Annotated in this window: 34 protein-coding genes (1 of these 34 only partly in view); 16 read left to right on the top strand and 18 right to left on the bottom strand. The window is 44.2% G+C overall.

The genetic code is table 11. The features are described from left to right. The 3 genes in view from ACQKC9_RS00565 to ACQKC9_RS00575 are tightly spaced (at most 3 nt apart) and all read left to right on the top strand, a layout consistent with a single transcriptional unit that may run on beyond the window. Positions 1 to 3,666, top strand: partial view of a HEAT repeat domain-containing protein gene (locus tag ACQKC9_RS00565; protein WP_427620112.1) — the final stretch only. It extends 4,047 nt beyond the left edge of the window; only the last 3,666 of its 7,713 coding nucleotides appear in the window; the start codon falls outside the window, past its left edge; the stop codon is at positions 3,664 to 3,666. Continuing rightward, positions 3,663 to 5,885, top strand: a complete 2,223-nt coding sequence (locus tag ACQKC9_RS00570) for a hypothetical protein (RefSeq protein WP_427620113.1) — start codon at positions 3,663 to 3,665, stop codon at positions 5,883 to 5,885. The genes ACQKC9_RS00565 and ACQKC9_RS00570 overlap by 4 nt, the downstream gene beginning before the upstream one ends. A 3-nt stretch (positions 5,886 to 5,888) precedes the next feature. Continuing rightward, positions 5,889 to 7,328 carry a reverse transcriptase family protein gene (locus ACQKC9_RS00575; RefSeq protein WP_427620114.1) on the top strand — a complete coding sequence of 480 codons (1,440 nt, stop codon included), beginning with the start codon at positions 5,889 to 5,891 and terminating at the stop codon, positions 7,326 to 7,328. Between the two features lie 94 nt (positions 7,329 to 7,422). Here the strand turns inward: ACQKC9_RS00575 and uvrA are convergent, their stop codons facing one another. The 5 genes from uvrA to yghU form a co-directional block, all read right to left on the bottom strand. Further along, entirely contained in the window at positions 7,423 to 9,990 is a 2,568-nt protein-coding gene (gene uvrA / locus ACQKC9_RS00580; protein ID WP_427620115.1) for an excinuclease ABC subunit UvrA, read from the bottom strand. Between the two features lie 217 nt (positions 9,991 to 10,207). Further along, a complete protein-coding gene (locus tag ACQKC9_RS00585) occupies positions 10,208 to 11,452 on the bottom strand; it encodes a DUF819 domain-containing protein (protein WP_427620116.1) in 1,245 nt (414 codons plus the stop codon). Positions 11,453 to 11,729: 277 nt separating this feature from the next. Further along, a complete protein-coding gene (locus ACQKC9_RS00590) occupies positions 11,730 to 13,400 on the bottom strand; it encodes a DEAD/DEAH box helicase (protein WP_427620117.1) in 1,671 nt (556 codons plus the stop codon). Positions 13,401 to 14,004: 604 nt separating this feature from the next. Beyond that, positions 14,005 to 15,297, bottom strand: coding sequence for a DUF1176 domain-containing protein (locus ACQKC9_RS00595; RefSeq protein WP_427620118.1), 1,293 nt, complete (start codon positions 15,295 to 15,297; stop codon positions 14,005 to 14,007). 264 nt (positions 15,298 to 15,561) lie between these two features. Then, entirely contained in the window at positions 15,562 to 16,383 is an 822-nt protein-coding gene (gene yghU, locus ACQKC9_RS00600) for a glutathione-dependent disulfide-bond oxidoreductase (protein ID WP_160021722.1), read from the bottom strand. Between the two features lie 342 nt (positions 16,384 to 16,725). Between yghU and ACQKC9_RS00605 the strand changes: the two genes are divergently transcribed. Then, a complete protein-coding gene (locus tag ACQKC9_RS00605; protein WP_427620119.1) occupies positions 16,726 to 18,102 on the top strand; it encodes a DHA2 family efflux MFS transporter permease subunit in 1,377 nt (458 codons plus the stop codon). 178 nt (positions 18,103 to 18,280) lie between these two features. Here ACQKC9_RS00605 and bfr (ACQKC9_RS00610) read toward each other — a convergent pair whose 3' ends face one another. The 3 genes from bfr (ACQKC9_RS00610) to ACQKC9_RS00620 form a co-directional block, all read right to left on the bottom strand. Further along, positions 18,281 to 18,760 (bottom strand): bacterioferritin, encoded by a 480-nt coding sequence (bfr, locus tag ACQKC9_RS00610; protein ID WP_057760255.1) that lies wholly within the window; start codon positions 18,758 to 18,760, stop codon positions 18,281 to 18,283. Between the two features lie 68 nt (positions 18,761 to 18,828). Further along, a complete protein-coding gene (bfr, locus tag ACQKC9_RS00615) occupies positions 18,829 to 19,317 on the bottom strand; it encodes a bacterioferritin (RefSeq protein ID WP_427620120.1) in 489 nt (162 codons plus the stop codon). 360 nt (positions 19,318 to 19,677) lie between these two features. After that, the gene (locus ACQKC9_RS00620) at positions 19,678 to 19,869 is read right to left on the bottom strand and encodes a (2Fe-2S)-binding protein (RefSeq protein WP_101205900.1); all 192 of its coding nucleotides are present in this window, start codon (positions 19,867 to 19,869) and stop codon (positions 19,678 to 19,680) included. A 387-nt stretch (positions 19,870 to 20,256) separates the two neighbouring features. On the opposite strand from ACQKC9_RS00620, the gene ACQKC9_RS00625 reads away from it, so the two are divergent. Further along, positions 20,257 to 20,586 carry an ArsR/SmtB family transcription factor gene (locus ACQKC9_RS00625; protein WP_057760261.1) on the top strand — a complete coding sequence of 110 codons (330 nt, stop codon included), beginning with the start codon at positions 20,257 to 20,259 and terminating at the stop codon, positions 20,584 to 20,586. A gap of 186 nt (positions 20,587 to 20,772) precedes the next feature. On the opposite strand, the gene ACQKC9_RS00630 is transcribed toward ACQKC9_RS00625, so the two are convergent. The 5 genes from ACQKC9_RS00630 to ACQKC9_RS00650 form a co-directional block, all read right to left on the bottom strand. Continuing rightward, positions 20,773 to 21,495, bottom strand: coding sequence for a sulfate/molybdate ABC transporter ATP-binding protein (locus ACQKC9_RS00630; RefSeq protein WP_082624600.1), 723 nt, complete (start codon positions 21,493 to 21,495; stop codon positions 20,773 to 20,775). A gap of 96 nt (positions 21,496 to 21,591) precedes the next feature. Next, complete coding sequence (gene cysW / locus ACQKC9_RS00635) at positions 21,592 to 22,542, bottom strand: sulfate ABC transporter permease subunit CysW (RefSeq protein ID WP_160021719.1); 951 nt, start codon at positions 22,540 to 22,542, stop codon at positions 21,592 to 21,594. Between the two features lies 1 nt (position 22,543). Next, complete coding sequence (gene cysT, locus ACQKC9_RS00640; RefSeq protein ID WP_057760265.1) at positions 22,544 to 23,428, bottom strand: sulfate ABC transporter permease subunit CysT; 885 nt, start codon at positions 23,426 to 23,428, stop codon at positions 22,544 to 22,546. A 223-nt stretch (positions 23,429 to 23,651) separates the two neighbouring features. After that, positions 23,652 to 24,743: a sulfate ABC transporter substrate-binding protein gene (locus ACQKC9_RS00645; protein ID WP_397477486.1), complete on the bottom strand. Its 1,092-nt coding sequence runs from the start codon at positions 24,741 to 24,743 to the stop codon at positions 23,652 to 23,654. Positions 24,744 to 25,011: 268 nt separating this feature from the next. After that, a complete protein-coding gene (locus tag ACQKC9_RS00650) occupies positions 25,012 to 26,139 on the bottom strand; it encodes a sulfate ABC transporter substrate-binding protein (RefSeq protein ID WP_427620121.1) in 1,128 nt (375 codons plus the stop codon). A gap of 360 nt (positions 26,140 to 26,499) precedes the next feature. Here ACQKC9_RS00650 and ACQKC9_RS00655 point away from each other — a divergent pair, with 360 nt between their 5' ends. Continuing rightward, complete coding sequence (locus ACQKC9_RS00655; RefSeq protein WP_427620122.1) at positions 26,500 to 27,069, top strand: hypothetical protein; 570 nt, start codon at positions 26,500 to 26,502, stop codon at positions 27,067 to 27,069. A gap of 136 nt (positions 27,070 to 27,205) precedes the next feature. Here the strand turns inward: ACQKC9_RS00655 and sat are convergent, their stop codons facing one another. Continuing rightward, positions 27,206 to 28,468 (bottom strand): sulfate adenylyltransferase, encoded by a 1,263-nt coding sequence (sat, locus tag ACQKC9_RS00660; protein WP_427620123.1) that lies wholly within the window; start codon positions 28,466 to 28,468, stop codon positions 27,206 to 27,208. A 343-nt stretch (positions 28,469 to 28,811) separates the two neighbouring features. Here sat and ACQKC9_RS00665 point away from each other — a divergent pair, with 343 nt between their 5' ends. The 6 genes from ACQKC9_RS00665 (at position 28,812) to ACQKC9_RS00690 (ending at position 39,583) form a co-directional block, all read left to right on the top strand. Further along, entirely contained in the window at positions 28,812 to 30,503 is a 1,692-nt protein-coding gene (locus ACQKC9_RS00665) for a nitrite/sulfite reductase (RefSeq protein ID WP_427620124.1), read from the top strand. Further along, positions 30,496 to 31,116, top strand: coding sequence for a DUF934 domain-containing protein (locus tag ACQKC9_RS00670; RefSeq protein WP_427620125.1), 621 nt, complete (start codon positions 30,496 to 30,498; stop codon positions 31,114 to 31,116). The genes ACQKC9_RS00665 and ACQKC9_RS00670 overlap by 8 nt, the downstream gene beginning before the upstream one ends. 84 nt (positions 31,117 to 31,200) lie before the next feature. Further along, on the top strand, positions 31,201 to 31,839 hold the full coding sequence (locus tag ACQKC9_RS00675; protein WP_427620126.1) for a phosphoadenosine phosphosulfate reductase family protein: 639 nt from the start codon (positions 31,201 to 31,203) through the stop codon (positions 31,837 to 31,839). A 395-nt stretch (positions 31,840 to 32,234) separates the two neighbouring features. Then, positions 32,235 to 33,851: a siroheme synthase CysG gene (gene cysG / locus ACQKC9_RS00680; protein WP_427620127.1), complete on the top strand. Its 1,617-nt coding sequence runs from the start codon at positions 32,235 to 32,237 to the stop codon at positions 33,849 to 33,851. A 153-nt stretch (positions 33,852 to 34,004) separates the two neighbouring features. Then, a complete protein-coding gene (locus tag ACQKC9_RS00685; RefSeq protein WP_427620128.1) occupies positions 34,005 to 35,615 on the top strand; it encodes an exonuclease SbcCD subunit D C-terminal domain-containing protein in 1,611 nt (536 codons plus the stop codon). A 77-nt stretch (positions 35,616 to 35,692) separates the two neighbouring features. Next, on the top strand, positions 35,693 to 39,583 hold the full coding sequence (locus ACQKC9_RS00690) for an AAA family ATPase (protein WP_427620129.1): 3,891 nt from the start codon (positions 35,693 to 35,695) through the stop codon (positions 39,581 to 39,583). A 135-nt stretch (positions 39,584 to 39,718) separates the two neighbouring features. Here the strand turns inward: ACQKC9_RS00690 and ACQKC9_RS00695 are convergent, their stop codons facing one another. Beyond that, a complete protein-coding gene (locus ACQKC9_RS00695) occupies positions 39,719 to 44,566 on the bottom strand; it encodes an NAD-glutamate dehydrogenase (RefSeq protein ID WP_427620130.1) in 4,848 nt (1,615 codons plus the stop codon). A 458-nt stretch (positions 44,567 to 45,024) separates the two neighbouring features. Here ACQKC9_RS00695 and purD point away from each other — a divergent pair, with 458 nt between their 5' ends. Beyond that, positions 45,025 to 46,335 (top strand): phosphoribosylamine--glycine ligase, encoded by a 1,311-nt coding sequence (gene purD, locus ACQKC9_RS00700; protein ID WP_427620453.1) that lies wholly within the window; start codon positions 45,025 to 45,027, stop codon positions 46,333 to 46,335. Positions 46,336 to 46,784: 449 nt separating this feature from the next. Continuing rightward, the gene (locus ACQKC9_RS00705) at positions 46,785 to 48,179 is read left to right on the top strand and encodes an ABC1 kinase family protein (protein ID WP_427620131.1); all 1,395 of its coding nucleotides are present in this window, start codon (positions 46,785 to 46,787) and stop codon (positions 48,177 to 48,179) included. A gap of 129 nt (positions 48,180 to 48,308) precedes the next feature. On the opposite strand, the gene ACQKC9_RS00710 is transcribed toward ACQKC9_RS00705, so the two are convergent. Beyond that, positions 48,309 to 48,983 (bottom strand): SAM-dependent methyltransferase, encoded by a 675-nt coding sequence (locus ACQKC9_RS00710; RefSeq protein ID WP_427620132.1) that lies wholly within the window; start codon positions 48,981 to 48,983, stop codon positions 48,309 to 48,311. Between the two features lie 189 nt (positions 48,984 to 49,172). On the opposite strand from ACQKC9_RS00710, the gene ACQKC9_RS00715 reads away from it, so the two are divergent. Both ACQKC9_RS00715 and ACQKC9_RS00720 read left to right on the top strand, forming a co-directional pair. Then, positions 49,173 to 49,364: a DNA gyrase inhibitor YacG gene (locus tag ACQKC9_RS00715; RefSeq protein WP_397477474.1), complete on the top strand. Its 192-nt coding sequence runs from the start codon at positions 49,173 to 49,175 to the stop codon at positions 49,362 to 49,364. Positions 49,365 to 49,404: 40 nt separating this feature from the next. Then, entirely contained in the window at positions 49,405 to 50,586 is a 1,182-nt protein-coding gene (locus ACQKC9_RS00720; RefSeq protein ID WP_427620133.1) for an aspartate aminotransferase family protein, read from the top strand. 120 nt (positions 50,587 to 50,706) lie between these two features. Here the strand turns inward: ACQKC9_RS00720 and ACQKC9_RS00725 are convergent, their stop codons facing one another. Beyond that, positions 50,707 to 51,606, bottom strand: a complete 900-nt coding sequence (locus ACQKC9_RS00725; RefSeq protein WP_057760292.1) for a LysR family transcriptional regulator — start codon at positions 51,604 to 51,606, stop codon at positions 50,707 to 50,709. 232 nt (positions 51,607 to 51,838) lie between these two features. Beyond that, a complete protein-coding gene (locus tag ACQKC9_RS00730; RefSeq protein WP_427620134.1) occupies positions 51,839 to 52,264 on the bottom strand; it encodes a hypothetical protein in 426 nt (141 codons plus the stop codon). Between the last annotated feature and the right edge of the window lie 147 nt (positions 52,265 to 52,411).

A 52,411-nucleotide genomic window follows, 5' to 3' on the forward strand; every position in this document is an offset into this window, starting at 1 on the left:
ATAGATGCCATGCCAAACACGGCATATAAAGGTGGTGTTAAAGGACAGTCGCATAATACATCCTCTATCCGAGCAAGTATCCTGACAACCGTCAGTACCGAAAACTTACAACAGCTCGCCAACCTCAGTCGACATCAGCAGCCATTGGTACGCGCGCAAACCATTAGTGTCATTTGTAACTTATCTGAATTACTCGCCCATGACTACTATGACGATGAGGACGATGTTTTTGAGACATTACAAAAATGGCAACGCAGTTTGCAGGCATTGTTAAGTGCTCACCCAGTTACAGCCACAGTTGATGAGGTAGCAGGCGATACACAAACAGGCGATAGCTCTCCTACTGAACAACAAGACAGTCAGGAAGTACATTATCCATACCAGTCTCTTGCCTTTGGCGCTTGGATTGGCGTCATACGCGCAGGCGATGATTATTATGCTAATAGCAGCACCACAGACCAAGCCATTCGAGGGCTAATGTGGCTTGCTACTCAATCATCGCAGCTCAACACTAATAACGATGAGGACTGGCGAGACAGTACCAGTCGCGTGTTATTGCCATTACTCAACCACAGTAGTTTTGACACTCGTGAGTTGGCTTGGGCATGCTTGTATAAGCTGGACATGCCTGCCAAAAAGCTGGCTGACTATGCCATGAGCACGCCCTACCGTGACATGGTAAAACGCGGCTTGGATTTATTGTTAGATACCGTAAAGAACGATGCTATACAGCAGCAAAGCAAACCATCGGATACAGCTACTGTCAGTAGTAGCGCTGATCAACAACTCATTGATTTGTTAAAAACCAATAATCACACCTTAGCAGAAGAGACCTATCAGCTGCTAAAAGGTCGACTAGGCCATCTGCCAGCCAGCTTACTTGGGCTACAGTCTTATTGTCAGTCGCTACTGCCTCAGATCGTTGCTGAGTGGAAACAAGTCATTGTCACGCCCTTTGCAAACAGTCAATCGCCGTCAGCGCAGCGTCAAGACAAACTGACGTTTTTGCTGTATGCCGTGAAGAGTGATGATTGGAATGCAAAATATCAAGCACTGAGTCAACTGGTCGAGTTTCATGACGTACTCTTTGCAGACAGCACGCTATTTGATGACTTGTTTGATTTTGCTGAAGATGCTCAGTCCAGTAATGAGAAATACCGTAGCTGGCAGTTGCTTGTCGATGCACTTACGTCTTACCGATTCATTAATAAGAACACTTTAGGTGTTCGTTTAGAGGGCAGCTTTGATATTACGACTGCTGAACAGGTCGCTAATGAAGCGCACTTACGATTATTAGCCTTACTTGATGATCCAAATATCAACAAACCCAAACAAGTTATCTACTCAGATATCGCTGATCTACGTAACACGCATCTGGCTGCGCCATTACTACAGCGTTTAGAGAATCTGTTTGACCACACGCCAGAAAAAAATAAAGAAGAGCGTAAATATTTATTTGATACCTTAGTAAAAATCAGTGGTTACGATCAGCACATCGATGACTACCTAGATGAGCGTGAAGACACCCGTTGGTTACAACGTCAGCACCCTAGAAACTCGCAAGTCTTGTTGTCACTGTTTACTACGCTTATGACTCATAGTGATTATGCACATGCCGCGCAGCTATTACCGTCACTGGCATGGGTACAATCGGACGACAGCGATCTATCCTCACGCATTGATACTGTTTTAGCGCTAGCCTACGAGCAGATGCCAGCCAACCATACCTTTAAGTTGGTTGAAGCACTGGCATATCGAGCCAAAAAACGGCACGGCAGCATTGCTTCATTACAAAACGCTCTACGCAATAAAGACGCCGATGTGCAATTTGCGGCGGCTGAAGGACTGGCTAAGTGTGGTCACGCTGATGGAGTCAATATCTTGATGGCCACGATCGATTATAACCCTGATGCTGAGTTCCGCAGCTGCAGTGTGTTAGCCATTGGCGAGCTACTAGGCAGCAATAACAATCAAAATGTTGACTCGCCTAATGCTAGCTCACCTGCGGACAATGCCGATAAAAACTTACAGGTTTATACCTTATACAAAGCCTATGATAAGTTAATCAAACTGGCCGAGGACGACGAGCATTACCTGCAAGACGTGGCTAGCGAAGCCTTAGGTTGCCTTGCACAAGGTGGTGACTTTGAGCATAGTTCGCATATTTTTGAGCTATTAAAATCGCACTTGTCAGACCCCGCAGTCCATTTCACCAATCCCGCCATTGTTCATTGGTTAAATGGACTGCGCTGGCTCAACACAACGCCTGCTTGGGAACAAATCCGTAGCTATATTCGCACTCATATCGATAAAGCCATATTCTTCCGTCCGCAAAGGCATGCGGTATGGCTACTGCAGATGAATGATAACGATGCCAATAAAGCATTAATTTTAGATATCTTAAAGCAAAACAACCTAGATCGTGCTGTGCTCATGGTGGCTTATACTGCGGCACAGAAAACCTGGGGCAGTCTCGCATCGCAGATTTATCCTTATGATTGGGCAGCCATCCAAAGCCATAATAATGACTTTGTAGAAGAGACGGAGCGTTTGAGCCTAAAGCGTATTATTGATAATAGCAGCATCGATGAGCTGGCAACGTTCATCACGCCGCATGGTGAGCACTTGCCAGCCGATACCCTGATGGCACTGCAAAATGCCATTATAGCCAAGCAAGATATGCCAACATCGCAGCTTACCGCGTTGATTACCAGTAGTAACACACTGACACAGCATATTGGACTGTGCTATCTGACCCAATATCCGACCAGCTATCTTGATAAAGAGATGGTTGCGATGTTGCAGCAGCGTTTTGACACTGCAAGCGAGCAATGGCACACGCTTATCGATACCATCAACCGCAGTCCAACGACCATCAATAATAGTCAGTGGATTAGCATGGTTGAGCAAGTACGCACCACCATCTCGCAACTGGTGTGGTTAATCATGCGTCATGTTTCTATCACAACTGCTAAAGGTGCTGTCGATAAAGTAGCAGCCAAGCAGATCGCGGCAATGCTTGAGTGGCTCAATGATGCTCGTCAACCATTGATCATCACCTCTATTCCACTGCTCTCTACGACTATTAGCGGTTGGTGGCAGCAAGCGCTGTTAGCATTGCTGGCTAGACCTGTCGCTGAAGATAAGATGCTATCAAGCATCGTGCCAACGTTGAGCGTTGTCTCGACAGCAACTCAATCGCAGCTCACTTACGACAACCAATCCTTGCTAGGAACTGTGATTGCTCGTATTGAACAAAGCGGTACATCTACCCAAAAATCCATAATAACTGTAGTAAAGAATGCGCTGAAACATAAGGGCTCGTCTACCGAGATACCAATCAACCAACAGCTACTACAGTGGATCAGAGCAAAAGACGCTGACGTACTTTATCATTGTGCAAGTAATGACAACATGGAGATGACGGTTCGCATCCGTGCTATCGAAGCGCTTGGGCAGCTACATGATCCAAATATTGAACAATGGCTGACGACGCTCATGGCACATGAAAACTCAGACATTCAGAGACTTGCTTATAAAGTACTACGCCGCTGGCAACGTGCCATGATACGAGCACAGCAAAAGCGTCCGTCGTCATCTATCGCAGCACAAAGTAGTCAGGACAGCAGTCAAAAAAGCAATCAGGGTGAAGGAGACAGTCAATGACTATAGACAATCAATTAGACCAAGCATCAGAAACAGAGTCAGAAGTAGCAAACACTGATGGTCTGATGATGCAGTTGGACTACGCCGCACCCAGCCAAATCAGTCAAGTTAACGAACCGTCAGACTCACTGTCGGAGGCGCAAACGACCGAACACACTCAGCATGTGGCATTATTTGCTCAGCTGAATCGATCGGAGGTTAACTTCCACGGTAAGGTCAAGTCTCCCCTTGTTTTTCGTGACAGTTTGCTAGCGCTGTTTGATGTGGTCAGTAGTGATTATCGCTATGTACCAAAAGATCGCTCAGCGTATACGGTATTTATGCAGATGCGCCGTGCCAGCAGCAATAAAAACCTATTTACTGCGCAGCGTGATTATTTCACGTGGTTGTTCGACAATGACCCACTGGCTTTTTGTATTTTGGACCCGATTATTCAGGTGCATGAGCAAGGTGTCAGCTTTGAGGTATTTAGCCGTGATGAAGGCTGCTATGCTCAGTTGACATTGACCAATGAAATTTTTGAGCAAAGTCCTAAACCTACCCTTGGCACAACAAGCATTGATTATAGTGCGACTTTGTTTAACGGTATTGAGAAAATTCGCGATCATCAACAAACGATATTAGACATTGGTCATGAAGCGGTCGGCTTACAGTTACTCGAAACTATGCCAGAGACCGCTGAAGCAGATACTGATAGTACAGTAACTACGCCCACCGTAAAAAAACAGATCATAGAAAAGCGTATCAATGTGCCCAAAAGCTGGATCAGAGCGCTGCTACAAGTACAGTCTGCAGGTCAATTGCCACAAGACACCATCCATCTAGATCCAATCGCACTGTACAACGTGCTATTTGAGCTGCGCATGCATGCTGACATCAAAGGCAAACGCCGTGGACTATTAATTGAGCTTAGACCGCAGCAGCTGCCGGTGATTATATTAGAACCTTTTGACATCACTGTCACCAGCCAAGTTAGCCAACAGCAAAAGCCCTATCAAGGTCAACAAGCGAAGCTGATTCGCTTATGGGGTCGCCGTCGTCTCAGCCTATTAAAACGTCTGTTGCCACATACTGGCAGCGTTTCGGTGTCGCTACTGGGTCAAGGCATGCCAAGCTATTGGACACTAAAAGGTAAAGGCTTTCATTTCACCTTTGCCATAACAGGCTTTAGCCAAGCCAATTGGTCACAGTCGTTAAACTTTGACTTGTTACTACCCAAGCGCCCATTGCACAATACATTAGCTGCTAGTGAAGGGTTATCAGGCAGTAATAGTAACGACGATGATAATGGCTTGTCCGTATTGATTAAAACCCTGGCAAATACTCCTAGTACGATAGAAGATTTGGTAAAGTCGCTATCAGCAGATGCTTCATTAAAATCTGTGCCTATTTCTCACTCACAAGTGCAGCAATGGTTACTGTCAGGTACTCAGCAAGGCTTAATTCGCTATGAGATGGCGACGCAGCTGTATCACTACAGACCTTTGACCCAAGTGCCGCTTGATATGGTGCAGTTTGCTTACCACAATGAGGCAGAAAAACAGGCCTTTGATTTGATTAGCCGTACGGATGCCGTGCAGAAGTTCTCTGTTCAGACTGTCGCTGTCAAAGGTATTACTATTCGTGCAGATATTCATGTCGAAGAAGACAGACGCACTTATCACAGCCAGCTGCAATTAGGCGATGAAGGGCTAGTTACCAAGGCGGAATGCAGCTGTCCGCAGTACTTGCAGCATCGTCTCACTCATGGTGTGTGCGCGCATCTTATCGCGCTACGACTTCGATATAACCAATACGACCCAAATAACACCGGCAATGATAGCTGGCATGACACTCGTGTCTTGAGTAAACGCGTACCTAGCAAGCGCTTACATCAGCCTAAGAACAAACAAGAAAGCGTACAAGTAAAAGCAACCCATAGCTCGTTAATGACATTACCTGTTGCAACGACACTTGATTTGACGGCCTTAGCACAACCAACCGCCCAGTCACATGCAATTGCAAGCGATAAGACGCAAGCGTTAACCACACAAGAGACCGCTATTGCTTATGTTTACATCACCATTGCCCATAAGAAGATTACCATTGAACAAACAATAGGTGACAAGGATACGCGCCAGCAGCTGGTGTTCAATCAGCCTGCTCAAGCCAAAGCCGCATTTTTACAACATATTGCCAGATTTGAAGCCAAAGGCTTTATCGAAAACCAAGGGATGTAATGTATGAACACACAAACAGCCAACAATAACGATTACATCAGCCCTGATCCAGCACCCACTCCTTTTGAGCGACAGTGGCAGCAACTATGGCAAGATATTGAGCTGGCGGGCGGACGTTACCAATATGTTCAGCAGCAGCTAGTCAGTCAAGGCTTTATGGTCGATCGTCAACCTGTCGACAATATGAGCCCAAAAGAACGGGATCGCTATAAAAAAGCCTTAAAAAAGGAAGCAGCTGAAGAAAAAAGTCTCAAAAAAGCTGCTTGGCAAGCATACAAAGCGCATCACATGGTTTATCTTGGCCGGAAAGTATATTGGACGGACGATACCAGTACCGATAAATGGGATATCAAAGACGCGGCCAATCGGCTGATTGAAAACAAACTGCCACTGCTGCGTAAACATAATGAGTTAGCAGAAGCAGTTAACCTTACCATCCCGCAGTTAAAAGGATTGTGCTATCAAAGAGAGGTTGCCACCAATCTGTCTTATTCGCATTTTACTATTGCCAAACGCAATGGCACAGCGCGTCAAATATGGTCGCCGATACCACGTTTGAAGTTTGTGCAACGCTGGATTTTGCACAATATTTTGAATAACTTAACGACACATGGTGCCGCCCATGGCTTTGTACGTGGCAAATCCATCGTGACTAACGCAGCAGTACATAGCAATAGCGATCTGCTCATCAAGTTGGATGTCAAAGATTTTTTTCCTAGCGTGAGCTGGCGCCGTGTCAAAGGGGTCTTTCGTCATGCTGGCTACCCAGAGCAAATTTCGACATTACTGGCATTACTCTGTACGGAGTCGCCCAGACAAGTGGTACAGCAAGATGGCGTTACCTACTATGTGGCATTAGGTGATAGAGCCTTGCCACAAGGCGCGCCTACCAGTCCTGCATTAACAAACATCGTTTGCCTAAATCTTGATCGCCGCTTGACAGGGTTGGCAGAAAAGTTGGGGCTACGTTATAGCCGTTACGCCGATGACTTGACCTTTAGTGTTCCCGCTATTGAAGACACCAAACCCAAATCGAAGGCTAAAACAACGATTAAAGCCACGACCAGCATCGCAAAGAAACAAGCCGATACGCAGCACAATAAGCTAATCGGGCAACTGCTCGGCTCAGTCCATAAAATTTTACGCGAAGAAGGTTTTGCGCTGAATAACGACAAGACACGCGTGATTCGTAAAGGCAATCAGCAACAAGTGACAGGCATGGTGGTCAATGGACAAGGCATACCTAGAGTATCTCGTCAAATCAAAAAAATGTTGCGTGCAGCCGTTCATAAACTAGAGTCAGGTGGCAAATTACGCGCAGATGAGACTTTAAATACGCTGGCAGGATATGCCGCTTGGATAGCCTCGGCAGAGCCAGAATTGGGACATAGTTATCTAGATAGGATTGAGCGTTTGCAAGTGCAGCAAGAGACACCTGCATAGATATTTATTTATATTTATAAAAAATGAGTATTAGAAAAATTCTATTTCTAATACTCATTCAAGTGAAGCATATTAGCGCAGAATTATATTTTCATTAGACTGATAAGAACGGTGCGGTGCGACTGTCTTTTGATTGGGCAACGTCGTATGGCGTACCTTGAGCGACGATTACCCCGCCCGCATCCCCTGCCCCTGGCCCAATATCAATGATCCAGTCGCTATTGCTTGCCACCTGCATATCATGTTCAACCATGATGACAGTATTGCCCGCGTCGACAAGACCGTTCAGCTGCGTCATCAGCATAGACACGTCAGCAGGGTGTAGGCCAGTGGTTGGCTCATCCAATATGTATAGCGTGTCGCCTCGCTGCGTGCGTTGCAGCTCGGTAGCAAGTTTAATACGCTGTGCTTCGCCGCCTGATAATTCGGTGGCAGGCTGACCCAGACGTAAGTAACCAAGTCCAACTTGTAGCAATGCCTCTAATGCACGCAAAATAGGTGCTTCATCAACAAAAAACTCATGAGCCGCTTCAACCGTTAAGTTCAATACTTCAGCGATGTTTTTGTCTCGATAAGTGATTGCTAGTGTTTCCTCGTCATAGCGTTGACCATGACATACCTGACAAGGCGCATAGACACTTGGCAAAAACAACAGCTCAACACTGACAAACCCTAAACCTTCGCAATTTGGGCATCGGCCTTTAGTCGTATTAAATGAGAACCTGCCAGCATCATAGCCTTGCGCTTTTGCTTGCTTGGTCGCTGCAAACAGCTTGCGTACATCGTCAAACAAGCCCGTATAGGTTGCCAAGTTAGATCGCGGTGTACGACCAATTGCTTTTTGATTGATATTAATAAGCCGACGGACGTGCTCCATGCCAGCGAAGATCTCACCGCCAGTTACTGACTCAAGCTCCTGCTCAAGTAAATCTGCTTCACCAACAGGCGCTTCTGTAACTGTCTTCTGCCCCAACGCTTCATTGACAAGCTCTACCAATGCTTGGCTGACGAGACTTGATTTGCCTGAGCCTGAGACCCCTGTGACGCTGGTCATCACCCCAAGCGGAAACTCAACATCTAATCCTGTAATATTATTTCGCTCAATGTTGGCAAGCTTAAGCCAGGCTGCCGGCTGCCTTGTGTTAGATTTTGACTGTGCGTTAGACGTAGCATTGGCAAATAGATATTGACCAGTATGCGACTGCGTAACTTTACGAAGTCCATCTACAGGGCCACTATAGACAATCTCGCCACCATGCGTGCCTGCCTTTGGCCCGACATCGACTACCCAGTCGGCATGTCTGATGACACTCACATCATGCTCAACGACAAACACCGAATTACCAGTGGCAATCAGCTCATCCAACGCACCTAGCAATGCTTGAGTATCAGCAGGATGCAGACCTGCTGATGGCTCATCAAGGACATATACCACGCCAAACAACTGCGAGCGAATCTGGGTTGCCAGCCGTAGTCGCTGTAGCTCACCAGGAGAGAGAGTCGGTGTGGTACGCTCAAGCGAGAGATAGCCTAACCCTAACCTTGTCAGCGCTTCAACACGAGAGAGAATATCACTGGCGATACGCTGGGCGACGATGGCTTTTTCGCGGTTTGGTGTGTTATTGCCTACCTTAGTACGAGCGGTTGCTTCTAATTTTTCCGCCATTTCAGTCAATGTTAACTGTGATAGCTCACCGATATCGAGTCCTGCAAACTTAACCGATAGCGATTCTCTCTTTAGTTTCTTGCCATGACATTCAGGGCACTCAGATATCTGCATAAACTGCGAGACGCGTTTTTTGGTACGCGGGCTCTGAGTGGTAGCAAAAGAGTGCAAAATGAAGTTTTTGGCACTGGTAAAAGTACCCATATAGTTTGGCTTTTCGCCCTTCTCAATCGCATCGCGTGTTTGTTCGATGTTGTATTCAGGATAGACAGGTACCGTCGGTGTATCATCTGTAAACAAAATCCAATCACGTGTTTTTTTCGGCAGTGTGTGCCATGGTTTATCGATATCATAGCCCAATGTAGTCAATATACGGCTAAGATTTTGACCTTGCCACGCTGGTGGCCAAGCCGCAATCGCACGCTCACGGATGGTCTTGGTGTTGTCTGGCACTAGCAACTCTTCAGTAACTTCAAATACGCGGCCAATACCTGAGCAAGTCGGACAAGCGCCATCTGGGGTGTTGGGGGAAAATGCATCGGCATATAGTATTCCTTGACCTGCCGGATACTCTCCTGCGCGTGAGTAGAGCATACGCAGGCCATTGGATATCGTCGTCACGCTACCCACAGATGAGCGCACTGAAGGCGTACCCCGCTTCTGCTGCAAAGCAACGGCTGGTGGCAACCCCTCTATAGAATCAACATCTGGCTCATCGACCTGATCAATGAGCCGTCTTGCATAAGGGGATACCGAATCAAGATAGCGGCGTTGTGACTCGGCAAACAACGTACCAAATGCTAATGACGACTTTCCTGAGCCTGAGATACCGGTAAAGACCACCAAAGCATTGCGAGGTAAATCAACATCAACGTTCTTCAAATTGTGTACACGCGCGCCTCTGACCTGAATATTGTCTTGATCAGGGTTATAAAGGGCATTTTTTACTGTGTTTGTTTTACTTGTTTTTTCTTCTAATTTTTTTGGGTTCGCCATAGCGTTATTGTTCCTATGAATCGTTGTTTATTCCTAATTAGCAGAAAGGTTAACACGTACTTATGCAAGGCTGTGGCTAGGCTTACGTATCAATAGCATAGATAGACAAAACGATAACTCAAGTCATCCAATCATTAATAATAAAAAACCCGCATCAAGGCGGGTTTTGTTTAGCAAGAAATGCTATTAAGTTGCTAAGAGGCTGGCAATTTAGGTATTAAGATACAACCAAGCGCATCAACTGCGTGCTGATATAACCACCAAATGTCCCTACTGCGTAACCTAAAATACCCAAAAACACTCCTACTGGTGCTAGCGATGGATGGAAGGCAGTAGCGACAATCGGTGCTGAGGATGCACCGCCAGTATTGGCATTAGAGCCAACTGCCAGAAAGAAAAATGGCGCACGAATGAGTCTGGCGACAGCAAAAATAATCACGACGTGAATACTCATCCATAACAGACCGATTAGTAATAGTCGCCATTGCGAGACAATACCAGCCAGATTGATTTGCATACCGATTGCGGCGATTAATACAAAGATAAATACCGTGCCGATTTTTGATGCGCCAACATGATCTAACCTGCGAATCTTAGTGAATGAAAATATAACGCCTATTAGGGTAATAATTACAACCATCCAAAAGAACGAACTGGCAAAGCTATACTGAACGGCCCAGCTATAAGGCGCAAAGAACTCTGCAATCTGGCCACCGACAAAGTGCGCGACCCCGACCATGGCAAAGCATAAGCCAAACATCACCATCAAGTCATTGATGGTTGCTGGGCGGGCATGATCACGCTCATAGCTCTCGACTGCTTTGACCACTTTATCAATACTACTGGTATCAGCGCGCAAAAAACGGTCTATCTTGTCGCTATGTTTTGCCATTACTAAGATAGCTAGCAGCCACAGTGAGGCATTGGTGGTATCGACCAAAATCATCATACCAAACAGATCATCACTGACCCCAAACAGCTCCTTCATCGCTGCTTGGTTAGCCGCGCCGCCAATCCAGCTGCCCGCTACAGCAGAGAACCCACGCCATAATGTGTCATCGGTGAACATCGCAGGCGATATCCACTTAGCGACTCCCAAACTGATTGGACCACTGATGACAATGGCAATACTTGCAGCAAAAAACATCGCGATCGCTTTCCAGCCTAAGCCCAATATTTTAGGCACATCCATGGACAAGGTCATCAACAGCAAACTTGCTGGCAGCAAATAAGTCGCAGTAAAGCCATAAATCTGCGAACCAATACCATCGGCAAACACGCCTAAGCTATTCAAAGTGGCTGGTATAAAGCAGCAAAGTACAATACCAGGCAATACAGCATAAAACCGACGCCAAAACTTACCCGGCAAGCCTTGGGTATAAAAAACCAGACCAATAATGGCCATGATAATGCCAAAGGCTAATGGCAAATTATCGATTGCTAAGTTTGAGGTGGCAGGCATCAAGGCGCTCCAAGAGTGACAACGGGCAAAAGTAAATCAGTATAGACAAGGCAAAAAACTCCTGCAAGCAGCCATCGACTATTAGCTAGGATTTGCTGAGTAGTATTTGACAGAGTGAATAGCAAGGTAATGGCTAGACACGTAACGTCATACGCCTGTTATTGAGCAATATAAAACAGGTAAACGCAAAAAAGCCAGATAACAAGTATCTGGCTTTTTTATTGCTATCTTTAGACGATTAATAAATCAATGATTTAAATCGTCAAATATAGCTGTATTACGAATTGTTACCACGGTTGCCGCCGTTTGGACGACCTTGGCCACGGCTGTCAGAACGACCAGCTGGACGACCTTGGCTGCCGCTTGGACGACCGCGACCAGTTGCAGCACGCTCACCGCGTGGAACGCCATTGCTATCACCGCGGCTTGGGCCACCAGTGCGCTTGCCTTGATACGGCTTGCCACCTGAACGCTCATTTGGTTTGCCTGACGTGTCACGTGGCTTACCTTGATAACCGCTGTCGTTGCTAGCACGTTGACCAGTTGGAGCACTGTCGCTTGAACGACCACGACCTTGACCACCACCGCTAGATTTACCAGCATAGCCACCGCCTGAACGACCACGGCCTTGACCGCCACCGCCGTTAGAACGACCACGACCACGGCCACGACCATTACCTTTGTTTTCGCTAGGTACGTAAGTTTTCTTAGGCTCCATACCTTCGATAACACATACTTCCATTTTGCGATCTAAATAACGGTTGATAGCGTTAAGCTGTGGACGATCATCCATGCTACATAGGCTGATAGCAACACCAGTACGACCAGCACGACCACAACGACCGATACGATGGACGTAATCTTCAGTCTGACGCGGCAAGTCATAGTTGATAACATGCGAGATAGCTGGGATATCTAGACCACGTGCAGCAACGTCAGTCGCTACTAGGATTTTTACTTTACCATTACGCAAGTCTTGAACGATACGGTTACGCTTGCTCTGTGGCAAATCACCATGTAGGAAGCTTGCTTTATGGCCTGCTTCTTGTAGCTGTTTAGCCAGTTTTTCAGTGCTACGTTTGGTAGCAGCAAAGATAATGATTTGTTCCATATCTTGCTGACAAACGATTTTGTCAAGTAGACGGTTTTTGTGATCAAAATCATCACAGTAGTACACTTTTTCTTCAATGTGTGCAGATTCTACTTTGATTGATACGCGCTCAGGGTTCTTAGTGAAGCTAGCAGCGATTTTACCGACTGGGCCATCCCAAGTTGCTGAACACATGATCGTTTGACGATCGATTGGTGCTGCACGAAGGATATCACTGATGTCATCAGCAAAACCCATGTCTAGCATACGGTCAGCTTCGTCAAGTACCAATACTTCTAGGTTTGACAAATCAACGCGACCCGCATTGATATGGTCAAGTAGACGACCAGGAGTTGCAACGATTACTTGAACGCCCTTTTTCAAAGCAGTGATCTGACCGTTGTATGGTGCGCCGCCAACTAGTGGTACACAAAATAGACCGCGCATGTCTTTAGAATAAGTGCGAACGCTGTCATGTACTTGCTGAGCAAGTTCACGCGTTGGCGTTAGGATAAGTGCTTTGGTTAGTTTGTCAAAGCTAGTGGCACGGCTCAAACGATCAAGTACAGGGATAACGAAAGCCGCTGTTTTACCACTACCCGTTTGCGCTGACAATAGAAGGTCACGACCGGCTAGAGCAAAAGGAATGGCTTGTTCTTGAATAGGGGTTGGATTGGTATAGCCACTGCGATCAAGCGCAGTAAGAATTGGCTTAGCAATGCCAAGATCAGTAAAGGTGATTTTGTTTTCTTCAGTGGCGTCAGTAGCAGCCGCTTGAGTATTGTTATCAGTACTTGGAGTGTCAGTGCTTTCGATGATGCCGTTTTCAGCGGCGATTGCAGATAAGATGTCAGTCATAAGAATCCTTGGTAAGTATAAGTTGCTGTAAATTCAGCAAACTTGATGCATACCACTGATAACCGTTCACCACGCTGCTCTTATTAGCATTACCGAGCAATATAAAATTGTCGATAATTAGAAACCAAGCCAATAGAGCTTAGCGTCTTTATAATAAATGCGTTCGTGCTGTCTGACGTATTTTGGTGGTAGTGCCGAGTGTCTTATCCTTGCTTGATATACGCTCATTATCAATGCTTTGTCCAAAGCAGATAAAGGCAAACAGCAACCAATCTAGACCCTAGTTATAGGCCAGTAGATAAGATATGAGTCAAAAATAACGGATATTTTCAAAGGTTATTTAAGTACACAAAATCATCGGCAACAATTACTTATGGTCATCCTAGACCCAAAATCGCAGGCGATGTTATCAATCTCATAATTCACGAAAGCCTAAGCTAACGTGGCGACGCAGTATAGCACAATAAAAAATTATATGTACCTATTTCTTCAATTACTGAGTAAATAAGCACTAACAGTGTTGATAATAAACAATTTTAGGTGATTTATTTAATACCTAAAGCAAAATTGAATAACTAAAGTAAATGAACTACTCGCTATTTATCTATCGTACTACTTTGACTTCTGTGACATAGGTAGGTAGCTGCCATGCCCCGCCCGCCTCGATTAAGCGGCATAGTCCAGTGGTGCTTTCATGATTCTTTTCAAATGTACGGCCCGTCCATAGCCAATCGGTTTTGCTCATGCAATCACCGATGCCGCGACCTTTTTGTATAGAGGTAAGCTTGCCTTTATCGTAGCCAGTAGCATTGGTCGTCACCAATGTTGGCTTATAAGGTTTACTGTCATTGATTACCCAAACCCCTGCTCCAGCGTTATAAGCGCCTGTCCAGCACTCATGCTGTGCCAACAGTTGCGAGCCATTAAGACGACTGATACGCCAAGGTGATTTGTCTGAAAGATTGGGACAAACGCTGTCTGCATCTTTCATTGTGCCTTTTACCAACGCTGCTAACTGAGAGGACCTCATCACAAATTTTTTGTCATTACCATCGTCCGCTTTGGCACTTGGCACGACAAACCGCAGTACTGGCGCGGCTTTAGGAGGTAATATACCGCCACTAGATTTAACAGCATCTTCATTTTTGACAAAAGCACTGGATGTACCAACGCGACCTTGGAACTCATCGGCTTTTAGCATAGCAGCACTGGCACCTTTGTCAGAGAGCTGCCAACGTGAATTGCGCAAGGCCAACGTAATCTTGCTAGATTTGGTCAACGCCTCTAACAATGCAGTTACCTGCGTTTGAGTAAGCTCAGCGTTACCTGCAACGGCTGAATACGGCTTCGTCTCGCCATAATCCTTGTCATTAATAAACAACGAGATGCGATGACGATTACCAAGCTGCATTAAGGCTTTAGACGAGCTGTCCTTTGCCCCGCCAAGCTTTACTTTACCATCCACGCTAGCATTCGCACCTGCGCGGCGTACGAGCAATATAGAAACCGGAAACTCACTGTTATTCTCTGCTTGATACCCTGCCAGCCGGCACGTACGCGTATTATCACAAACGACTTGCCAGTCTTGACTGGTAAACTCAGTCGATGTACTGGCCATACTAGTGGTACTGAATAAAGCTGTGCTAAGCGCTGCAAATACAGGCAGTAATATTTTATTTTTTATCATAAAGGTGGGTTGTTCTTTTATTTTTTTAGGTATGTTTTCTGAATAATGCTCTACAGTGATGTTTTTGGGATCTTTATTAGACTGGGCACTATCTTCATAGCTATTGTCATCATAATTATTATCGTCATAGGTAATGCCTGACCTACTAACACCAGTTAAATCAGCGCCTCTTGATAGCGACATATCGTTTATATAATTATTGTCTTTCATAATCATCACCTTTCAGTAGAAGAAGTATAAACACCTGTCTATTGTAATGGTGCTCGGCTATCTTAACGCACTAGTGTTTCTATCTGTTGTACTAATGTATCATTATGTAAAGACAAAGGGAAGACCTAGCATACGTTATATTCATTTTTATGAATATAAATAAAAAGGCTGATAAGCTATTTGCTTATCAGCCTTGCTGCTGTGTTTAAGGTTTATTTATGCTTAAAATGTACTGTTAGATCTAAACTGTATTGAGTACTTAGTTTAGTCGATTGGTTTTAGCTCTAGCGCTACTGCACGTTTAACCGCAGGACGTTCAGCGATTTTCTTAGCCCAACGCTGCAAGTGTTTATAGTCTTCTACTTGTAAAAATTCTGCCGCGTCATAGAGCTTACCTAGTGCCAACTGACCATACCAAGACCAGACAATCATATCCGCAATGTTGTAATCAGACTCATCATTGCCGCACAGGTACTCATTATCTTTTAAATGCGTATCTAATACATCGAGCTGACGCTTGGTTTCCATCGTATAGCGGTTGATTGGGTACTCTAGAGGTTCAGGCGCATACGCATAAAAGTGTCCAAAGCCGCCACCTAAGAAAGGCGCGCTACCCATTTGCCACATAATCCAAGACAAACAATCTGCTCGCGCTTTGCCAGTAGCCAGTGGTAGGAACTTATCAAACTTTTCTGCTAGATACATTAAGATAGCACCCGACTCAAAGAGTGCTATCGGCCCCTCTGCTGTATCAGTAGAATGATCGACCAAGGCTGGAATCTTTGAATTGGGGTTTATCTCTACGAACCCTGAGCCAAACTGCTCACCTTTAGAAATATCGATTTTATAGGCATCATATGCTGCCCCATCAATACCAAGTTCGGCCAGCTCTTCTAATAGTATGTTTACCTTGACACCATTTGGTGTATTTAACGAGTACAGCTGTAACGGAGCATCACCAACGGGCAGCTCTTTATCATAGCGAGCTCCAGACGTTGGACTATTAATACTAGCAAACTTGCCGCCGTTGTCTTTATCTTGCGTCCAAACTTTTGGTGGTACGTATTTATTATTATCTTGACTCATAATTTATCCTCGGTTTGTATTTATGACTGCCGTGAAGGTTTACTATAACGAGAACTCGTAACGACTTTAAAGTCCTCTCTTGTAATCAATGTTGTGTTTCTACTGCCAGAGTAAATACAGAGGAGCTATTAGCACGCATCGAATTTCTTGTCATATTTCGCCTCTTTGCCTTTTTATTAGCTACCCTTCGCATCGTTGCTCTTATATAAGTTATCTTATATCAGTTACTTTGAGTCACTTTTATTATGAGCTAGGCTTTCTTATACTACTCAGCTTGCATAGTGATCTGTTCGCAAATACGCTATTTTCTTACTTCATAACGAGACGTTCAATGGGACTCACATGGTAACGCTCACCCCGACTCAAGATAAATACTTACCCTATGTGCTAGCAGTCGCGCTGTTTATGCAAATTTTAGACGCTACTATTTTGAACACCTCGTTGCCACAAATGGCGCAGGCACTCGGTGAGTCACCACTAAAGATGCAGTGGGCCGTCATCAGCTACGCATTAACCTTGGCGATTTTTATCCCTATCAGTGGTTTTTTAGCGGATAAATATGGCACACGCCGCGTATTTTTATCAGCGGTCATCATTTTTTGTGTTGGCTCATTACTGTGTGCGGCGTCGCAAACATTAGATTTTTTGGTTGCTTCACGTGTGGTACAGGGTATCGGCGGTGCCATGATGACGCCTGTCGCTCGTTTGATATTGGTTAAGTCTTATCCGCGCAATAAGCTGCTCACTGTGATGAATTTCGCTGTGATACCAGCGTTGGTTGCACCACTAGTCGGTCCAGTATTGGGCGGCTATATCGTGCAGTATGCTAGCTGGCATTGGATATTTTTAATCAATATACCGATGGGTGTGGCAGGTTTTATCATGGGCAAAAAACTGGTCCCAGCGCTCTATGAAGATACTAAGCGTCTTGATTGGACAGGGTTTGTATTGTTTGCCGCCGCTGCTTGCGGGTTCACACTGGCTGTCGAGTTTGGTTCACAGACAGGTCGCGGAGTTTATGGGTTGTTGCTTGGATTAGGCGCAAGTCTATTGATCGGTGCGTATGTCTGGCATGCCAAACGGCGAGCAGCTCCCCTGTTTCCACTGAGCTTGTTTGATATTCGCACCTTTCGAATTGGTATTACAGGCAATTTGTTTACGCGGCTTGGTATCAGTGCAGTACCATTTTTGCTGCCTCTACTACTACAAGTGGTGTTTGAGTACTCACCTTCGCAAGCAGGTTGGCTGCTTGCTCCGATTGCGGTTGGTGCCATAGGTATCAAACCTTGGGTTAGCAAAATTATTCAGCGGTTTAGCTACCGTAAAGTGCTGGTCTACAATACTTTGTTTATGGGCTCACTTATTATTGTACTGGCGCAGTTTAACGATGCGTCGCAGTGGCTATGGTTTATACCTATTTTGACCATCATGGGTGCCTGCAACTCTATGCAGTTCAGTGCGATGAATACGATTACTATTGGCGATTTACAGGGCACACAAACCAGTAGTGGCAATAGCTTAATGGCGGTCAATCAGCAGCTAGCGATTAGCTTTGGCATTGCGTTCGGTGCCGCTGTGTTAAATCTATTACGTGAGCGTCTACAGATGGATACACTAGTGGCGTTCCAAACCACTTATTGGATATTGGGCATTTTGACCATTCTCTCGGGGCTGTATTTTTTACGTCTGAAACCTGAGGATGGACGCGGTTTATACTAGAGCGTATTGTCAATAGAGACAAGTGAGTGAGATTTTACGTACAACACATCTCTATTCTGTATAGCCAAAACGTTAGAAATAGCTTATCTATAGACAGAAAAAAGCCAGTATGCGATTGTGTTATCAATCTCATACTGGCTTTTTTTATTACGACTTACATCAATAGTTAATACTATTATTATGCGTCATCATCACTCATTTGCGATTGGATGTATCGCTCTACACCAATACTTTCTATCAAGTCCTGCTGCGTCTCTAACCAGTCTTCATACTCTTCATTGCCATCTTTTAGCGTGACTAATAGCTGGCGAGATACATAGTCAGACTTTGTCTCACACAAGGTGACGGCATCGGTAATAATATCGAACTTTTGTCTCTCAAGGCGTAGATTGCACTCAATGATTTCTGGTACATCTTCACCAACCAATACCTTGCCCAGTTCCTGCAAGTTTGGCAAACCGCCTAGCAATAAAATACGAGCGATTAGGTCGTCTGACCATTTCATCTCAGCAATAGATTGCTTATACAATGAGTCATTAAGCGCCTCTAGCCCCCAATGACGTGCAATACGAGCATGCAAAAAATACTGGTTGATGGCAATCAGTGACTGCCCAAGTACTTTGTTTAACGCGCGAATAACTTCTTTATCCCCTGTCATTACCTTTCTCCCTTAATCTCTGTTATTTATGCTAAATACTGTGAATGCTATTCATACGTAGGATGATATCAGACAATATTAGGAGTGACTTCAGCCACTTGGCTTTGTAGGTAATTCGGTAGACCAATCATGTCGATGAGACGAAGCTGCTGCTCAAGCCAATGCGCATGATCTTCTTCGGTGTCTTTCAATTGCTCGACCAACATCTCACGCGTGACATAGTCATGCTCTGCTTCGCAAAGTGCGATACCTTCTTTGAGATGCTTTTGTACTTGGTACTCTAAATCTAGGTCAAACTGCAACATTTCAGGGACAGTCGTACCGATATGGATAGCGTCGACAGACATCTTTGGCGTGCCACTCAACATCAAGATACGACGAATAATATTCTGTGCGTGTAGCGTTTCGTCTTCCATTTCATGATGGATACGGTCGTATAACTTGCCATAGTGCCACTCAGCGTACATCTCTGAATGGATAAAATATTGGTCACGAGCGGCAAGCTCACCACCTAGTAAGAAATTCAGATAATCAATGACTTTCTGGCTACCTATCATAACGCGTACTCCCCTATTTATTTTTACCGATCACAATACATCCACAATTTATTATATAAGGATAGCATAATTGGCAAACTGATCAGTAAAAATCAAAATCAACAAAATGGCTTCTAATCTCAGGTAAATATAGTAGCATACAGGCGCAGTATAGGGTGTAACGTTATGAACTAAGAATAAGATGCTAATTGAGAATCATAATTAGCTACAACTAGTATTGATATGTGTTATGTAACATGCTGGCGTTTGAGTGAGATTATATGGACGCTTGCACCCGACCCTTTATGTATAATAAATTTAGATGCAGAATATTGAATATATTTTATCGTATTATATTACAAGGTATATGATTGATAATATTTAAACAGCATATGCTAGATTATCGAGTTTTGCATGGTGTTCGTCTAGGTAGTCATTGACCATCGGCTCACAACAGCCACAGCACGTTGCTACATCGAGCGTATCTTTTAGACCATCGAGCGTATCAACACCTGCAGCAATAGCTGCTTTGATTTGCTTTTCTTTTACGTTGTTGCAGATACATACGTACATGGATTGGCTCCTCGGAATACCACTATTCGATAATGACGGCATAAGACACTTATATAAAAACTTTGTGATAAGTGTCATTGATAAACGGATAATTTACTGTTTTCTAGCAATGAAAACTTAGTCGTTGAAATCACGTTTATCGCTTGCAGTATAATAACGATAATTATTATCATTTTCAATCACATTCGATATATTTATTCGTTGAGACAGTATCCTTGTATTACAGGCAGTTCATTTATGTAAGTGGATATAAGTGTGCGTGTAACCGAATATTGTCAAAGGTAGTAAATTAACGATGAACTGTAAATTTGCTTATTTTTTAATCGATTTTGTAGATAACTGCTGTTATATTGAACCCCTATTAACGAAGCCCATTGGAATCCTCCTATGTCTGATAATAATTTTACGATACGACCTATCGATTTATTCAAAGTCCTATCTGATCCGACACGTCTAAAAATATTTCAAATTCTTTTTAAGAAAGAAGCACGTTGCGTGGGTGATTTGGTAGATATGCTTGACCAGCCACAACCAACGATATCACGCCACCTAAACCATTTGAAAAAATTGGGTATCTTGAGCTGTGTGCGTGACGGTACTTGGATGTGGTATGAGGTCGCTGATGATTTACCAGATTGGTGTCAAGATATCTTAGACATCACCTACGAGCAAATCACTCCTAGAGGCACTAGTAGAGATGTATCGGATCTTGCGTAGATACGATTGTCCGCTTGTGTCCGCTTAGATTTTTGGTTCTTTGACTGTGCTTTATAAAAAGCGCTTGAGACAATATATCTGCGGCAATGCGCAGACCAAAAAAGACCTACTCTCGTAGGTCTTTTTTTGGCTTAAATGTTGATAATAATGTTGATAATTTGACCTAAATTGCGCTAGATCAAATAATTATACAAGATCTAAGAAATCGCTGATAAAGGCGTTGGCTGGCTGGTGTATCAGCTCCTCTGACGTGCCCACCTGCTCTACTCGGCCCTGATTCATCACGACGATCTCATCTGATACCGCACGTGCTTCTTCTTGATCATGCGTTACCATGATACTGGTGATACCAAGCTCGTGGTGGATGTTCTTTAGCCATGTGCGCAGCTCTTTACGAACTTTGGCATCTAGTGCACCAAACGGCTCATCTAACAGCAACAGCTTCGGTTTAACAGCAAGTGCACGTGCTAGCGCAATGCGTTGGCGCTGACCACCTGATAGCTGATGCGGATAAGCATTGGCAACCTGTGGTAGCTGTACGAGGTCTAAGAGCTCTGCCACACGCTTATTGATATCAGCTTTGCTCGGACGCTCGTTTTTTGGCAACAAGGTCAGACCAAACGCCACATTATCCGCGATGTTCTTATGGCGAAACAGTGCATAATGCTGAAACATAAAGCCAATATGGCGTTTTTGGACTGGGGTATTGGTCACATCCAGCTCATCGAACAATACCTGTCCCGAGTCGGCATATTCCAGACCCGCGATAATACGTAGCAAAGTGGTCTTACCGCAGCCTGATGGACCTAGTAACGTCGTTAGTTTGCCAGTCGGCACCGTGATATTGATATTATCTAAAGCGGTAAAATTGCCGAATTTTTTATTAACGTTGCGAATCTCAATGCTCATAATCGTATCTCTTATTATATCTTTTGTCGTATCGTGGCAAGTAGCTGAGTAGCGACTGCATCCGTAGTATTAACATCATTTATCAGATAATGGCAGTTATACCTTGCCAGTACTGTCCGCACTCGTCGATTCAGTGGCGACAGTGGCGTTAGCACTTACTGGCAGCTCAGGTGCACTGGCAAGCCGCTCAGACTTGGCAAATTTACGCTCTTGTATCTTAGTCATGACTTGCTGAATCAGTAGCGTCACTAAGGCTAATGCAGCCAATATGCTTGATAAGGCAAATGCAGCGGTAAAGTTATAATCGTTATAGGCAATCTCAACCAATAGCGGCATGGTGTTGGTCTCGCCGCGAATGTGACCGGAAACCACGCTGACCGCACCAAACTCACCCATCGCGCGGGCATTGGTCAAAATCAAACCGTACAACAGCGCCCATTTGATATTAGGCAATGTCACATGCCAAAACGTCTGCCAACCAGTCGCACCTAGTGTGAGCGCTGCTTGCTCTTCAGAGTCGCCTTGAGTCTGCATCAATGGGATCAGCTCACGTGCAACAAAAGGAAAGGTCACAAACAACGTCGCCAAAATGATACCAGGCACCGCATAGATCACTTGGAAACCCATACTCTCAAGCCAACCGCCGATAGTAGAGTTCAGTCCAAACAGCAGTACAAACATCAAGCCTGCAACCACTGGTGATACCGAAAATGGTAAATCTAGCAAAGTAGTGACCAGCTGCTTACCTTTAAACTGGTAACGCGTGACAAGCCATGCAATCGCAATGCCCATTACCATATTAATCGGTAAGACAATTCCTGCCGTGATGAGCGTAAGCTTGATAGCTTGTAAAGCTTCAGGGTCTACTAATGAAGCAATATATAACTGCCAACCATTTTTAAAGGCTTCGTAAAACACAGCCAGTAATGGAATGACCAACATGACAATCATAAATAACACAGCAATGGCAATAAAGGTACGGCGTATCCATGGCGTATCTTTGGTCGCAGCGTTGCTTTGGTAGTCGTAGCTATTAGATATTTGCATATTAGCGAGCTCCTACACGGCGCGACAGTTTCCACTGCATGATATTAATAGTCAGCAAGATGACAAATGATATGAGTAGCATAAATAGTGCAACCGCAGAAGCACCTTGAATATCAAATTGCTCAAGTTTACTGATAATAATGAGCGGCAAAATCTCAGACTGCATCGGAATATTGCCCGCGATAAAAATAACTGAACCATACTCACCAGTGGCACGGGCAAACATCATACCTGCGCCCATTAACAAAGCAGGCAATAGCTCTGGTAAAATCACTTTACGAAAAGTCGTCAAACGATTAGCGCCCAATACCGCCGCAGCTTCTTCAAACTCAACAGATAGCTCAGCGAGTACGGGCTGTACCGCGCGGACAATAAAGGGGAAGCTCACCACAACCAGTGCTAGCCAAATACCTATCGGCGTAAAGGCAACCTGAATATCGAACTTGGCAAACCATTGACCAATCAAGCCATTAGGCGCATATAAAGTGGCAAGCGAAATACCCGTAACAGCGGTTGGTAGTGCAAATGGCAAATCGACTAAGGCATTAATCAGTGACTTACCCCAAAACTCATAGCGCACAAGTACCCATGCGACCAATGTGCCAAATACCATATTAGTCAGCATCGCCAAAAACGACATCCATAAGCTCAGCTTAATAGCGGCAGTGACTTGTGGCTGCGTAATGGTTTCCCAAAAACCAGTCCAACCCATCTGCGTCGTGGTATAGGCCATCATGGCAAACGGTAGTACCACCAATAACGACAAGCTAAAGACAGTAATACCCATGCTCAGACCGAACCCGGGTAGCACATTGCGCTGACGCAAACGGGTCAGCCAACCTTTTTTGTTGCCGGGCTTACTGGCAGAAGAAGATGTTGCACTCATAGTGATGTCCTATTGCCTAACTGATGGTACTTAGCGAGGGTGCTCACTGTAAGACCATTATTACCATTGTTATCAAAATTATTATTGGTCGGCTTATGATATAAAGGACATAGCGCGTACGACCATGTCCTTTATGGGGTGCTTCATGACTGACTGTACGATTAACTGAGCTAATCAGTTTCAGTGTTTAGCGCAGTAGCTAATCTAAGTACTTAGCTCGCGATTACTGAGGCGCGTTAATTGCCAATTGGTCAAATACACCGCCATCACTGAAGTAAGTGCTCATGATCTCATCCCAAGTACCAAAGGCATCATTCGGGCGGAAAGTCTCAACAGGCGGTAATTTGTCACCGTTTTTATCAAGCACGCTCTTAACGCTAGGGCGTAGATATAGATCAGCGGCTAGTTGCTGAGCAGGCTCACTCCATAAGTAGTCAAGATATGCTTTGGCAGCGTCTGTAGTGCCTTTTTTATCTGTTACCGTCTTCACAACTGCCACAGGGCTTTCTGACTTAATCGAGTATTTGGGATAAACGATGTCTACTTGACCCGCGCCAAAATCAGTTGCTGCAAGGTTGGCTTCGTTTTCAAAAGTAACCAACACATCACCAATACCGCGCTGTACGAAAGTTGTCGTTGCTGCACGTCCGCCGTTTTCATAGACTTTGACATTTTTTAGCATGTCTTTTACGTAGCCTTTAGCTTTTGTTTCATCTTTATTAAAAGCATGTAGACCATAACCATAAGCACCCAAGAACGCATAACGACCGTTACCCGTCACTTTTGGATTGGCCATGACAATCTCAACACCGTCTTTGGTCAAATCTTCCCAGTCTTTGATGTTTTTTGGATTGTCTTTACGCACCAAGAATACAATCGTACTGGTAAAAGGAACCGCGTTGTCTGGGAATTTGCTTTCCCAATCTGACTCAACCAAGCCTTTTTTCTCAAGCAGCTCAATATCAGACCCTTGGTTCATGGTGGCAACATCCGCTTGTAGACCGTTGGCCACAGACAATGCTTGCTTACTTGAGCCGCCATGTGACTGTTTGATTAGGATATTGCTGTCTGGGTTCTCAGCCTTGTAATGCTCGACAAACAACGGGTTGTAATCTTTATAGAAATCACGTGCCACATCATAAGAGACATTAAGCAGCTCGATATTTTGCCCTTCTGTCGTTGCTGAACCATCAGCTGCGGCCTCGGTAGTCTCACTGTTGCTACAGCCAGCTAGACCCAATGTCAAAGCAACGCCAGCAATACTCAAAGCACTAAGGGTTTTGCTTTTCTGTTGATAACGAGCTACGTCTGTCATAAATACCTCAAAGATGTCTGTTGTGTAATGCAAGTATGCTAACAGCGCCATCTTATTATGTTTAATGATGAATATGCGTATGTTATTGCCAAAAGGGAATAACCAGTAAACAAAGCCATACATATCAATAAGTTGTTAAAAGAATCTATGTGTATAACCGACTGTTTGTTTATTGATGGTTTTAATACTGGCATGTGCCCTATCTATCTTGTCCGCGTTTTATTGAAAGCAGCTAAGATAGATAGTTCTATAAACTAAAAATTAACGACTACTTCGTGGTTGCCAGCTGATCAAAACGGCCGCCATCTACAAAGAAAGCATCCATAATATCTGCCCATGAGCCAAACACAGCCACAGGTTCAAACGTTTCAATATCAGGCAAGGTATCTTTATGAGCAGCTAGAATTTGCTCATCACTTGGACGCATGTACATTTTTGCCATGAGCTCTTGGGCAGGTTTATCCCATAAGCCTTTCAAATAAGTACTAGCCGCTTCCGTCTTACCAGACTTTTCAGTCACTGCTGTTACGACCGCTACTGGGTTGGCAATCGTAATCGAATAGCTCGGATATACGATATCAACGTTACCCTTTGCAAATTGCTGTGCAGCCAAATGTGCTTCGTTTTCGGTCGTGATCAATACATCACCTAGACCACGCTGGGTAAAGCTGGTAGTCGCAGCGCGCGCGCCATTGTCATAAGTGACGACATTGGCCAGCAGCTTTTTAATAAAGTCATTGGTTTTTACAGGGTTTTCATTATTGCTTTCTTTGAATTGGTGCAAGCCATAACCGTAGGCACCTAAGAAGGCATAACGTGCTGTACCACTAGTTTTTGGGTTCGGGATGACCACATCGATATCATTACGTGCCAAATCTGACCAGTCTTTGATATTTTTTGGATTACCAGCGCGGACCAGTAGTACCATGGTACTGGTGTACGGCACGGCATTGTTAGGTAGTGCTTGCTGCCAATCAGCAGCGACCAAGCCTTTTTCCACCAATAGATTCATATCGCTCTCTTGGTTAAAGGTCACCACATCCGCTTGCAAACCATTGGCGACAGAGAGCGCTTGCTTACTAGAGCCGCCATGTGACTGATTGATATTTACTTTGCTGTTTGGGTGAGTCTTTTGATAGTCGGTACTGAATAAAGTGTTGTAGTCTTTGTAAAAGTCGCGAGACACATCATAGGAGACGTTGAGTAGTTCGACATCTTGCGTCCTGCCACTGGCACTATTTGCCGCGTCATCTTGCGTCGCTTCTGTTGGACTGCAGCCTGTCATCATTATCGCTGCTGCGAGCATGCCGCTAGTGGCAAGTACACGTGCTTTTACAGGCTTATTATTAGTTGATTGAATGCTAGCAATGCTGATTTGTTGGAATTTTTTTTGCATGATGCTCTCGATAAAAGTATTAGAAGCGTTTTGTCAAAATCTTGACCATCATCACAGGGCCTACAATCTTTTGAGTTCGGTTGTCGGGATGATGCAGGCTATGCTAGCAGCATAAATAGCAAACGCTTAGTGATGAATTAGCTTATCGACTAGTGAAGTTGGCATAAGTGATAGGAGTAATCGTTTTGCATCATTAAGAATAAAATGGGTTGAGTAGTTGCTGGCAGGTTTATCAAGTAGACTATGATTTGGGTAGGCTGTACCATTATTTGTACGTTATAAAGTTTGCTGTATTAATGATACTTTCATTATCTCGATACTATGCAAACCTTACCCTCCTACTTGACCAAAGGCCCTTATATGAATACTTCATACCGTCAATTTCATTCTATTGTAGGGCTGATAATAATGACCTCTACCCTAGCGGCTTTAACAGGCTGTAATAACGTGTCGCCCACTATGAATAGCGATAGCCACAGCAAGGTCAAATCAGTTGCCAGTACAACATCTGCTTTGCCAGCTATTCAAAGTAATATCTTGGGTGACAATGTCTCAGCAGACAATTTTTCAACAGATAAAGTTTCAGCGGATTACGCTACTGCCGACTACGACAAACGAGCACAAGGCTATGATTGGGTTGGCGTGATGGTACGAGCAGATGGTGATCAGATTGACATTAAAGTTCGCTCACGCAGCGATATCAAAAAACCTACTTGTCATTTCGATGGTAAGGCGACATTAATGGGGCAAGATACTGCTCACGGTACGATTTTTCAGGCAAAGGTAAATGGCAGTACGGCTTTTTTCCAATTTAAGGACGACACCCTCATCATCGACAGTCCAGACAAGTATGCACTGAACTATTTTTGCTCAGGTGGTGGCTCGCTTGCTGGAGAATATAAGAAGCTTGCAGTAGGCTTGGAGATTTAATAGTCATCGCTAGCATGTGTTAGGACGTGTTTTTCATTTCGAAAGTAGTGATAAAAACAAAAAGGTGCCAGACAATAAGTCTGACACCTTTTTTATAACTGATTTAGCACGAGTTATTTATACTGATGATCTGCTCTTATACCGCAGATGCACCTGTTAATTTAACCTCAGCACGCTCTTCTTTTGCGATGCCGGCATAGTAGTCACGCAAAATTTGTAGTACTTCTGGACGGCTAAAGTTATCTGGTACATCTTCGTCTTCTGATAGTGCTTTACGCAGCTTAGTACCTGACACTTTAACGTGCTCAGAGGCGTCATGCGGGCAAGTCTTGTCAGAGGCCATCGCATTACAAGCGTTACACCAGAACGTCCAGCCAATTTTGAGCGGTTGGGTGATAAGGTCATCTTTACCAACATGTTCAAAAATAGTTTGCGCATCAAACGCACCATAGTAATCGCCAACACCAGCATGATCACGACCAACAATCAGATGGCTACAGCCGTAGTTTTGACGGAATAGCGCATGTAATAATGCCTCACGTGGGCCAGCATAGCGCATATCCAACGGATAGCCTGCTTGTATAACGGTATCTTGTCTAAAGTAATTATCAATTAGCGTTTTAATGGCTTCTTGACGAACTTCTGCAGGGATGTCGCCAGGTTTCAATGCGCCTAATAATGAATGAATCAACACACCATCACAGATCTCAATCGCAATCTTAGCCAGATATTCATGTGAACGGTGCATTGGATTACGCGTTTGGAATGCAGCCACTGTTTTCCAGCCTTTAGCATCCAAGATTGCGCGTGTTTCTGCTGGCGTTTTGTAGATTTCTGGATATAACGTTGGGAACTCGCCTTCGCTCAGCACTTCAACACTACCGGCAATATTGACTGCTTCTTGGTTCAATACTTGCTGTACGCCTGGATGCTCTGAATCCGTGGTCGTGAATACTTGCTGACACTCATGTTCTTTATCGATGGTATAGGTCTCTTCTACCGTTAAGATACCCATGACTTCGCCATCTTGAGCGACCAAGGCTACTTTATCGCCTTGGCTTAAATTATCCGCAGTTTCTTTTGGCGCAGACAAAGTGATAGGAATTGGCCAAAACAAGCCTGCGTTTTCACCGCTTTGCAAGCGCATGTTGTCTACTACGCCCTGCCAGTCCGCTTGATTCATAAAGCCATTTAACGGAGTGAAGCCGCCGATACCGAACATGATTAAATCACCGCGCTCACGTGAGCTTAGAGTGATGGTTGGCAATGTGCTGGCAAGCTCTAATGCTTGATCGCGTGCTGCACCGTTTAATAGTAGTGGCTTAAGCTCTGCACTACCGTGTGGAGGAACCAGCTTTGATTTGAATTGTGATTGAGTTGGGCTTTGAGTTTGAGACATATAGTTATTAAAACCTCTTATAAAAAGAATGGTTGGAAGAGATGAGCAAAAATGCAACAGCGATTAAATGTACAAAACTGAGAAGAAAGCCGTCGCTAGATAATAAGTAGCGTACTAGCGACTGGGCATTAAATTTGATACGCATAGGCTACCTAACTTTCGTTATGAAAATTTATGCTGTGTTTGGATATGGATATGTCTGAAAGGAATTTATGTTTCTGGGTACAAGCTTATATGATGTATAGCTGAATTATTTACATTGCGAACGGCAATAAAACCTATTACACACGCAAATCATTTTCGTCGCTGATTTTAAGATTAAAAACAAAACTGAGATTACGTCATGTATCAATATAATTACGCTGACCAGACTTTGGTAGAGGAACGAGTTGCCCAATTTCGCGACCAAACCGAGCGGTTTTTGGCAGGTGAGCTGCCAGAAGAGCAGTTTTTGCCACTGCGGTTGCAAAACGGCCTATACATCCAGCGTTATGCGCCGATGTTGCGTATCGCCATTCCTTACGGTTTGCTTGCCAGCTACCAGTTGCGCAAATTGGCCGAAATTACTCGTAAGTATGATAAAGGCTATGGGCACTTCACGACGCGTACCAATATTCAATTGAACTGGCCAAAGCTAGAAGATGTGCCAGATATTTTGGCTGAATTAGCCTCAGTACAGATGCATGCCATTCAAACCTCAGGCAACTGTATTCGTAATACCACTACCGATCCATATGCTGGTATCCATAAAGAAGAAATAGCTGACCCACGTCCTTATTGTGAAATTATTCGTCAGTGGTCAACCTTCCACCCTGAGTTTGCTTTTTTGCCACGTAAATTTAAGATTGCTGTGATCGGCACCAATGATGACCGTGCAGCAACCCAAGTACATGATGTCGGTCTACACGTAAAGACCAATGATGAAGGTGAGATTGGTTTTGAAGTATTGGTTGGTGGCGGGCTTGGACGTATCCCTGTTCTTGGTAAAGTCATCAATAAATTCTTGCCACGTCAGCATCTGCTTAGTTATTTAGACGCCATCTTGCGTGTCTATAACTTGCATGGTCGCCGTGACAAAGGCAGCAAATACAGATCACGTATCAAAATTTTGGTCGAAAGCATGGGCGGTCCAGCCTTTGCTAAATTGGTCAATGCCGAGTGGGAAGCTCATACCAAAGATGGCCCATTGACTTTGACTGATGAGAACTTTGCCACTGCGAGCAGCTTCTTTAGTGAGCCTGACTATGTATCGTTTGACGCACTACAAGTACAGTCTGAGCTACAACAGCAATTAAACGCTGATAAAGATTTTGCCAATTGGTATAACCAAAACACCGTAGCCCATAAAATAGCTGGCTATCGTGCCGTGGTTATTTCGCTCAAAGCAGGCTTGGTCGATGGTAAATATGTACCATCCGGTGACGTCAGTGAATCACAAATGGATGCACTGGCTGACCTTTCTGACAAATACAGCTTTGGTGAGTTACGGGGTACTTATCAGCAGAATCTAGTATTCGCTGATGTGGAGACCAATAAGCTTTATGAGTTATGGCAGCAGCTATCAGAATTACATTTAGCGCGCGCAAACATCAACACCCTAACAGATATGATTGTCTGCCCAGGTTGGGATTACTGCTCGCTTGCTAATGCAACGACGCACAACATCGCTGAGCAAATCGAAAAACAGTTCGATGACCTAGACTATCTATACGATTTGGGTGAGATTCGCCTAAACATGTCTGGCTGTATCAATGCTTGTGCGCACCATCATACAGGCGATATTGGTATCTTGGGTGTCGATAAAAAAGGCGAACATTGGTATCAGATTAGCCTTGGCGGCAACTCTAGCGACGATGCCAAACTTGGCAAAATCTTAGGAAAATCTGTGCCTGCTCTTGAGGTTGCCAACACCATACAGCAGATCGTTGATGTCTATGTGGACTTACGTGCCAGCACTGATAACGATGTAGAGAGCTTTGGGCAATTGGTTGAGCGCGTTGGTATTGATCCATTTAAGGAGAAGGTCTATGGCTAATCACCATATTTTGGACAGTCATGGCGTCGATATTGGCAGTCAAGATACATGGCATGTACTTACTACTGATGCACTGCCAGAAAGCATTGTATCGACTAACATTACGTTACTTGAGCTACTACAAAAACAAGAAAAGCCTGACGTCATCGTGCCACTTGTTGATCTGTTAGATACGACAGGCGCACAAGCTGGTGGTCTGATTAAAGAAGTTTATGAGCTAATCGTACAGCACAGTAGTCGACTTGGATTATGGGTTACTGCCGATACTGACGCTGATGCACTAGAAGGACTTAGTGAGTTCTTATCAACGCACGCGCTTATCGTAATTGACGTGCCGAAATTCGCTGATGGTCGTCACTTTAGCTTTGCACGTACGCTGCGCCAAATCGGTTATACAGGCGAGATTCGAGTGGCTGGCGCGTTTGGCCGCGATCAAATTGCTTATATGCTACGTGTGGGCGTTGATAGCTTTGTATTGAGCGAGCATGACCTAGAAGCCGATTCTAAGTTTGGTATTGAGCAAGCCTTTACTGCCCTTGCTAGTAGCTATGACGGTCGAAGCGCTTCAGATTTACCGATGTTTGCACAACCGTCAGAGACATCAGTCGCATAGCTGTCGCATTGACCATTAATTTTATAGTAATACCTAATATTTTTAATAAACCCTTTTATATTAACAACAATTAAGGAACGTATTATGAGCCAATTACACCCAAACCTAGACCTTGACCAAGCCAACCAAGACCTGCAAGGTAAGTCACCTGAGCAAATCGTTGAGTGGGCACTGACTCAAGCAAAAAACCCAATCATCACGACCAACTTCCGTCCGTATGAATCAGCGATTTTGCATTTGGTTGCCAAACAGCGCCCTGATATCACAGTATTGTGGGTAGACTCAGGCTACAACACTGATGCTACTTATCAGTTTGCCAACAAGCTTATCCATGACTTGAACCTAAACGTTGTTACTTATATTCCTAAACAAACGGCTGCACACCGTGACGCGACGATGAATGGTATCCCAGGTATTGATAACCCACAGCATGACGAGTTCACTGAGCAAGTTAAGCTTGAGCCGTTCCGCCGTGCATTAGAAGAGCTAAAGCCAGATGTGTGGTTCAATGCTATTCGTAAAGACCAAACTGAGTTCCGCCAAGGTCTTGACGTACTTAGCTTGTCAAAAGACGGCGTGCTAAAAGTAGCGCCATTGTTTGAAAAGACCGATGCTGATTTAGACGTATATTTAGAAGAGCACAACTTACCAAACGAGCATGACTACTTTGATCCAACTAAGGTAGAAGAAAGCCGTGAGTGTGGCTTGCATACTCAGCTGTAGTAAGGCGCTGACTGTAGCGATTGTTTATTGAACAATGGCTATAGCTATAAAAAAATCCCGCTTGGCTCTTAATAGAGTCGTTAAGCGGGATTTTTTTGTGCTTGTTCTATCTATAAGTCAAAAAAATCTAAAATGGGTACAAGGCAGTCGATTACAAATTGTACAAATAGTACCTCTAGGGAGAGTAACACCGTTGCCTTTTACTAGTTCTCTGACTATATATCGAAAACTTACCGCTATTCCTATTACTGGCTAAAATATGAATTAATATCTCAAAAACGAATATACTAATGCCAATTCACTAGGTGAGAGTATGCCTGTGATACCTCATAATGGCGGCATTCCTGATATCTTTTCTACCTTTTATAATAAACAATTAAATATATGGTGACATTATGAACACCTTCCCGCTATTTTTTAAATTAGAAGACCGTAAAGTGCTCATCGTGGGCGGCGGCGAAGTGGCACTGCGTAAAGCGGATTTACTCAGCCGTGCAGGTGCCTGTATCACTATACTTGCACCTGATATCAGCCATGAGCTACAAGCTTTGCTCACTGACAGCAAACATGAATTTATCTATGAGAATTATAATAAAACCTATATGTCAGGCGCACGGGTAATCATTGCCGCGACTGACGATGAAACACTTAACCACCAGATTCATGCAGATGCGACTGAGCTAAACATTCCAGTCAATGTGGTCGACACACCGCACCTATGTGACTTTATCTTTCCAGCCATTATCGATCGCAATCCTATCGTGATTGGTATCTCATCAAATGGTAAAGCGCCAGTGTTGGCACGTCTATTACGGGCACGTCTTGAGACGTTAATCCCGCAAGGCTATGGTAAATTGGCTAAGCTGGCAGGTGACTTCCGCAGCGAAGTAAAAGCCAAAATACCCACACTCACTGGGCGTCGTCAGTTTTGGGAACGTGCATTTGAAGGCCAAGTCAGCCAGCTCATGTTTGCTGGTAACGAAACGGAAGCGATTGCACAGTTAAAAGCTGATTTGGATAGCACTGCCGCTGCTATCAGTAAGAAAAGCGACGATACAGACTCGGATGCCATCAAGCCCGTCGCATCGAATGAGTCAGAAAAAAGCTTACCAGCCGTTGGTGAAGTCTATATTGTGGGCGCAGGCCCGGGTGATCCAGAGCTTCTGACCTTCAAAGCCTTGCGTTTAATGCAGCAAGCGGACGTGGTGTTTTATGATGCTTTAGTCTCACCGCAGGTCTTAGACTTATGCCGCCGTGATGCTGATAAAGTATTCGTCGGTAAAAAACGCAGCAACCATACAGTTGCACAATTGGGTATCAATGAGCTACTTGTCAATCATGCCAAACAAGGTCGCCGTGTCGTGCGTTTAAAAGGTGGCGATCCGTTTATCTTTGGACGTGGCGGCGAAGAGATCGAAAGTCTGCGTGCACATAATGTACCTTACCAAGTCGTACCAGGTATCACCGCTGCCAATGCCGCTGCTAGCTATGCAGGCATTCCGCTAACTCACCGTGACCATTCACAATCAGTGCGTTTTGTGACGGGATTTTTGAAGGCTGGTGCACCCAACAGTAATTTTGAGAACTTTTTAAATACTGATGAGACAGTCGTATTTTACATGGGTCTGCACTCGCTGGCACGTTTGACTGAAGGCTTGGTTGACGCTGGTCGTAGTAGCGAAACGCCCATTGCTATCGTCTCTAATGCGAGTATGCCCAATCAGCAAGTACTGACAGGTACGCTTGCAACGATTGTTGCCAAACAAGAGGACGCCGAGTTGCCGACGCCTGCCCTACTTATCATGGGCGACGTGGTCAGCCTGCATCATGATTTGGCTTGGTATAATCAGCAAAATCAAAACAGTGATCCTTCAGATGAGAACTGGCTACGTGAGGGTACGACAGGTGAAACAGTCAAACAGTCCATAGACCAGCAAGCGCATGCGCTATCGATGATTGCAAATCTTGCGACAAATTCAGGGGACGATCTAGAACAACTCATTATCGATTAATCCTCTGTGTTTTATTATTACCTGTAACGCAAAGCCACCCTGCCAATTATCTATTGGTAGGGTTTTCTTTTGGCAACAGAGAAAATTCTAACGATTCTTGCTAGAATGAAAGCCACCTAACCCCTGTTCTGACGTTTAATAATAAGCCAAACTATGCCCTTATCTATTGCTCCTAAATACCTCTCTACTAAACCTTTGAAAATATTGCATACGTCCGATTGGCACTTGGGGCGACGCCTATATGGGCGTCTTCGCTATGAAGAGTTTGAGTTATTCCTGCATTGGCTACAAGACACAATCAGCGCACAGCAAGTAGATATATTGATCGTCGCAGGTGATATCTTCGATACCATGACCCCAAGCAATAAAGCCCAAGCGCTATATTATGAGTTTTTGGGTAAGGTCTCACGCTCCTGCTGTCAGCATGTGGTTATTGTCGCTGGCAATCATGACTCACCAACATTTTTAGACGCGCCAAGCAATGTGCTTAAATTTTTGAACGTACATGTGATTGGCACTGCTTGTGATGACTTGGACGACGAAGTATTAGTTTTGGGTGATGATGACAACAACCCCCATTGTATTATCGCCGCTGTGCCCTATCTGCGCGATCGGGATGTGCGTAGCAGTAGCGCTGGCGAGTCCGCAGATAGCAAAGACGCCAATGTTATCGCTGGTATTTGCGAGCACTATGACAATGTTGCAGACATTGCAAAGGCTAAGCAAGCCGACTTAAACAAAACGCATCAGCGATATATTCCTATCATCGCGACAGGACATCTATTCGCGTCTGGCGGCAAAACAACTGAGGATGATGGTGTACGCGAGCTATATGTCGGCTCACTAGGTAAAATATCTGCCGATATGTTCAATGATGGCTTCGATTATGTGGCACTTGGGCATTTGCACGTGCCGCAGCGCGTTGGCGGTCGTGAGAGTATTCGATACTCAGGCTCACCCATCGCTATGGGTTTTGGAGAGGCCAAACAGCAAAAGCAAGTATTACTGGTACAGTTTGGTGCCGCAGAACATTTTAATAATGACATCTCAGAGCTGAATGTCGTACCTGATAGTATTATTCCTCATGCCATCGATATAGCCGCTACTATTGAAGTCGCCCAAGTTAAAAAATCAGTAGATAAATTAGCAGAAAAAACTGCTAAAACAGTGGTGAGTCAGGCACTGCCTTTCATGGACGACTTGTTCGGCTTTGATGAGCCATTAGAAGATGAGGAAGTTAAAAAATCCACTGTCATAGAAAATACTCCTATTCAGCCTGAGCAATATAAAAGCATTCGAGAAACTTCTACTGACGCCGTGACTAGCAATAAAATACTGCATCGCGATGACGCTAATCAAATGCAAGTAATGTCCCTGCCCATTCCAAAGTTTCAACAACTGGCGCAAATATCTGGTGACCTAATTACGATTGAGCAAACCATTAGAGCGCTTACGCAATCGGACTCTATTTGGCTAGAGGTTGTCTATATAGGGGATGAGATTGTCAGTGATTTGCGTGAGCAAGTGCAAGCAATGGTGGAAGGGGTGCCATATGAAGTGCTTAAGATAAAAAACACTCGTACTTATAACAAAGTCCTCAATCAGCAGCAAACCTCTGAGAACTTGCAGGACTTAAATGAGATGGAAGTGTTTGAGCGCTGCTTGACGATAAATGATGTGGCTGATTCTCAAAAAGACTCATTGCGCGATGCCTATGGTCAGATACTTTATAACTTACGTCATGAAGACAAACAGGCGGAATGATATAAGCGACATATCATAACAACACTTCCTAAATTTTTCGCAGTTGCGGCTATTACTACTAATATTAAGAATTATCCATGCGCCTAATCGAACTCAGACTAAAAAACCTCAACTCCCTAAAAGGCGAATGGCATATTGATTTTGCTGATACTGCCTTTACCAATGAAGGCATCTTTGCTATCACTGGGCAAACAGGCGCTGGCAAGACCACCATATTGGATGCTATTTGCTTAGCGCTATATGGCGAGACGCCAAGGATTAATAGCATCAGTAAGAGCAGCAATGAAGTGATGACTAGGCAGACGGCAGAGTGTTTCGCTGAAGTAGTGATTGACTTAAATGGCGAGCAGTATCGCTGCCGCTGGGGACAGCGCCGTGCTTACAACAAAGCAGACGGTAATCTACAAGATGCGACTCATGAAATCGCTAAGATAAACGTTGATGACTCGTCAAAAGAGGATGAGCTGTTAGAGAGCACCTTAAAACATACCAAAAACAAGATCATTGAACTGACTCGGATGGATTTTCAGCAGTTCACTCGCTCTATATTGCTGGCTCAGGGTAGCTTTTCAGCATTTCTAAAGGCAAAGGCTGATGAACGTGCTGATATTTTAGAGAAAATTACAGGCACTGATATTTACGCGACTATCTCAACACAGGTTCATGATAAGAAACGTACCGAGGAAGAAATTCTTAATAAGCTACAATACGGTTTAGACGGTTTGATGCTTTTAGATACCGTTGAGGAAAATCAGTTAAAAGCCGATTTACAGTCATATCATAGTGCCCAAAGTGAGCAGCAACAGACCATTCAAGATTTGGCCGAAAAGATAAAGTGGCTAGATAGCGTGACAGAGTCAAAAGAAAGACTGAATACTTATCAAAATGATCTAGCGCAGGCTCAGCAGGCTCAGCAAGACTTTATTCCTAATGCCAAGCGCTTAACCGCTGCCAATAAGGCGTTGGAGATTGATAGTCAGTTTGGTGAGTTATCATCTACCCGCAAGCATGTTGATGAATTAAATCGAGAAAAAGCGCAGCTCGAGTATGACTTACCTAAACAGCAAGCACTTACACGAAGCGCTCGCACACAGCTAGAGAAGCAAATAACACAGCGCCAAGATGCAGAAAACGCAATGCAAATCGCACGGCCGAAGATTCAGAAAGCACGTGAGCTCGACAACGAGATCGCCCAGCAGCGTTATGCCTTAAACGACACACATGACAGACATGACACACTTCAGGCAGACACTGAGCAACTGCTTGAAAATATTGCCGCGCAAAAAAGCATTGCCATAGAAAAAGAAAACCAAAGCGCACAATTGACCAACAAACTTGCCGGTACGGATAATTTAAGCTGTTTAGACGGCGATATTGCCATTTTTGATGAAAAGTGCAGTCGCCTAAAAGATTTAATACAGCAAAATTCAGCGCGTTCCCAAGAAAGAAACCGCCAAGAGCGTGAGATACAAGAACAAAAAATGGCCTTGGAAACATGGCAGAAGCGACAAGAAGATCACAGCAAAAAAAATAAAACCATCCAAGACCATTTAGCTACCCTACAAGAAGAGCAAAGCGAGCTAGTTCAAGTACAATCAGTCATAAAGATGCGCGCGACGCAAACGCAGATAGACAGCACTAGCCAGCAGTTCGAGCAGCTGCGCTTTCATGACCAGCAGCGCCGTGACCTTAACGTACAAGTGACACAAATCATGAGTCACATCGAGCAGCTAGAGAGTGAAATCAGTGGCTATGAAGAGTTGATTACAACAAAAAAAGCAAACCTCAAAAACACGCAAGAAAAGCGCCAAGACAAATCGAATCAGCTACAACTACAACAAAAGGTCATGGCGCTAGAGAACTATATTGCCGATTTACAAGACGGTAAACCTTGTCCTTTATGCGGCGCGCTTGAACATCACTATAGTAAGAGTCACCCGTACCTCGTGCCCGATAGCGAAAGTGCCGAGTTAACGCAGTATATTAATACTTTAGACGAACAAATTGCCGTGCTGAATAAAAGCATCACTGCCCAGCAGATTGAGCAGGCAAGTAAACGAAGTACGCTTGAGAGTCAAAGCAATCAGCAAGCCGAACTTGCCACAAAAATACAGCAGCACAATACCGCCATAACAGAACTGCTGTATGTCATCAGACAGCAGATGAATGATGAAAACGTAGCTGACAGTACTATTGCCAACTTGATACAACCATTACTTGCGATGGGTAGTGATAACGACATCGCGCAAACACTTGCTGATAGCAAAGATAAGTTAAATCAGTATAAAAAAGAAATCACAGATACTTTAGAACGCTACGAAAGCTACAGTGAAGACATAACCCGTATGCGTGAGACACTAGAGACAGCATCAAAAGACCAGCAAGCGTTGGCAAACGATATCTCTGAGCAGAAAACGCAGATTACCATCAGTGAAAACAACATAACAGGTATCGATAATAAGATTACAGAGAACTTTGCTGAACTACAAACGCTCATTACCGCCATTTTGCAGCGTATTGACCCTTATGCTGCCAGTAGCTATCCGATAGAGGCGCTCAGCACCTTGCAACGTGCGCCCGATAATTTACAGCCGTTATCGGCTAGCATCAAACAACAAAAAATTCTGAGCAATGCAGATTATGATAGTTATCTTGAAGAACTACGTCAGCAGCGCCGCGCCCTCGTACAGTTAAAAGACGCTTTCGCTGAAGATAAGGACAAACAGCAGACAATACAGATCGACCTTGAACGCATAAAAGCATATATTGAGAATAAAGAAGTACAGCTCAAAAAAGATACCGATTCGCTTAACAGTTTAATACAAGTGAAGAATAAACAGACAGCTGCACTAACCCAGTTTCAAGACGAACGCGCAGAGGTTTTCGAAGCGGCCGACCTAGAAGCAGCTGAGCGTACGCTTAGAGACACGCTAGATCAAGCGCAAGAGGCGCACAGTGTTGCCCAACGACAACTGGATACAGAAACGTATAATTTGCAACAGCTCTTAAAGCAGCAAGAAAACTTAGCCAATCGTATCGAAGCAGCTACGCAAACCTTAGAGACGCAACATATCGCATTTAATAACGCACTTGCCGCCTCCAGCTTTGATACGGAAGCAGAATTTTTGGCGGCGCGCTTGCCTATGGATGAGCGCAATACACTTAAGCAGCAGCAAGAACGTATTGATTATGCACTCAAACAAGCGCAATCCTTATTGAAAGAAACCGAGAAAGCATTAGAAGATAAGCAAGTAAACCCTCTGACAACAGACGATAAAGAAACGCTTATCCAGCAGCAAGCGCAAGTCCAAGAGAAGTTTAATAGCTGCATTGAGTCAATCGGTGCAATCAGTCAGCGTCTAAAAGACAATGAGGATAAGAAAAGCACCCAACAGCTGAAAATTGATGCCATCAATGGCCAAAAAGAGAAGTTACAAGTGTGGCAACAGCTACATAAACTGATTGGCTCGTCTGATGGCAAAAAGTATCGTACCTTTGCTCAAGGCCTCACTTTTGATCTAATGGTTAATCATGCCAATACTCAGCTGCAAAAAATGAGTGATCGCTATTTGCTGGCTCGTGATGACAATAGCCCGCTTGAGCTTAATGTCATTGATAATTATCAAGGCGGTGAGATTCGTAGTACCAAAAATCTCTCAGGTGGTGAAGGATTCATTATCAGTCTTGCTTTGGCGTTAGGACTGTCGCAGATGGCCAGCCAAAATATTCGCGTGGACTCGCTATTTTTGGATGAAGGCTTTGGTACCTTGGATGAAGAATCTTTAGATATTGCGCTTGATACGTTGACCAATTTGCAGCAAGAAGGCAAATTAATCGGAGTGATATCCCATGTGCAGGCGCTAAAAGATCGTATCTTAACCCAAATTAAGGTCGAAAAGCTCTCGGGCGGCTTTAGCCGAATTAGTGGTCAAGGATGCCACAAAGTTGTCAGTGAAAAAGCATCATAATTTAAGCTAGTCAGTTTGCTACTTTCTACTCTACTTTCGATTAAACGATTTCGTTTAAACAATAAAAAACCACCGAGCATTAAGGACGGTGGTTTTTTTGAACTTACGGATATTTATTTCTTACTGAATGAATAATTATTTAGTAACTAAACCACTCAGCTCGCTCATCAATACTGACAACGTTGACAGACCAATTTGACTTTCTTCATCGTTGCTATGCAGCTCATCTAACTTATTCATCTCCGTCGTGACTGCTGCAAGCTGATCGACGTGTCTTGCTCTCCATTCACTAAATGCTTGTTTGGCATCTGGTTTAGACAGTACCGCATCCATTAGTAGGCGCAAGCTGCGTGACAACTCGTTCACTAACGCATGGCGTGCACGGCGATCCCAGTAGTCTTGCTGCGGTAAATTGGCAATATTGTCCATCATCCAATCTAACTGCAACACTTGATAGGCTTCAAAGTATAGGGTTGCAATCTCATCAACAGGACGCTCATATTGCTCAGCCAGCAATGCAGCATCAAGCGCATCGACATGGTACGGTAGCATTGCAAATAAAGTAGCATCGTTGTCAGACAGATCTTTTTGCATCAAGCGCTTGGTGTCTTCTTGCAGATATTGTGCAAATTGCTGCTCGATAAAACCACTTGGCTTCGTCAGTTTTTCCACACTTTCACTAAAGCGGCTAATCATATCCGCGACTTGCAGATTTTGACCAAAGGCGTTGATGAACCAGACCACACCGCGCTCAAGTGAATCACGTAGACGTAGCTCAAGATTTAGCAATAACGTCGCCTCAACTTGATTGTCTAGGGCTTCAAGTGCTTTCCAAGCGCGCGATACGTTGAATACATCACGGCTAATCGCATAACCACGTACGATAGTGGCTAGTGATTGATCGGTTTCTTCAAAGAGACGGAATAGCGCTTCAATACCTAAGCGGTTGACCACACTGTTGGTCAAGTAAGTACTGATAATCTCGCGATGCAAACGGTGCTCGGTCATCTCATCAAAGAAGCGTGACGCAAGCTCATCTGGGAAGTACTTACGTAGCTCATTGATAAAGTACGGATCATCTGGTAAATCAGACAATAATAGATTGTCATAGACCCACATTTTTCCATAAGCCAAGACCACTGCCAGCTCAGGATTGGTCAGACCAGTATCCGCTTTTTGACGTTTCGCAATCTCTTCATCTGATGGTAGATACTCAATCGCACGATCCAGACGCCCTTCACTCTCTAGCATCTGAATAAAACGCTGATGATCACTCAGATTGGCTGCGGCACGGATATGGCTCAGCTCGATCGCTTGTGGTTGCAAGTAGTTTTGACGTAGTACCAATTCTGCTACGGTGTCAGTCATACTCTCAAGCAGCTCATTACGTTGCTTCAGTGTCATATCACCTTGCTCGACCACTTTGCCAAGTAGGATCTTGATATTGACTTCATGATCCGAACAGTTAACACCGCCTGAGTTGTCGATTGCATCTGTATAGATACGGCCGCCCGTTTGAGCGTACTCGATACGACCTTGCTGGGTTAGACCTAAGTTACCACCTTCACCAACGACGGCTGCACGTAGCTCATTACCATCAATACGCAGCGAATCATTCGCACGGTCGCCCACGTCAGCGTGCGTTTCGTTTGCACTTTTGACATAAGTACCGATACCACCATTCCAGATCAGATCGACAGGTGCTCGTAGTAACGCACTGATCAAATCATTCGGTGCAAGGCTGTCTTCACTGATATCGAAGAGCGATTTCATCTCAGGGCTGATAGCGATGGTTTTGTCTTGGCGCGAGAATATCCCACCACCTTGACTGATCAATGATGCTTCATAATCTGCCCATGATGAGCGTGGTAGCTCAAACAAGCGTGCACGCTCAGCGTATGAGGCGGCAGTATCTGGATTAGGATCAATAAAGATATGCAAATGGTTAAAGGCAGCAACCAGCTTAGTATGCGTTGATAGCAACATGCCATTGCCGAATACATCACCACTCATGTCACCAATACCGACAACGGTGAAGTCATCACGGTTTTGAATGTCCATACCGCGCATACGGAAGTGACGTTTGACAGACTCCCAACCACCGCGAGCTGTGATACCCATTGCTTTATGGTCATACCCTACTGAGCCACCTGAGGCAAAGGCGTCATCTAGCCAGAAGTTGTACTCTGCTGCTAGCGCGTTGGCTATGTCAGAGAAGGTAGCTGTACCTTTGTCTGCTGCAACAACCAAGTACGGGTCGTCTTCATCATGGCGTACCGTGTTGGCTGGCGGGACGATGTTGCCATCTACAATATTGTCTGTGACATCAAGCATGCCGCGTAAGAACGTCTGATAACAAGCGATACCTTCTGCTTGGAACGCCTCACGGCCATCAGCCATGCTCTTGGTTTTTACAATAAAGCCGCCTTTAGAGCCTACAGGGACGATTACTGCGTTTTTGACCATCTGCGCTTTGACAAGGCCGAGTACTTCAGTACGGAAATCTTCCATACGATCTGACCAGCGCAGACCACCGCGAGCGACTTTGCCGCCACGTAAGTGCACAGCTTCGACGCGTGGTGAATACACAAATATCTCAAACATTGGCTTTGGTTTAGGCAAGTTTGGAATGTCTGCTGCCAAGAACTTAAATGACAGACGATCTTTGCGCTGAACATCGCTATCGACTTGATAGAAGTTGGTACGTACCATCGCATTGATCAAATCTAAGTACCAGCGCAAGATACGATCTTCATCTAGGCTATCTACATCTGCTAGCGCAGCTGTGATTTGCTCTTGGATAGTAGAAGCCTTTTCTTGACGTTCTTCTTCGCTATACTTAGGATTCATACGTGCGTCAAACAAACTACCTAACGCCACACTGATATCGCTGTTTTTGACCACAGTTTGCTGAATATAAGCACTCGAGAATGGCGCACGTGCTTGTAGCATATAGCGAGACAATGCACGCAATACGACGACATCGTAAGTGTCGAGCTTGGTCGTTAGTACCAATTCATTAAACGAATCGCTTTCAACGCGACCTGCCCAGATTTGCTTGAGGCTATCTTCGAACTGACCACGCACGACTTGCATATTGACCGTATCGACATGCTCTAGGGTCAACTCATACTCTTGCATCCAGATAGGCTGCTCTGGCAAGTCAAACTCATAAGTCTGTGCTGAGATAACTGACACACCAAAGTTTTCGAGTATTGGTAGTACTTTTGACAAGATAACCGGCTGTTCACGACCGTATAGCTTTAGGTGGAGCTGGTTACGTGCGTCGCCTGTTGACTGGTATAAGTGCCAGAGCATCGGTTGCTCTGCGGTCAGTCCTGCCAGACGCTTCGTGTCTTCGACTGCAGTACGAGCATCGAAACGCTCTTGGTAGGCAGCAGGGATATAGTTCAAGAAGCGACGATTTAAAGCATTGGCTTGTTGTTCGCCCACATTATCGAGGAGCATTTTTTGATAATTATCATCCCATGATTGCATGAGTGCTGATAATTTGGCTTCAAGTGTGGCGATATTGACGTCATTTACTTGACCAGGCACGGTACGTACGTGGACATGCACACGAGCATGCGCAGATTCGTTGAATTCAGTGGTAAACCCTGAAGACATACCGTTATAGGCGTCTTTTAGGACATTTTGTACTTTAATGCGTAGCTCGGTATTGAACTTATCACGCGGGATATAGACCAAGCACGAGACAAAACGCTGATAATGGTCAATACGGCTAAATAGACGTAAGCTCTTTTTGTCTTGTAGTTGAGTAATGCCTGAAACAATTGGGTATAGCTCTTCGACGCTGGCTTGGAACAAATCATCACGCGGTAAAGTGTTAATCACATGCATCATCTTGTGATGAGCGTGACCGTCACGTGGCAAGTCTGCCATCGCCATAATCTTATTGGCTTTTTCGCGCAATAGCGGTATTTGCTGTACAGTCAGCTGATAAGCTTGTGACGTAAGCAAACCGATAAAGCGGTATTCACCAATTAGGTTACCGTTATCATCGAACTTATGAATGCCCAAAAAGTCCATATATACTGAGCGATGGATCGGTGATACACGGCTTGATTTAGACAGCATTAATACGCGTGGTTCAGTCAATAATTGCTTTAACCCTTTAGGTAGTTGGCTAAAGCTTTCTGATAGCTTGTCTTTCTCAGAACCACGTAGTAGACCAAGTCCACTGTTACCAATCGCAAATAAATCTAAATCGGTCGGCTCAGAAGTCACTTCGATAGACTGACCGCCTTCTAAGCGGTATTCACGATACCCTAAGAATATGAAGTGATCGTCTAAGATCCAATCTAAAAATGCTTGGATTTCTTGTTGTGAATAGAATACTTCTGGTAGTGGCTTAGTTGAAAGCTCAGTTTTGATGTCATTCAACTGCGCACGCATCTGTTTCCAGTCGCCAACGACCGTATCAAGCGTGTCAATTTTTGACATCAGCATTTGTTGCAGCGCTTCCAAGTCTTCGTTGTCTTGGTAAGCAATTTCACAATGAATCAATGACATATGTGAAGTGGCACTTTCATGTGCGCCTTCGATATGCGTAATAGCACCATTGTCATCACGCTCAACACTGATAATAATGTTGTAAGTACGATGAACATCGATACCTTCAGCTTCTAGGCTCATCAAAATCGTATCAACTAAGAATGGTCTATCATAAGCTGCGATTTGAATGACAGTGTGCGAGCTGTGAAAGTGCTGCTCTTCTGCTGCTGGGTTTAGTACTGTCAGCTGTGGCTTGCTGCCGTCGTAAGCTTTGAGTAGTGTAAAGTGATGTAGCGCCATGCCCGCCAAGTCAGCATTACTAATCGCCTCTGCAGTTTCTTGATGCAGCGGCTGATAATAGCTATGAATAAAATGATCAAATAGCGATTTGTCTTTTTGTACATAACTGGTAGCAATATCGCTTATCTGGCTAATGCGCTCTTTTGCGATACTGAGGGAGTTTGGCATTTCCTGCGTCCTTTTTTTATAGATTTGGTTTAACATTTATTTATTTAAGTTTATCGATTTAGATTGACTACTGTTACTGCATATTCATCATTGGTGCAACGGTGCAGTATTTCCATTCACGCGACTTATTTTATTTTTATAACAGTTAGAAATTTTCTCCTTTTTTGCTCTTATTTTTTATTAATATGTAGCCATCAGAATTTAATACTACCAATATAGTGAAGTGTAACGCACATAAGGCGCGAGCTAAAGTGTACAACATCATTTCATGAATCAGCGATGTGTCGATAACCTTTACTAATGAGACAATGCGGTTTTGGACATCGATATGGATGATTCGGTGCTGGCAGGCGGATACTCATGGTAATTGAAGGCGTTTTTTTGTTAGAATATGCCAACATATTTAAGAGCGTACGACTCGCTCACTATTAACTTTAATGCTAAGGGCAAAAGGTATGATGAATATTTTGGTGGTTGGCTCAGGTGGTCGCGAACACGCATTGGCATGGCAATGTGCAAAAGATGACAATGTAAAAAATGTCTACATCGCTCCTGGCAATGCTGGCACCGCCCTTGAGCCTAAATGCCAAAACGTTACGCTAGAGTCTACTGACGCAGGCGAGCATAGTGCTGTTATCGCCTTTTGTCAAAATAATGATATCGACATGGTAATTGTTGGTCCAGAAGCACCTTTGGTTACGGGTATTGTTGATGCTTGTCGTGAAGCGGGTATCAAAGCATGGGGCCCTACAGCGTACTGTGCACAGTTAGAAGGCTCAAAAACTTTTGCTAAAGAGTTCATGGAGCAAAACAATATCCCAACCGCTGCTTATCAAGGTTTTACCGACGCAGTCGCTGCAAAAGCCTATGTTGATGAGCAAGGCGCGCCTATCGTTATCAAAGCAGATGGTCTTGCTGCAGGTAAAGGCGTCATCGTTGCTGAAACGATCGAACAAGCACATGAAGCTATCGACGATATGTTAGCGGACAACAAGTTCGGTGATGCTGGCAGCCGCGTGGTTATCGAGCAGTTCTTACAGGGTGAAGAAGCCAGCTTTATTTGCATGATTGATGGTGACAACATATTGCCAATGGCAACCAGTCAAGATCATAAACGTGCTTTTGAAGGCGATACCGGTCCAAACACTGGCGGTATGGGTGCCTACTCCCCTGCTCCAGTTGTTACCAGCGATGTTCATAACAAAGTTATGCAGCAAGTGATTCAACCAGTAGTCGAGGCCATGAAAAACGCAGGCCACCCTTATACTGGATTCTTATACGCTGGTCTTATGATTGATAAGGCAGGCGACCCATATGTCATCGAATTTAACTGCCGTTTTGGTGATCCAGAAACGCAGCCTATCTTAATGCGTTTGCAGTCATCAATGGTCGATTTGGTCGCACAAGGTTTGGCAGGTCAATTACCCAGTGAAGCAAAATGGGATGCGCGCCCTGCTCTAGGTATCGTTGTCGCATCAAAAGGCTACCCTGAAACTTCGTCTAAAGGTGATGTGATTGCTGGCTTGCCAGAGCTAGATCCTAACAACGACACTGCTGTGAAAGTTTTCCATGCGGGCACGGCATTTTCTAACGATAATGATAAAGAAGTCGTCACAAACGGCGGGCGCGTCTTATGTGTAACTGCGCTAGCAGATAGTATTTCTGATGCTCAGCAAGCCGCATTAGCAGTTACCGCTGCTATTAGCTTCGATGGTGCGCAGTATCGCCGTGATATTGGACACCATGCCATCACTCGCGAAAATGCTTAGCAGCTAAAGCGTACTAAAAAACATATTGAGTAACGTCTTGGGCAATATTTTAGATAACGCGAAGGTTTTGCTCAATGTGTTTGATTAATAGTATTTCTATATTTTATAGCTCTACATCATTATTTGACCTAGCATCATGCTAGGTCTTATTTTTTAGTATCTTTTTGATACTTACCTATTAGCTATAAATAGATTTCACTAAATTTTAATAGTCAGTGAACTTGCTAGAAAATACTAACTATTTATGAATCATACTCAAACTAGTAAGCACCTATTTATCAATAGTTACCGCTAGATATTGGCTTACAAAGTAACTATCAATAGCCAGCTCAGGCTCATAAAACCAACGCGCTTTATATGATACAATTTTGTACCTGTGCATCACGTCTCCCTTGTATTGTAGGTTTCGAACCCGCAAATCAATACCAATTGGATGAATGATTATACTTATGGCAAATGATACGTCTAAACCTTTTAGCAACAAGCAGTCAATCGATAGCCTAAAAACCTCAGGGTTTGATCGTCGTATGTCGATTGCAAAAACTTCTTTGAATATTGGTCGTCGTTGGGCGGGTAATAGCGTGTCTGGTATGTTCTTAAATAAAGAAGCACGTACTGCACGTAATCAGGCGTTTATGGAAACTCAGGCAAATTATCTGGCATCAGAGCTAGGTAAATTGAAAGGTTCGGTCGTCAAGATTGGTCAAATGCTAGCGATTTATGGTGAGCACATACTGCCGCCAGAGATCACGCGTGCTTTGCAAACTCTTAATGATGATACGGCGACATTGACTTGGCCGACGATTGAGCAAACATTACGCCAGTTACTGGGCAACAAATTAAACGAGCTAGACATTGATCCTGTTCCCATTGGAACTGCTTCTCTTGCCCAAGTTCATCGTGCGACCGTGCTCGCCACTGGCGAACAAGTTGTGTTAAAAATTCAGTATCCAGGTGTGGCAGATGCTATCAACTCTGATCTTGCCTTGTTCAAACGATTGTTAAAAGTAAGTAATATCGTTCCTCAAACACGCGCACTCGATGCTTGGTTTGAGGAAATACGTGACCTACTCCATCACGAAGTCGATTATGAAGCGGAAGCGGCTACGACAGAGCGTTTTTATGAGCGTTTAATTAATGATCCGCGCTATATCGTGCCTAAGATTAATCGCACTTATTCTAAAAAACGCCTGCTATGTATGTCATACGAGCCAGGTATCACTGTGGTTTCAGAAGCATTGCAATTACTACCTCATGAACGCCGAAATGCTATTGGTCAAGCAGCCATTGAAATCATGATGCAAGAGATTTTTGTATGGGGTGAGATGCAAACCGATCCCAACTTTGGTAATTATCTGGTGCGTGTGAGTGAAAACGAAGAAGATATCGATAGATTGGTTTTGCTAGATTTTGGAGCGATTCGTCAGTTTGATGGTAACTTATTAACGATTGCTCGTGGTCTACTACGCGCGGGATATCGCCATGATCAGCAAGCAATGAGCATTGCTATGAAAGGATATGACTTTTTCGATAGTATGAGCAATAAAGTACGTTCAGATATTGCCTCCTTATTTTTACTTGCTACCGAGCCTTTTAGTGACCCTGAGAAAAACGCTAATATCCCTAGTGAATGTTTGGATGAGCAGAATCGCTATATTTGGGCCAACAGTAAATTACATTCACGCCTATCCACTACGGCCACACGTGCAATGCAGTCCTTTGAATTTAACTTACCACCAAAAGAATTTATGTTTATCAGTCGTAAGTTTATTGGTGCATATACCTTTTTGACTGTTTTAGATGCGCATACTAACTCTAATAGCCTTGTAAAACCTTATTTATAAAATGTGCAAATTTTGAGCCGTCCTTTAGTGACGGCTTTTTTTTAATTTTATTTGCTTAGGCTATTTCGTGTTCAATACTACTACTTTCATTGTATATCATTGATATAAGCCCTATATTTACTTAGGCTATTATTTTTCGCTTATAGCACTTACCTGCCAATCATCAAATCTTGTTTTATACCATTTCGGCTTACGAATACTTAGCTCCCAACACACCTCTTGTCGGGCAAGGTATTTCACTTCGAAATGAGTGCGCTGACTGGTCGCTGGCACTCGAGAACGCGTTGATGGTAGACACCACACTTTAGTTGCTTGGTGTTCTGCATTGTCCATATAGGATTCGATATTAGTGACTAATATCACTTCTCCGCCCACCTGCAAGCGTGATAATAAAAACTCAAAAAAAGGCATGTTCAGCCATTGCTGATTTGGATTGTGCTGTTCAGGATTGGGATAAAGAATGAAGATTTTAGCCAAGCTATTTGGTTTAATGGCATGCACTGTCCATGCAATCGCATCCGCATGAATCGCGTCTAGGTTTGATAGATTTTGTAAAGTGGCTAATTTTGAAAATGCTTCAAATTTATTACGTGTGCGTTCAATGGCTATCAGATGCTTATCAGGATTTTGTGCGGCAAAGCTAAGTGCATGCTTACCCTTCCCTGCCCCAATCTCTAGCATCAACGGTTTTTCATTTTTATTGTCATTGATGATAGTTGGAATAATAAAGTCACGCGGTGCTGACAGTTTTTGTGGTTGAAAGGCACGCTCTTGCTGATGCGTGAGATCAATATTGTCGGTCATCTACTATCCTTAAAGCATTTGTCTTTTGTCATTATTCGGCCCCATGCTATTATATAGTCAATCCAATTGAATAGTAATACAGCGATAGCAAGTACGCCTCGTTTCATCGTAATTTAAATGACGGATGCGTTTTATGCTTGTGCCATATGCAACCAATACTAATAACATTTAGGACATTGCTCTTTTCTTATGACTGACTCTACTGCAAATACGCTCCCAAAGACCTATCCTTGTCCACGTTGCGGCACTCAGACGGCCTGGCAAGACAATAAATACAAGCCGTTTTGTAGTAGTCGCTGCAAGCTGATCGACTTAGGTGCTTGGGCAAACGAAGACTACACCTTACCTGCAGAAACCACGCCTTTTTCTGACGAGCTATAACCCACACTTTTACTCAATTATTATACCAAGGATGCTTTACATGTCTGCTACTTACCTGATGCCCACTTATAATCGTCAACCAATCAGCTTTACGCGCGGTGCAGGCAGTTGGCTCTATACCCAAGATGACACGCCTTACTTAGATGCCTTAACTGGTATCGCGGTATGCGGCTTAGGACACTGTCATCCACAAGTCACTGACGCGATTCAGCAGCAAGCAGGTACGTTAATTCATACAAGCAACTTGTTTGGCATTGATTGGCAAGAGCGTGCTGGAGAGATACTATGTACCGCCGCCCAAATGGACAGTGTGTTTTTTGCCAATAGCGGCGCCGAAGCCAATGAAGCTGCATTAAAACTGGCACGTTTATACGCCTACAAGCAAGGTTTTAAACGTCCAAAAGTTATCGTAATGGAGCAATCGTTCCATGGTCGTACGTTATTATCTTTGTCAGCTACTGCAAATCCAAAAGCACGTGAAGGGTTTTATACGCTAGATGAAGACTTTATTCGTGTGCCATTTGGCGATATCGCTGCTGTCAAACAAGCTGCTCAAGAACATGATGATATCTGCGCTATATTTGTAGAGCCAATCCAAGGCGAAGGTGGCCTAAACACTGCAGCCAATGGCTTCACCTATCTTGAAGAGTTGCAAGCAGAATGTGACGCTCATAACTGGCTATTTATGCTGGATGAAGTACAAACAGGTAATGGCCGTACGGGTAAATATTTTGCTTATCAACATAGCAATGCTCGCCCTGATGTGTTGACGACAGCCAAAGGCCTAGGTAATGGTTTCCCAGTTGGTGCGTGCATGGTACGTGGCCGTGCCAATGGTTTGTTTGGTGCTGGTAGCCATGGCTCTACTTATGGTGGCACGCCATTGGCCAGCCGCGTGGTACATAGCGTATATGACGTGCTAGCAAATAGTAATATCATGGAAAACGCAGTGACTGAGGGTTTATTCATTAGAGAAAGTATCGTTGATACATTTGGCCAACATGGCGTTAGCAGTCGCGGTGCAGGTATGATGATTGGTATCGCGCTACCTGAAGATATGGATTGTAGCCAACTGGTAGATCGTGCCCGTGATGAGCAAAAGCTGATCATCAATGTGACGGGTGGTCATGTCGTACGTTTGCTGCCGCCGCTTAACATGAGCCGTGATGAAAGCACACAAGTTATTGAGCGTTTAATTAATTTATTAAAGCCATCATTTTAAAGCATGCTTCAACGTTAATAATAGACAACAAAAAAGCCTATAGATGATTCATTATCTATAGGCTTTTTGCTAACTGCTTATTGCTAACTAAAAACGTTTCGTGCGTAGTGAGAACAACACTTAATTCGCATGGAAGTACTTTTTCAATACTTCTAGACAACGAGTGATTTTAGCTGGCTGTTGGTCGCGGTTTAAAGTGACCGCATATAGCACAAAGCTCGGTAATTGATAGCCAGTCAACACTTCTACCAGCTCACCGCTCTCAAGCTCTTTTTTGACGTCCATTTCTAACATTCTAACCAAACCATGACCTTCTTTCGCCAACGTCGTTGCCATAAACACGTTGTTGGTATAGATACGTGAGTTCATTTTAACACGCGTTTTCTTGCCAGTTTCAGTCTGAATCATATCGATCTGATTGGCATCTTTCATGATTTCAATACAGATTAATTGATGCTCAGCCAAATCTTTAGGCGTATTTAGCTTACTGTGCTGACGCAAATACTGAGGTGAGGCAACCAGTAATTGGCGCACATCGGTCAATGGATGACTGCTCAAACTAGAATCATTAATCGATGGGCTCATACGAATGGCAATATCAATACGCTCATCAATCATATCAATATAATGATTGTCAGCTAGATAGGTGACACTTAGATCATCATGTGCCGCCATCCACGTAGAGAGTGCTGGCAGTATGTGATTAACACCAAGCTCAGGCGTGGTCGAGACACGCAAGCTACCTGCTAGCTCATCACGCAATTGATTGACTTTGATACGTCCTTGCTCCGCTGCACTGACGACATCTTTTGCCGCTTCATAAAAGCTCTCACCAGCTTCTGTTAAGCTTAGCTTACGAGTTGAGCGATGTAGCAACACCACCCCAAGCTCGTTCTCTAGCGAACGAATTTGCTGACTGACTGCACTGGTTGTAATACCTAGCTCACGTGCTGAGCCACTAAAAGAGCCATGTCCGACCACACTGGCGAACACAGCCATACCGCGTAAATTATCCAACATATTCTCACCTAAACGTCATTTCAGTTTTTAATATAACTTAACCATTATAACGACTTTACATTCATCTTATCGTTATCAAATAGTTCTCTCTTGTTTGATAAATATATTTTGACCCGTAATAAAAACAAAAATATCAAGGTGATATATTGCTATCACCTTGATATTTAATATAAAACTACGTTCAATATATAAATATACTTTTAGATACTTTGAGCAATCACTGCTCCAAATCTCAATACAGCTGTACTTTACCCATTCTCCCCTCACCGCGTTCAGTTAAATACTGCATTACTGGTGTTTTTAGTAATTTCGTTTCAGCAACGGTTTTCGCTTGCTCTAAACGTTTTTTCTGTCGGCGCTCTGGGGTTTTATCTTCGGTCTGCATGATACTACTATCAATTTTCAAGTCAATGTCAGCTTGCGTAAATTGCTGTTGTAGCTTAACTGCCAATTGCTGAAAAGTGACTTGCAAATGCTTACTATCAACACTGGTCAAAAACGTGGCTTTGCCATTGCATTGACCAGTCATTGTACCTTGTCGTGCTAGTGCTAGCTCATCTTGTGCCAATACCTCGCCTTCACGAGCCGTCTGTAACCAGTAGTCCCACTTTTCTGGGTTCCACTCGCCTGTCAGTTCTTGAGGTGGACAACGCAGCAACGTACGTGGGTCTTCATCAGAGTGTGCTGTTAACTGAGAATCATTTGCGCCAGGCTCAACAACTGGTTCAGGCTCAACAACTGGTTCAGGCTCAACAACTGGTTCAGGCTCAACAACTGGTTCAGGCTCAACAACTGGTTCAGGCTA

The sequence above is a fragment of the Psychrobacter sp. NPDC078409 genome, assembly GCF_050268505.1.
Taxonomy (GTDB): domain Bacteria; phylum Pseudomonadota; class Gammaproteobacteria; order Pseudomonadales; family Moraxellaceae; genus Psychrobacter.

What these genes read in the sequence shown, in the direction of transcription:
- ACQKC9_RS00570 (WP_427620113.1), top strand. Translation starts at nt 3,663, where the DNA reads ATGACTATAGACAATCAATTAGACCAAGCATCAGAAACAGAGTCAGAA.
- ACQKC9_RS00575 (WP_427620114.1), top strand. Translation starts at nt 5,889, where the DNA reads ATGAACACACAAACAGCCAACAATAACGATTACATCAGCCCTGATCCA.
- uvrA (WP_427620115.1), bottom strand. Translation starts at nt 9,990, where the DNA reads ATGGCGAACCCAAAAAAATTAGAAGAAAAAACAAGTAAAACAAACACA.
- ACQKC9_RS00585 (WP_427620116.1), bottom strand. Translation starts at nt 11,452, where the DNA reads ATGCCTGCCACCTCAAACTTAGCAATCGATAATTTGCCATTAGCCTTT.
- ACQKC9_RS00590 (WP_427620117.1), bottom strand. Translation starts at nt 13,400, where the DNA reads ATGACTGACATCTTATCTGCAATCGCCGCTGAAAACGGCATCATCGAA.
- ACQKC9_RS00595 (WP_427620118.1), bottom strand. Translation starts at nt 15,297, where the DNA reads ATGAAAGACAATAATTATATAAACGATATGTCGCTATCAAGAGGCGCT.
- yghU (WP_160021722.1), bottom strand. Translation starts at nt 16,383, where the DNA reads ATGAGTCAAGATAATAATAAATACGTACCACCAAAAGTTTGGACGCAA.
- ACQKC9_RS00605 (WP_427620119.1), top strand. Translation starts at nt 16,726, where the DNA reads ATGGTAACGCTCACCCCGACTCAAGATAAATACTTACCCTATGTGCTA.
- bfr (WP_057760255.1), bottom strand. Translation starts at nt 18,760, where the DNA reads ATGACAGGGGATAAAGAAGTTATTCGCGCGTTAAACAAAGTACTTGGG.
- bfr (WP_427620120.1), bottom strand. Translation starts at nt 19,317, where the DNA reads ATGATAGGTAGCCAGAAAGTCATTGATTATCTGAATTTCTTACTAGGT.
- ACQKC9_RS00620 (WP_101205900.1), bottom strand. Translation starts at nt 19,869, where the DNA reads ATGTACGTATGTATCTGCAACAACGTAAAAGAAAAGCAAATCAAAGCA.
- ACQKC9_RS00625 (WP_057760261.1), top strand. Translation starts at nt 20,257, where the DNA reads ATGTCTGATAATAATTTTACGATACGACCTATCGATTTATTCAAAGTC.
- ACQKC9_RS00630 (WP_082624600.1), bottom strand. Translation starts at nt 21,495, where the DNA reads ATGAGCATTGAGATTCGCAACGTTAATAAAAAATTCGGCAATTTTACC.
- cysW (WP_160021719.1), bottom strand. Translation starts at nt 22,542, where the DNA reads ATGCAAATATCTAATAGCTACGACTACCAAAGCAACGCTGCGACCAAA.
- cysT (WP_057760265.1), bottom strand. Translation starts at nt 23,428, where the DNA reads ATGAGTGCAACATCTTCTTCTGCCAGTAAGCCCGGCAACAAAAAAGGT.
- ACQKC9_RS00645 (WP_397477486.1), bottom strand. Translation starts at nt 24,743, where the DNA reads ATGACAGACGTAGCTCGTTATCAACAGAAAAGCAAAACCCTTAGTGCT.
- ACQKC9_RS00650 (WP_427620121.1), bottom strand. Translation starts at nt 26,139, where the DNA reads ATGCAAAAAAAATTCCAACAAATCAGCATTGCTAGCATTCAATCAACT.
- ACQKC9_RS00655 (WP_427620122.1), top strand. Translation starts at nt 26,500, where the DNA reads ATGAATACTTCATACCGTCAATTTCATTCTATTGTAGGGCTGATAATA.
- sat (WP_427620123.1), bottom strand. Translation starts at nt 28,468, where the DNA reads ATGTCTCAAACTCAAAGCCCAACTCAATCACAATTCAAATCAAAGCTG.
- ACQKC9_RS00665 (WP_427620124.1), top strand. Translation starts at nt 28,812, where the DNA reads ATGTATCAATATAATTACGCTGACCAGACTTTGGTAGAGGAACGAGTT.
- ACQKC9_RS00670 (WP_427620125.1), top strand. Translation starts at nt 30,496, where the DNA reads ATGGCTAATCACCATATTTTGGACAGTCATGGCGTCGATATTGGCAGT.
- ACQKC9_RS00675 (WP_427620126.1), top strand. Translation starts at nt 31,201, where the DNA reads ATGAGCCAATTACACCCAAACCTAGACCTTGACCAAGCCAACCAAGAC.
- cysG (WP_427620127.1), top strand. Translation starts at nt 32,235, where the DNA reads ATGAACACCTTCCCGCTATTTTTTAAATTAGAAGACCGTAAAGTGCTC.
- ACQKC9_RS00685 (WP_427620128.1), top strand. Translation starts at nt 34,005, where the DNA reads ATGCCCTTATCTATTGCTCCTAAATACCTCTCTACTAAACCTTTGAAA.
- ACQKC9_RS00690 (WP_427620129.1), top strand. Translation starts at nt 35,693, where the DNA reads ATGCGCCTAATCGAACTCAGACTAAAAAACCTCAACTCCCTAAAAGGC.
- ACQKC9_RS00695 (WP_427620130.1), bottom strand. Translation starts at nt 44,566, where the DNA reads ATGCCAAACTCCCTCAGTATCGCAAAAGAGCGCATTAGCCAGATAAGC.
- purD (WP_427620453.1), top strand. Translation starts at nt 45,025, where the DNA reads ATGAATATTTTGGTGGTTGGCTCAGGTGGTCGCGAACACGCATTGGCA.
- ACQKC9_RS00705 (WP_427620131.1), top strand. Translation starts at nt 46,785, where the DNA reads ATGGCAAATGATACGTCTAAACCTTTTAGCAACAAGCAGTCAATCGAT.
- ACQKC9_RS00710 (WP_427620132.1), bottom strand. Translation starts at nt 48,983, where the DNA reads ATGACCGACAATATTGATCTCACGCATCAGCAAGAGCGTGCCTTTCAA.
- ACQKC9_RS00715 (WP_397477474.1), top strand. Translation starts at nt 49,173, where the DNA reads ATGACTGACTCTACTGCAAATACGCTCCCAAAGACCTATCCTTGTCCA.
- ACQKC9_RS00720 (WP_427620133.1), top strand. Translation starts at nt 49,405, where the DNA reads ATGTCTGCTACTTACCTGATGCCCACTTATAATCGTCAACCAATCAGC.
- ACQKC9_RS00725 (WP_057760292.1), bottom strand. Translation starts at nt 51,606, where the DNA reads ATGTTGGATAATTTACGCGGTATGGCTGTGTTCGCCAGTGTGGTCGGA.